This is a genomic window from Bacteroidota bacterium (assembly GCA_013360915.1).
Lineage (GTDB): Bacteria > Bacteroidota > JABWAT01 > JABWAT01 > JABWAT01 > JABWAT01.
Map to the genome: position 1 here is coordinate 173,014 of JABWAT010000001.1, position 57,671 is coordinate 230,684.

Genomic DNA, 57,671 nt, shown 5'->3' on the forward strand with positions numbered 1-57,671 from the left:
ACACGGTTGGATGAGTGGTTTTCAGCAATGCAAGAGCTTTGTACAACGGTTCCGGAGTGTTTCTTTCGTAAAAAATGCCTGTGTAAATCCAACGCATTTTATCATAATTACCTGGCCGGTAAGGAACGCCATACCGGTCGAAATCTTCCTGGTCGTAGCCCTGCGAAAGTATTTTCACCTGAGACAGATTCAGAATATCACGGTGCCTGGCCACAATTTTTTCTTTAATCACCCGGTTGATGGTCAGAATCAGGTTGGCACCTTTCACCACCCCCCTTTCCATGTGATAGTGCAGGGTCTTGTGAAATGGGGTCCAGTAAAAATGGTATGGATTATCCAGCCAGGAATCTCTGAAATCGACCACCAGCGGCAGCCCGGTTCGCTTTTTCAGCTCAAGTCCGACGAGATGATCGGTATAGGGAGGGGCCGTGGAAAACAAAAGGTCATACGGTTTGGAGGATAATTCCTCCATGCCTTTCCGGATGGCTTCCTTGATCCAGTAGCGTTTGTTATCGGGAATGAAAATGAGTTGGGACAGCCGGTTCAGGAGTTTTCTGATCCATTCACTTTTCAGTTTAATGGTTTTCCGCTTTTTAAATGCCTTGGCCGGATCGATCGGATGAGTCCGGATCACATCAATGTCCCGACCAGCGATTTCTTTCAGAAGCGAATCATCGAAGGCCATGTAAGTTTTGGCGGTAACGGTCAGCACCGTGGAAGGCCAACCGGAATCATGCAGGTATTTTACCAGCTTCAGGGTACGCTGAACCCCCGACAGACCCATCGGAGGAAAATAATAGGCGATGACGAACAGTCGTTTGGGTGAGGTATTCAAATCGGCTGTCAGATATGGTAGTTTGGTGCTTCTTTGGTGATGTAAATGCTGTGCGGGTGGCTTTCTCTTAATCCGGCACTGGTCATTTTCACAAACTGCGCTTTTTCCTTCATGTCAGGAATCGTTCCCACTCCACAATATCCCATGGCTGCTCTCAAACCGCCAACCATCTGGTAAATCGTTTCCGAAACGGACCCTTTGTAGGGAACCCGTCCTTCGATACCTTCTGGAACCAACTTCTTCACATCGTCTTCCACATCCTGAAAGTAACGGTCTTTCGATCCCTGATCCATGGCACCAAGGGATCCCATCCCCCGGTAAGTTTTGTATTTTCTTCCTTCAAATAAGATGGTCTCACCGGGAGACTCATCCATTCCTGCAAACAGACTTCCGATCATGACCGAATCAGCACCGGCCGCAATGGCCTTGGAAATATCGCCGGAATACTTGATTCCGCCATCTGCAATAACGGGAACCTGATGTTTGGAGGCTACTTCTGCCACCCACATGATGGCACTGACCTGAGGTACACCAATTCCGGTCACCACCCGAGTGGTGCAGATACTTCCGGGTCCCACACCTACCTTCACTGCATTGGCTCCGGCTTTAATCAATGCTTCAGCCGCAGCACCGGTGGCGATATTACCTGCAATCAGTTGAAGCGACGGATAGGTTTTTCTGATTTTTCTGACCATCCGCAACACACCTTCCGAGTGACCGTGGGCTGTATCCACAATAACCACATCCACTCCGGCATTTACCAGTTCGGCTACTCTGGAGTCGGTATCAGCACCAATTCCAACGGCTGCACCAACTCTGAGCCTCCCCCGTGAATCTTTGCAGGCATTCGGGAAAAATTTCTTTTTCTGAATATCCTTGAAGGTTATCAGCCCCTTCAGGTTGCCATTCTGATCAACCACGGGAAGTTTTTCAATCCGGTAATTCTGAAGAATGACCTCAGCTTCTTCCAGGGTGGTTCCCAACGGAGCTGTAATCAGGTTTTCACGGGTCATCACCTCACCGATCAGCACCTGCATCTTTTTTACAAACCGGAGATCACGATTGGTTACAATTCCGACCAGCTTTCCGTGATCGTCAACTACAGGGATTCCTGAAATGTGATACCGGCTCATCACTGCATGAGCATCGGCAACGGTCTGACCGGCCTTCATGGTGTACGGATTCACAATCATGCCGGACTCATACCGTTTGACCTTATCAACCTCTTCTGCCTGACGGGCAAATGGCATGTTTTTATGAATGATCCCGATTCCGCCTTCCCGGGCAAGTGCAATGGCCATGTCACTTTCGGTGACAGTATCCATGGCAGCCGAGAGTAGCGGAATGTTCAGACCAATATCGGTAGTGAGACGTGAACGAACATCCACCTCACGGGGAAGCACCTCACTGTGTGCCGGAACCAGCAGGATATCATCATATGTCAGGGCGTCCCCGATGACTTTGGGCAGGGTGGATTGTTTTTTTGGCATAATTTATTCGTAAGCTGGGATTCCGGTGATATCATGGCCCAGAATCAGGGTATGAATATCATGGGTTCCTTCGTAGGTTTTTACACTTTCAAGATTGTTCATGTGCCGCATCACCGGGTATTCGGCTGTGATTCCATTGGCACCCATCATATCACGTGCCAGCCGTGCACATTCAAGGGCCATGTCAACGTTGTTTCGCTTGGCCATGCTGATGTGCTGCGGACGAACTTCCCCTTTATCTTTCAACTGGCCCACACGATAGGCGAGCAATTGCGCCTTTGTGATTTCGTTCAGCATATAAACCAGTTTATTCTGCACAAGCTGAAAGCTTGCAATTGGTTTGTTAAACTGAATACGGGATTTGGTATAATCCAATGCAGACTGATAGCTGGCCATGGCCGATCCGATTGCACCCCAGGCAATACCGTAACGAGCCTGATTCAGACAACTGAGAGGGGCTTTCAGTCCCTTTGCTTTTGGTAATTCGTTTTCGAGTGGAATACGGCAATCTGCAAAGACCAGTTCAGAGGTAACTGATGCACGCAGAGAATGCTTTTTCTTAATTTCCGGGGCAGTGTAGCCTGGAGTTCCCTTTTCGACCAGATAACCTTTGATTTCGCCTGCCTCGTCCTTCGCCCAGACCACTGCAACATCAGCAATGGTCCCATTGGTAATCCACATTTTTGCACCATTAAGCACGATGGAATTTCCATCGCGGCGGGAACGGGTGATCAATCCACCCGGATTGGATCCGAAATCGGGTTCAGTTAATCCAAAACAGCCGATTTTTTCTCCTCTGGCTAATTTAGGAAGCCAGAACCGTTTTTGTTCTTCTGATCCATAGGTAAAAATCGGGTACATGACCAGTGATCCCTGGACCGACACAAAACTTCTCACTCCCGAATCGCCTCTTTCCAGTTCCTGGCAGATCAGACCATAAGCAATATTTGATAATCCGGCACACTCATAGGTTTCAGGAAGGTTCGCACCAAAAGCGCCGAGACTTCCCAGTTCGCTTACCAACTGATGGGGAAATTTTCCTTCCAGGTAGGCATCTTCGATAATAGGAAGCACCGATTGGTCAACAAATTGCCTGATGGTATCCCTGATCAGCTTCTCGTCTTCAGAAAACCAATCATCCAATTTCAGATAATCCAGGCCGGGGAATGTGCTCATACTGTCTCCAGGTTTAAAGGTAAAAAATCAGTGGAAGTATTTCCACCATGCAGCGGTCAACCACAGTCCGACAAGATACAAACAGGCTGGTAAAGGCGTAATTAAAGGTCCATTAAAAAAAAAGCCCCGGGCTGTAAACCCGGGGCTTTCAGAGGCCGGAGTTATCCGGTTATCAATACATGTCACCCATTCCGCCGGCAGGCATTTTAGGAGCCGGTTCATCCTTGGGTTCTTCCACAATGGTGGCTTCGGTGGTCAGAACCATCGATGCAACCGATGCAGCGTTCTCAAGCGCAATGCGGGTTACTTTGGTAGGGTCAATCACACCAGACTCAACCAGGTTTTCGTAGACTTCTGTTCTTGCGTTGAATCCATAATCACCGGAACCGGCTTTTACTTTTTCAACAACCACAGAGGCTTCGAGACCTGCATTGGTAACGATCTGGCGAAGTGGTTCTTCCAGAACACGCTTTACAATGGCAATACCAGTGTTTTCATCAGCATTGGAGCCTTTGAGCTTCTCGAGCGACTTGACAGTGCGGATCAGAGCCACTCCACCACCAGGAACGATACCTTCCTCGATAGCAGCACGGGTGGCATGCAGAGCATCTTCCACGCGGGCTTTCTTTTCCTTCATTTCAACCTCGGTGGAAGCACCGATGTGAAGAACAGCCACACCACCGCTCAGTTTTGCAAGGCGCTCCTGCAATTTTTCACGGTCATAATCAGAGGTGGTTTTCTCAACCTGAGCCTTAATCTCACCGATGCGGGCTTTAATCTTATCGTCTTTGCCGGCACCATCCACGATGGTGGTGTTATCCTTGTCAATGACCACACGTTTGGCACGGCCAAGATAAGAAATGTCGGCGTTTTCGAGCTTATAACCTTGCTCTTCGCTGATGGCGATACCACCAGTGAGGATGGCAATGTCTTCGAGCATGGCTTTGCGGCGATCACCAAAGCCAGGGGCTTTTACCGCAGCAACACGCAGGGTTCCGCGCAGTTTGTTCACAACCAGAGTAGCAAGAGCTTCGCCTTCAAGGTCTTCTGCAATAATCAGGATACCACGGCCGGTCTGAGCAACCTTCTCAAGAATGGGCAGAAGGTCTTTCATTGCTGAAATCTTCTTGTCATAGATCAGGATGTACGGATCGTCCAATACGGCTTCCATTGCATCAGCATTGGTGACGAAATAAGGAGAGAGATATCCACGATCGAACTGCATACCTTCAACCGTCTTCAATTCGGTCTCTGTGCCCTTGGCTTCTTCAACAGTGATCACACCATCTTTGCCAACTTTTTCGAAAGCTTCTGCAATCAGGTTTCCGATTTCATCATCATTGTTGGCAGAAATGGCAGCTACCTGAGCGTAACCCTTCTTCCCTTCAATTTTCTTGGAGATGGATTTCAGTTCACCTACAACAGCGGTAACTGCTTTGTCGATTCCGCGTTTCAGGTCCATCGGATTGGCACCTGCAGTCACATTCTTCAGACCTTCACGAACGATGGCCTGAGCAAGAACGGTGGCAGTGGTGGTACCATCACCAGCAACATCAGATGTCTTGGAAGCAACTTCCTTCACCATCTGGGCGCCCATGTTTTCAACCGGATCTTTCAATTCAACTTCTTTTGCAACGGTAACACCGTCTTTGGTCACCAGCGGTGAACCGAATTTCTTGTCAATGACCACATTCCGGCCCTTAGGACCGAGGGTCACTTTAACTGCATCGGCCAGCTGGTCAATACCAGACTTCAGCTTGGTCCGGGCTTCGATATTAAAGGTGATAATTTTTGCCATGGTTTTGTTACCTCAATCTTTTAAAAATTACAGTACTGCAAATACGTCCGATTCACGCATGATCAGGTAATCGGTGCCATCAATCTGAATTTCTGTACCGGAGTATTTTCCGTACAGGATACGATCACCGACTTTTACCTGAAGAGCGAGGGTTTGTCCGCTATCTGCGACTTTTCCCGGTCCGACAGCGACTACTTCACCTTGCTGGGGTTTTTCTTTCGCGGTATCGGGAATAAACAAGCCGCCCTTGGTTTTTTCTTCAGCAGCAGAGGGTTTTACAACAATCCGGTCTGCCAATGGTTTTATTTTCATAGTTACCTCTATTCGTTTGATGGTGACAGTTTTGTCAGTTATTCAGAACGTTCGCCCATTAAGCAAAGGCTGTGCCAATCTGGTTCAGAAGGTTTTACCGTTGGATAAGGCAGAAGGGGTTCCGGGATGTAGTCAAAATGACAGTCCGGAAGGAAGGTGTGTCAGGGTAACCGGTGAAGGAAGGAAAGATCGCCTTTTGAATTTTTCTGCAGCGAGAGGTGACTGGAAAACAGGTAATCGGCGGGGCCTTCCAGTATCGGGCGGTCCTGAAGGTATACCGTCAGCAAAGAACCACTTTTCACCGTAACCTGAACAATGGGTTGAGCAATCCATCCTTTTCTGAAGGCCGCAAATGCGGCTGCGACGGTGCCGGTTCCGCATGCAAGGGTCTCCCCTTCCACCCCTTTTTCGTAGGTTCTGATTCTGAGGGATCCCGGTCCCGTGATTTCTATGAAATTTACGTTGCTCCCGCCCTTTGAATGTGCGAACTCAGAATATCTCAGTTTCCTTCCGTCGGTTTCCACCGGAATTTCATCCAGTCCGGACACCTTCACAACCAGATGCTGGGTTCCGGTATTCACATAGCAGGTTTCAGAATCCTGACCCGGTACGTCTGCAAAATCAAAAGGTTTTATCAGAGAAAGGGCCACTTGTGCCGTTCCCTTGCGTTCTGCGAAGTATTCACCGCTTCTGGTTTCGAAACGTGCCCGATCAGTCCCGGTCAGCAGAAAGAAAAATTCACTCAGGCATCTGGCGCCATTGCCACACATTCCGGCAAGAGAACCATCCGAATTCAGGTAGTGCATCCTGAAATCAAACCGGTCAGACGACCGCAAAACCATCAGACCATCCCCGCCGATACCGTGAAACCGGTTGCACAGCAGGGGGGTAATGGTTGCGTACCAGTCATCACTGAACCGGTTCTCCCGGTCGTCAATCAGGACGAAATCATTGCCAGCACCTGTGAACTTATGTACAGAAAAATTAACAATTTCTTCAGGCATGGCAATCATCGCAGATGGTGAAAGTATCGGGTTCTATCTGAAAGGTGGCGTGATGAACGACCTGTAACTGTCTGACAGCCTGGTGTGCTCTTTCAAGAATGACGGCATGGCCGATCGTTCCATCCACCACCAGATGACAAGACAGGTTGGTATGGTCTGATCCCAGTGACCAGATGTGAAGATCATGCACCGAGCGCACACCCTCTATCTGCAAAAGTTCCTTTGTAACCTGCCCCGGCAAGCGTGAATCGGGCACGCCCTCAAGCAAAATGTTGACCGTCTCCCGTAAAAGCCGGTAGGCACTGCTGATAATAATCAATGAAATCAGGATTGAAATCACAGGGTCAGCCAACGTCCAGCCGGTAAGCAGGATGATCACCGCAGCCGTGATGGCTCCGACCGATCCCATCGCATCACCCAGGACATGGTAAAAGGCCGCTTTGGCATTCAGATTGTGATGGGACGATTTAAACAACAGTCCGGCGCTGATCAGATTAATCACCAGGCCGGCAATTGCAATGAAAAGCATTGGCAAACCGGAAACCGGCTCCGGATTGGTGATGCGCTGAATGGCTTCAACACAAATCAGGCCGGCAAGTCCCCATAAGATGATTCCGTTGGCAAAACCCACGACAATTTCAGCCCTGGCATAGCCAAAGGTTCTCTTATTATCCGGTTTTCTTTCTGCCCAGAGGAACCCGATCAGAGACAAAATCAGAGCGGCCAGATCGGTGGCCATATGACCGGCATCCGCAAGCAAAGCCAGACTGTTGGTGAGCAATCCGCCGGCCAGTTCTGCAATGAACATGATTCCCGTCAGCAGAATGGCCCACTTTACACGGGTCTTTGCCTCATGATGATGCGAATGCGGGTGATGATGCGAATGTCCGTGCATTAACGGGAGAATTTCTGTTTCAGTAATTCAAGTTTGTCAGACAAAGCCGGTTCTTTTGAACGCTCCGGAGTGACCTTTCTGCCCTTCTGTTCCGGCTTTGGTGATGGGCCTTCCAGCCGCATGGTCAGTGCGATACGTCCTCGGTCATGGTCAACCGATTTTATGGCCACTTCAATCACATCTCCGACCGACATTACGTCATGTGGATTTTTCACAAAAGAAGTGCCCATTTCGGAAATATGAACCAGTCCATCCTGCTTGACACCAATATCAACAAACGCTCCGAAATCGACGACATTCCGCACAGTTCCCTTTAACCGGAGACCCGGCTTCAGATCATTCATACTCAGAACATCTTTTCTGAGGATTGGTGCAGGAAGATCTGCACGGGGATCGCGGCCAGGCTTCAGCAGGTTTTCAATAATCAGATCCAGTGTGGGTTTTCCAATCCCCAGCTCAGAAGCCAGATGATGGCTGTTTACCTGTTTCAGCTGTTCCTGAAGCCGTTTATTCTCCTTTTGAATGGATTCTGCAGAAACCCGCAGTTTTTCAAGTAGTTTATAAGTAGCCGGATAGGATTCGGGATGAATGGACGTTCCATCTAATGGATTGTCACCATCGGTGATTCTTAAAAATCCGGCAGATTGCTCAAAACTGTGCGCACCCATCCCTTTGACATCCAGAATTGATTCCCTGGATCTGAAAGGTCCCTTTTCATCCCGGTGTCTTACAATGTTGGTGGCAGTCCGGCTGTTTAATCCGGATACATGAGATAATAAGGCCGGACTGGCCGTGTTTACGTTCACACCAACATGGTTCACACACGATTCAACCACTTGGCCGAGCTTATGTTCAAGGTTTTTTTGATTCACATCATGCTGATACAATCCGACACCTATCGATTTCGGATCAATTTTAACCAATTCGGCCAGCGGATCCAGCACCCGTCTAGCGATAGAAATATTGCCCCTCTGAGCCGCTTCAAGATCGGGGAACTCCTCAGCAGCCAGTTTTGAGGCTGAGTAAACCGAGGCTCCTGCCTCGCTGACAATCATGTAGCCGCAGGTCAGATTGTATTTGCTGATGGTTTCCGCTACAAATTGTTCAACCTCGCGTGACGCGGTACCATTTCCGATGGCAATCACATCCACATGATGGTTTTTTACCAGGGCGGACAACGTTTTTTCTGAAACATCGATCCACTTTTTCGGTTCCGTCGGATAAATGGTGGTTCCTTCAAGATATTTACCAGAGGAATCCACAACAGCCAGTTTGCATCCGCTTACGAAACCAGGATCGATACCCAGAATGGTTTTTCCGAATAGCGGTGGCTGAAGCAACAGATTATATACATTCCTTGCAAAAACGTCGATGGCATGAAGATCCGCATTCTCCGTCAGCTCCGAACGGATTTCCCGTTCGATACTCGGAGCAATCAACCTCCCGTAACCATCTTCAACGGCCTTCAGGATTTCTGATTCAAACAAACTTCCGGGAGCCGAAATCACTTTTTTTGCAATCAGATCGACAATGACAGATGAACTCACTTCAACGGAAACCTTGAGAACCAGTTCCTTTTCTCCACGATTAATAGCGAGAACCTGGTATGGTTTCAGTTTTGTCAGCGAATCCGAAAAGTCATAGTAGTTTTCATAGTCCGTTCGTTCTTTGCTCTCTTCGTCTTTTCGCTTCGCCGATAAAAGTCCATTAGAACGGGTGAATTCCCTGACAACTTTCCTGATGTCTGCCGATTCACTGATACGTTCGGCCATGATATCAATGGCTCCCTGAACGGCCTCTTCCGGGGTAAGAACACCATTTTCAGGGTTCACAAACGGTGCTATCAATGACTGTTTATCCCCCGATAGAGGCAGGGTCTGTCCGTACATCAGGTCAGCCAGCGGTTCAAGCCCCTTTTCCTTAGCAACACTCGCCCGTGTTTTCCGTTTAGGCCGGTATGGCAGGTAGATGTCTTCCAATTCTGCCATGATCATGCAGGTTTCCACCCGTTGACGCAACTCATCAGTCAGCTTGCCCTGTTCTTCAATGCTGGCCAGAATGGTGACTTTTCTTTCCGTTAAGGCTCTGATGTAGGCCAGTTTATCCTGAATATTCCTGATGTTCTCTTCATCCATCCCACCAGTCACTTCACGGCGATACCTCGAAATAAAGGGAACGGTCGCGCCTTCATCGAGTAGTTTTACTGTTGCCTGAACGGATGATACCGGCAGACCAAGTTCGCCGGCAATATAGGTCAATTCATTCATTTGGAAGTTCCGGTTCCTTTCGATCCGTATCGTGCCAGATATTCCTGTGTCAGCGAAAACGGTGGCCATTGTTCATCCGTATACACTGAAACGGCAAATGTGAGCTTTCCCGGACCTTTTTTCCAAAGCACCTGACTTCCGCCGCCATAGGTGTTTATTTCACCATTCGCATGATTAAGCTGTGAGTCAGGATCCACATCCACATAGATGTATTCTTCGTTTAAATAAATCCCTTCAATATCACTCACCTTTTTAACTGAAAATCCGATTTCGGCTGTCAGCAGTCCGTTTTCGACATACAACTTTCGTGAACGGACTTCACGGCCTTCCGATTTGCGGTCGTTGATAAACTCGGTGGATTTCAGACCATACTCAACCAGACCTTCCAGATCCAGTTTTCGCTGCTCGGGATCTGCCACATCCGACCCGATCCCCCTGAAGATGACCACTCCGGTCGCTGAAAGATCCTTATTGACCGTGATGGTATATTCAACGGTCTTAAAAGTCAGACACCCGGGTAATAGAAAAAGCAGTGACAATGCCGGAAGTAGTTTTTTCATCACAATCCCCTGTTGATCATTTCCTCTATGGTTTGTCGCTTCCTGATGCAAACCCACTTTCCATCTGACAACAGGTATTCCGCAGCAAGTGGTCTCAGGTTATAATTGGAAGCCATGCTCATGGTATAGGCGCCTGAATCGAATACACCGATAAAATCGCCCGGCGAAGCAGACCGGATGCTTACCTGTTCACCAAGAAAATCCCCGCTTTCACAGACAGGCCCCACAATATCGGCAACCAGGGATTCTCCTTCTGCTGATTCTGAAAAAACCATGATGGGGTGTTCTGCCTGATAAAGTGCCGGCCTGATGTTTTCGGTCATGGACGCATCGGTTACCACAAAGTGCTTGTCCCCATTGCGTTTGGTATACAGGACCGTACCCGTCAGAATACAGGAGTTGGCAACCAGCATTCTTCCGGGTTCAATACAAAGTTTATACTTCCCCTGGTTGAGTTCTACCAAATCAGCGAAAACCTTGTCCATTTCGTCTGCAACGGTTTCACCAGATGCATTATAGCGGATTCCAAACCCACCACCCAGATCCAACTCTGTAATCGGAAAGCCTTCCCGACGAAAATGATCGGCATAATGCGCCAGATTCTTATAGACATCAATATATAAACCAACATCAAATATCTGGGAACCAATGTGTGCCGACAGGCTGGTCAGTTTTAAACGGGGATGTGCCGATAGTACCTCTGTCACCGATGGCAGGTCCTGGTGATCGATGCCGAATTTTGATTCGCGGACTCCCGTCGAAATATATGGATGGGTCTTCGGGTCAATTTCCGGATTCAGGCGTAGACTCACGTTCACCGATTGTTTCAGCGCGTCCGTTATCTGGCCGATCAAAGCGGCTTCACCCACAGATTCAATCTTGATGGCATGAATTTTTAATTGGATAGCAGCAGTTATTTCATCCCTGGTCTTTCCAACCCCCGAAAAAAGAATATGATCAGGCTGAACCCCTGCTTTCAAGGCCATTGTTATTTCGCCCAGTGAATTGGCGTCAATAAAAATTCCAGAACGGTAAAAGAGGTTGATAATGGATGGGTTAGAGTTTGCCTTCATGGCATAATAAGCCTGGATGCCATGCTGGTCTCTGAACCGAATAAACGTGCCGGCATTCTGTTTCAACTGTGTTTCTGAATACAGATAGACGGGTGTTGGAAGGGGGTTTTTCAGAAATGAATGAACAAGCTCCTGATAGCAGGAGCTAATAGAGGAAAACAGTGTCATGTGTGGGGGGGATTAAATTGCCGATTCGCCGGATTCACCCGTACGGATCCGGATCACATCATCCAGCGGGTGAATGAAAATTTTTCCATCTCCAACCTGATTGGTGCGGGAGTGGGTAATAATCAGGTCGACCACCCGGTCAACCTGATCATCAGAAACAACAATCTCAAGTTTGATTTTGGGAAGGAAATCGATTTGGTATTCACTTCCCCTGTAGATTTCGGAGTGACCTTTTTGTCTTCCAAAACCTTTGATTTCTGAAACAGTCATTCCCACCACGCCACTTCCAACCAAAGCCTGACGTACTTCGTCAAGTTTGAATGGGCGGATGATGGCCTCGACTTTTTTCATCAGTTACCTTCACCACCCTGAGTATCGAGTGAGCGCAGAAGATCGCGCAACTGCTTCAGGTTGGCTTCAACATCTTTCCGTTTGGTGCGGAGTGTTTCAACCTTATCGCGGGTTACGGCCTCATTTTCCTCAATGATTCGAACGCGACGGCGGATTTCATCAGCCTCACGAGGGGTAATATCGTACCGGCGTGAAGGATCAATGGTATAGGAGGTTTTAAGAGGCAGAATGTTGATTTTCAGTCCAATATTGATACGCCATGGGGCATAGTTGGCATCACTGTTAATGAGAGAAGTGGTGCCACCACCAACTGTCCGGAAGCTTTTATCTTCCGACCCGGTAAAGAGAAAATCCCCGGAAACATTTAAGAGGAGGAGATCAACAGGCTTCAGACCAAGACCAGCAGTGATGTATCCGTAATTTTCATGGGCGTAATAAATAGGATCTGGTTCTGTAATGAAAGCATTTCCCCAGATTTCTGTATAAAAATCCAGAAAAGAAGTAGGAAGTTTTACACCGAACCCATACCGGATATCCAACGGATCGGTAGTACCCTTAATCGGTTTTTCCCCTTTTCCGAAAGCTTCATTAAAAAGTACTTCTTTGTTCTTATCCAGACTGTTCCCGAAACCCAGGTTCAGGTGGGCGCTGAAGGCATCTTCAGGAAACAGGTTATCGGAATAATAACTGAGCAAACCCTGAATCTGGTAGTTAAAACCAACCCCACGGAAAATCTGGAAAGGAACGTTCTGCTTGTAGGAATCTCCAACAGGCAGATTAAAGTTGATCAGACCGCCCATCATAAAAAAGTCGTTTCCAAAGGCGAGTGATCCTGCTTTGAACGTCAGACCAAAATCATTGATCGGAGTGTTGGAGCTACCCGATCCGTCATTCAAATCCTGATAAACGGTCAGGATTCCAGAAAGCATATAGTTTTCTGTAAACGAATAGTCGATGGTAAACGCATTCCGGATATCCCACAGAGCACCGGCCGAGCCAGAGGATTCTCCATAGGCTCCCATGCTGTTGTAGAAGGTGAGGGTTCCGCCCTGAGGAAGACGGGCTTCCTGAATGTGAATCAGCTTACTGCCAGATGTCAGTGATTGACCAATGACACTGCTGAAACCAAGAACCATGAATGTTGAGAGAGCAAAATTCCTCGCCAAACGCATTTGGGGTCTCCAATACTGTTAAACTTTGCAAAGTTAATACAAATTAAACATAAATATAGGTTTTTTATCCCGATCAACCAAAAATCGTTGTTTTTATCACAGATTACTCTTTACTGATACGATCAATAAGGTAGATGGTATTCAGGATAAGGGCCATATCACGCACAATCCCCAGAAAATCCTTGAAAACCATATAGATGCTTCCTGAGATCACGATAACATCACCGGGCTGAAGAATCGGGATGTCTTCGCGTCGACCGGTTTCGATGAAGGTTTCAAGGTCAACGATCAGGATTCTCTGTTCCCCTTCTGCCTCAGGTGTGTTTCTGACCACCCGAAGGATTCTGATTTCATTCAACCGTGCCGATTCCTGGGGACCGCCGGCAAGAGAGATCAGGGAAACCAGATCGGTTGTATGCGGCACTCTGTACAGGCCGGGTTTTCCGATGTGTCCCCAAAGTCCAACTTCAATGTTAATGCCCTCTCCGCTCGAGAAAACAAAGGCTGCAGCGTTGGAATAATTGGAATTGTCCGCCTGAGGAGGTGCTGGAGGATTGAAGGGGTCCGTTTGACCCAAAACAAGAAGTGGAACCGCCAGACTGACGATTGCCGTTATTGCGCGGAGGCGGATGTTCTGAAGGAAGCCCATGGAGTAATTGATCCTTTTGGAATAATCGAAAGGTTATTTGCCAGAGAGTAAAACTGATACTCAGTTCCGCTAAAATACGTTTGAGTAAGCATAACACTCCACTCATAAGCCTCATCTGGCTTAAGTGGTGTCGTTTGCCAGGTATAAATGGTCTTTTCATCCTCACGCCCAAATGGGATACTCTGTGTGGGAACACCATATCCGCTCGGAGGGGTGGTCAGCTGAGCCCAAACCAGCTCTTTGTTTGTTTGTCGTCTGACAAAGATCAGAAACTGCCCTTCATTACTATTCCAGGTCAGAAGAGGATGGAGGGTATCGGTGACAACCCCATTCACCGGAGATGATAAGATCGGTTTGGTAAGTATCTGATAGGCCACGGGTTTTGAAGGTGCCGATTCCTTGTCACCATTCAGGGCTGTCATCCGATAGTAATAGGTCACTCCGGTTTCCACATCGATGGTATCACGGTACTCATTTTTTTGGGTAGCCGTCAAACGGGGAAACGTAATCAGAGAACGGAAGGAAACGGGATCGCCTTCAAAAACAGTGTTGGTTCTGTAAACCCGTAATTGTGTGATTTCAGCATTATCAATGGGTTGCCAGCGGATCGTCACACCAATGCCAAACCGGTCCGGGCCAGTTCCTTTTTCGGCTGAAAAACCGGTCTGCGGATGGTAACGGATGAGTGAATCTGGCTGGATCATCACAGGTGCATCTGGTGGCAGTATTTCTACCGTTTCGGGTTCACAGCCCATCAGGACCAGGAAAGGCAGGAAGTATAATACTGATTTCATTTCAGCCACGGTTCAAGATTGAAGGACAGACCAACCTGGTGAGGATTTCCCAGATCATGTTTCTGAAAGGAGTATTGAACAGAAAGTGACTTAAACAGAAAAAGCCCAACACCCAAGGTTGGTTCTTCCCTTCTGTAACCTGCTCTCACCTGCAGGAGCTGATCATAGGTATACTCTACCCCAACCGAGGTAAAGGTCTCATAATCAGTCTCTTCCTGATAAGCAATCTGAACGGTCGATTTCATCCATTCTAAAGGTTGAAGGTAGGCGACAGACCATGCCCAGGATCTGGGAATCGATGTTTCTATCTGATCCTCCCAGGAAAGAATGGTGTTCGAAATATCTTTCGAGACTAAACCAAAACTGAAAGTACCGAAATAGTTTCGGGCCACATAGTCATTCAGGTTGGTAATGACCATGATCCCTGCATCAATTCCGATCCCGCTGGCTGACTGACCTATCTTTTTTTCAACATCCGAATCGGAGGATGAAAATGATTGTCTGATATATTTCAGGTTGATTCCAATGGGAATGCGGTATGGAACTTTGAAATAATTCCATCCGAAATCAATCACGGTCCCGATCTCTTTCGAAAAATTCACAATGAACGCATCCTGAGCATTTCCAAAAACCGGGGCATCCAGTGCATAACGGGCGGCATTCCCCTTCCGTTCACTTTTATTGTAACCCAATTCGGCAAGGAACTGAATATCATCGACTCCCAACCGGATCCAGTTAAAAGAAAAGGCTCCAAGCGCTCCAAGATGCTGATGGTAACCAAGGAATGTGTACACACTGGCCGGATCGGTTACGGTTCCAAACTGATTTCCGATCTGACTGGAGATGATATTCCCTGGTACCAGCGAGGAGCCAGCAGGATTATAGAAGAAACCAGAGGCATCGTTGGCAATGGCGGTAAATGCCGACCCCATGCCTGCTGCCCGTACACCAGGTGGGATCTTCAGAAAGTCTCCTCCATAACGGGATGCTGTTTTTTGAGCAAAACCTGTATCGAAGGAACATAAAATACCAAGTATTAGGGCCGGTAAGAGTACTTTTTTCATTTCACATTTGCCCTGACCGATTTAAAAATCTTTTCCACGGTTTTGTTGTTAAACTTAAAGCTGACTTTAACAAAATAGACTCCGTAGGCCACAGGATATCCATTCCGGTCGGTTCCATCCCAGTAGATTTCACCATAGTCCGTGTTGATCGATTCTCCTTGTTCCAGGCTGACTCCGAGTCCTTCACCGTCGATGAATGAATTATTTGTCTGATCACGCGAATCATAACTGTTAATCAGGCGACCGGAAACCGTGTAGACCTTTAACTGAATGTATTTCGCTTCCGCAAAAAGTTTAAAGGCGAAAATCTGGTGTCGTTTAAATGGATTCGGGAAACCACCGTAAAATTCCACCTCTTCCCTGGCGGTGACTACAAACTGTGTTTCTGCCGACTCAATGACGTTTCCTGACGCATCTTCAAAGCGATAAGATAAGGAATTGGGTCCCAGTGTAAGATTTTTCGACATGGAAATTAAAAACTGGTTTCCATTGGAAAGTGAATCCGGAATTTCAAGCTCAGATTCCGGAATGACCTCGCCATTCAATTTTACCTGAATACTCTCCTTTTTCCGGTTTACCCCGTTTTCATCCTGTATGACAAACGTAAAGGTGGATTGAGGTTGCACCAGCAGGTTTTCTTCGAAACCAGTACCATTGGCACTGATCTGTACATTGGGAGGAACCAGGTCCTCTGTCCGGAAAAGTTTATAGAGACCAAATTCCTGAATGGCAGCCGACAGCCTTTTGGTCTGAGGCTGGTAAGTTGAAGTAATTTTCAACCAGTTCCCCGATTTCACATCAAAGTGAAACCAGGAAAGTCCGTCCAATGAAATTCCATCTGGAAGAGGCAGCGACAATGTACCGGTTCCGGAAAATACGGGTTCATTCAGAGAATAGGGGGTGATCCGCAAGGCTTTTAAACCCCAGGTAACAGACTCCACCGGCTTTAACAGGGGCTGACTGGTAACCGGTAAGGACGTAACTGTTTCGAGGTAAAGGGACTGGTCCGCCTGAAATACATTGTTCAGATCTGCAGTCAGATCTTCAAAGGTCACCTGATTGGATTTTCCTGGTCCAAACTGATACAAGGAAAACAGAATCGGCACGGGTCGGGAGAGGTTATTTGTATAGGATTGTTCCCTTGCCCCATTAGAGGTATCGGCAAAAACCTGTACGGACAACTCATATGGTCTGCCAGGCTCCATCACAGAGTCTGCAGGCAATGGTATAAACACCATTTTGGATGAATTCCTTTCTAAAAATTCCCGGGTCTCACCCAGGAAAAGTGGGATTCCTGAAAATTCGGGAGGACGCTTATCAATTACCCCGCCGCCAAAAAACCGGACTCTTACATTCTGAAGATCCACACCAGAATTATTATATATTTCGGCTCCAAGAACCGGTCCGTTCCGGTAATACAATCCGATGGTGGGGTTCGTGTAGTTTTCCTCTTCACCACCCGGTGAAACAGGGGCAGCAGAGACATCAGGCAATGCCGAAAGAGACAAGACTCCCGAAAAAGTGTATGTCTGATCATTCTGGTCTGTAACCGTTACCGAATACTGGTAGTTGAAATTACTGTTCGAATATTTCCCTGGAATCAGGTCTCGGGTGATCCATTGGTCGTTTCGAACCGAATCCAGCATCACAGTGCCATAATAAAGCAACCCGCCTGATTGTCCGGTGGTACGGGACAATCCGCCTATCAAACCATTGTCGGATAGCTGATCATAAATCTGTAGCAAAACAGATCCGGATTTGATTTTTTCAGAGGCTTCAAAAGTAAACCGTATTTTAAAGGGCTCCCCGTTAACTATCTGTTCAGGATCGGTTTTAGATTCCGAAAAAATGACCTTTGTGTAAGAAAAACGAAGTGAACCAACGGCATCTGCGGCTGAACCTGAACCATAAAATTTGAGGAAACCCTGTTTCCCCTTCAGTCCATCCGGTACCTTCAGTTTGGTTTGGATCGATCCCTGCGGCAATGAAAAACTGGGTATGGATGAATAGGAAAGGTCCTGATTGTTTCCATCAGCAAATTTATAAAAAACGGTCCCGGTCTGATTTTCAGGAAAGGCAAGGTTTACACGGACCGAATCATTCGAAGAAACGAGCTGATTCTGATTGTCAACGACCAGTTGGTCATCAGGTCTTTGTAACCGGATGGAGGGATCACCAAAAAAGGAATACTGATAAATCTGTGAAGTTGGAATCCGGCGGGGAAAATTCAGGTAATCTGAGTAATGAATGCGATAGTAAAACCGGCCTAGATCAACAATTTCGGCAAGTGAAAGGTTTTTATACTGATCATCAAACAGAAACTGATAAATGGAGCGGCCGAGATACACATTGTTTTTCTTCCAGGCTACCCCGGAGGAAGCAAAAACACCAATGGCGCCTCTGTTCTCGGCAAGTATCAATTTTTCTGAGAGACTGTAATACTCAATTGGGCCGGCAAATTCACCGGTGTAACAGGTAAAACTCGTCACAAAGGGCAAGCGGGATGTCGGGGTTAATTTGTCAACATCGGGAATTTCAAACAGACCGGCATCAGCCCAGACACCGCCTCCGCCATGTCCCATAAAGTTCATGGCAACCATTCCGGCATTAAATTGATTAATCAGGTGGCTTTTTCCACCAACATAGGGGTCGCCGGGAAAGAAGGATTTGACATGAAAGTTGGTATTAAACCGGTTGTTTTCGGTTACCTTTTTAACCTCAAGATTGTCATCACCAAATGAATCCTCAAATCCGGAAATAAACAAAGACTGGTTCTTCCATCCGTTAAAGTCAGCATTGGATTGGTAAGCCTCTATCTTATCCAGATATCGGTTAATTTCCTCTGAGGTTCTGGCCGGATACCGGCCGATTGCCATGTCTGGAATGACATCGTTGCCTGAAACCATTGCATACCAGGTATCGGAAGAAGTACCACCAAAAACAGTAGTCTGAACCAACATGGATGGGATCTTATCATCCTCAGAATCATAGTACTGTGCGGCATCTCCAATTAGGAGAACATAAAGTGGTTTTCGTTTCCAGTTATGGTAGGCATAACGCAGAAATTCCCTGATGGCATGCGGGCTCTTATAACCATACCCGAATTCATCATACACATCCTGTACAGTGGTCACCATTACCTGTCTGGTTCTGCCTGCCAGTCTCGGATCATTAACCGCCCGTTGACTAAGATCGTTTTCCCTGTTTTTTGCATATCGATTAATCGAAGACAGCTGATTTCCTGCGCTGAGCGGTGTCCAGAAATCAGTCGAAGTAATGATTATCATCGACTCGTCCCTGTCAGCATCTTTCAGTGCAGGACGATCAGTATCAGCAAGGACAGAGGCCTCAACCGCCTGGATGGTTTTAGGGGTTATTTTATATTCTTCGGTCAGTGCTATATAATTCGTTGCATCCGGTGAAATGATAAAGTCCTGGAAAATGATCCGGTATAACCGGGTTCCGGTTTTATCACCAGGAGGAATGTAGGACTCGGTGACAAAATTCTGTAACTGGCCAACGCCTTTTTTATACAACTGAATTTTGGGAGTGGTGAAATTATCAACCATGAATTGAAACAGACCTGGTTGACGGCCAGATGGCAAATGAAAGGGTAAATAGTTCTTTGTGGCAACATAATTCCGGTCATATTCTATGCGGATCCAATTCACAGCATAGGTCCGGGCCACATTTCGTGTTGGGTTAAAGGGATCAAAATTCTGAATCTGAACAGAGGCACCCTGTCCATTCATGTATGTTGCAAATTCAATGGGAGAAACCTGGTAGGTCGCAATGTTCAGCGTCTGACCACTCCATCGTTCTTTACCTGCAATCCGTTCGGTCAGGGCCATTCCATCCTGTGAATCACCAATATCCACCTTCACAAAATGCTCCCGGTCCACGGGAAGTTCCTTGGTGAAAGTCAGGCCATGCATTGCAATGGAGATTTTTACCGGGGTCTGACTTAATCCGTCAATTCCATAAACCGGAGCCCTGAAGGATTTTTTCTGGTTCAGTCCGACCCGCTCCCAGAAAAAGTGATCTCTGATGAAGGATTCTTCACCAACATCAACTTCACCCAAACCGTGATATTGCTTGTTTTCTTCGAGATGAAGAGTGGTTCTGAAGGATTCCCCGATCAGGTTTCTTTCGTCACTCAGGCTCATTGTCTCTCTGATTTCGCCGGAAACGATTCCAAGCCGGTTCCCTGTTGCAGCCGGTTCGGTTGTCAGGAAGTAAACAGATCCCTGAAAGTAAGGATCGTAATACAGATCCTGATATTTGTTTTTCAGCTTGACAAGATTAGGTTCAATGAAAAATTCAATCCGGTCGCCCGGTGACCAGATACCATTGCCATCATCCTTCAGAAGAATCGGCACTTCATTGCCTTTTGAATACACACGCAGGGAGCCTACAGGTTTCCCCCTGAATTCAGATTGTTCCCCTCTGCTTTCCAGATCCTCATACGTAATCAGTCCGATCCCTTCTCCGTCGAAGGTCAGGCGCAGGGTTGGATTGGCATGTTTATCAAATCCGGTGGTCCTGTTCAGTCGTGCGGGGTTATTTTTCCTTCCCTTTTCTGATAGCTGACCCAACAGATCAACTGGTTTGGCAGGTGCAAGTGAATTGTCAGAGGTGGTTGCAGAGATCGATTGAAGGTAAATCCACCCGTCAGGCCCGGCAACCCAGGGAAAAATCCTGATCAGGTAACCGGTTCCCCCCACCAAATCGGTGAATGTTTCGGTCCGGATCACCGGTTGACCCGGGGTTTGAGGACGGTCTTCAGTAAACGAAACCGGTTCGGCCCCCATCAGCGCCATATCACCGGTTCCTGTTTTATAGGGACTGATGGTCAGAGAATCCGTTGTAAACTGATAAGTCCATTGACCCGGATCTGATTGAACCAAAAAGGAAATGGCCGGCAGGCCGGTCACCGCATCAATGGTTGTATAAACCGGAAATTCAGAATCGATGGATCCTGATTCAACATCGGCCTTTATAACCTTCCAGATCAGATTGAGCTTACCGGATGAGTAATCAAACCGGACTTCGGATCCACCGGAGGCAATGTGGGTCTGAAGTGAGAAAAGGGTCAGAAAAAAGAGAAAATTCATTCAGGTAAAACTACGGAAACCGTCACTAAGATTTTAGGCAAAAATATTGGAACCTGAGACGGTTTTTTGTGCGCGTCATCATCGGCCATGGCATACTTTGTACTTTTTACCGGATCCGCACGGGCACGGTTCATTTCTTCCCACTTCCCGTTCAACTTTTACAGGTGCCTGAACGGGTCTTGGCGGAGGACCCGAAGGACGCTGACCCATCTGACCGGCAGGACCCGGAACATCCTGAGGAACCGGCGCTGATGACCTCTGCGGAGTTATATCCTCATGTTTGGCCACCATCTGACGGCGCAACCGTTGCTGGTTTGCACGTTCCTGAGACATATCGAGCAATTGCTGAGTCGGGTAGGCCTTGAATATCAGCTGAACAGTCTGTTCAGATATCAGATCCATTAACTGGGTAAACAGGTTATATGCTTCTGCTTTGTATTCAACCAGGGGGTCACGCTGGCCATACGCTCTTAAGCCAATCCCTTCTTTCAGATCATCCATTTCGCGTAGGTGTTCTCTCCAGCGCTCATCAATAACCTGCAGGACCACTGCACGCTCGAGCATTTTCATCACTTCTGTGGTGAGAAGGGTTTCCTTTTCATCATAGAATGTATCGATGGCTTTCCATACCTTTTCGCGTATGGATTCCTCACCACCTGACACCAGTTCGTCCGGTGAAAACTGAATATTGATCAGCAGATTCCGCATCAGATCAACACTGAGTTCTTCCAGATCTCCTTCTGCACAATGAACGCTGACCATTTTGGCGGAATAGGTACGCGCCATTTCAAGAATGTCACCCTTTAACCGCTGGCCTTCCAGCGCTTCACGGCGGCGTGAATAAATAATTTCACGCTGCTGATTCATGACATCATCATATTCCAGCAACCGTTTCCGGATCGAAAAGTTGTTCTCTTCAACCCTTTTCTGTGCCCTTTCAATGGATTTTGATACCATTGAATGCTGAATGACTTCCCCTTCCTCAATCCCCATTCTGTCCATAATTGCGGCAATCCGGTCAGAACCGAATAGGCGCATCAGGTCATCTTCAAGTGAAATGTAGAACTGGGAAGCACCAGGATCTCCCTGACGACCCGAACGTCCCCGGAGCTGGCGGTCAATCCGCCTGGATTCATGGCGCTCTGTTCCGATGATCATCAGACCACCCAGATCGCGAACCCCGTCACCCAGCTTAATATCAGTACCACGTCCTGCCATGTTGGTGGCAATGGTGACCGCACCTTTCTGTCCGGCCAGGGATACAATTTCTGCCTCGCGGGCATGTTGTTTGGCGTTCAATACGTTATGGGGAATATTTCCACGCTTAAGCGCCCGGCTAAGCATTTCGGATGCTTCAACAGATGTGGTTCCCACCAGGACAGGTCTCCCCTGTTCACGACAGGCCTGAATGTCATTGAGAATGGCATTCAGTTTTTCGCGCCGGGTTTTATAAATCAAATCCTCACGGTCATCCCTGACGATATCACGGTTGGTTGGGATTACCACCACATCCAGTTTATAGATATCATAAAATTCACCGGCTTCAGTTTCGGCAGTCCCGGTCATCCCGGCCATCTTATTATACAGACGGAAATAGTTCTGAATGGTGATGGTCGCAAATGTCTGTGTGTCCCGTTCAACGGTCACACCTTCTTTTGCTTCGATGGCCTGATGCAATCCATCAGAATAACGGCGACCGGGAAGAATACGACCCGTAAACTCGTCTACGATCAGGATTTTCCCTTCCTGAATCACATATTCAACATCAGCCTCATAAAGTGTATAAGCTTTCAGCAGCTGGCTGACCGTATGGATACGATCGGACCGGTCTGCATACCGCCGCTTCATATCCTCTTTCATGTTCAGTTTATCTTCAGCGGTCAGGGCATGGTTGTTTTCGATGGCTGCCATCTCGGAACCGATATCCGGCAGCAGAAACAGATCGGCGTCTCCGGTCTGTTTGGCCAGAAATTCACGTCCTTTTTCCGTCAGATTAATCGCGTGGTTTTTTTCCTCGATGGAGAAATACAGCTCATCATCAACCACGTGCATGTGACGGGCATTTTCACGCAGGTATTCGTTTTCAGTGTCCTGAAGAAGCTTCTTATTCCCGGTTTCAGAAAGCATTTTCAGCAGGCGCGGATTTTTGGGCATGCCCCTGTGAACACGTAGCATGGCCAGTCCCGCCTCTGAGGTGTTTCCGGCTTCGAGCGCTTTTTCTGCATCTGACAGAAATCGTGCGGCCAATTGGGATTGAGCCTTGTAAAGCAGTTCGACCCGAGGTTTGTATTCATCATATTTCTGATCGGACTGGGCAACCGGACCAGAAATGATCAGCGGTGTCCGGGCTTCATCGATCAGCACCGAGTCAACCTCATCGATGATCACATAATTGAAACCGCGGTGAACAATATCAGAGGCATCAATGGCCATGTTATCGCGCAGATAGTCAAAACCAAACTCATTATTGGTTCCGTAGGTAATGTCTTTGGAATATTCCCGTTTGCGCTGCTCGGGATTCATGTTATTAAGAATACAACCTACCGTGAGACCATGGAATTCGAACACAGGACCCATCCACTGACTGTCCCGCTGGGCCAGGTAATCGTTCACGGTTACGAGGTGTACCCCTTTTCCCGGTAAGGCATTCAGGTAAACAGGCAAGGTGCTGACAAGGGTTTTTCCCTCACCAGTCGCCATCTCGGCAATTTTTCCCTCATGAATGACGACCCCACCAATGAGCTGAACATCATACGGAACCATATCCCAGCGCATTTTATTGCCGTTGACCGTGTACTCCAACCCAACCAGCCGTTTACAGGTTTCCTTCACAACGGCAAAAGCTTCGGGCAGCAACCGTTTCAATTCAACTTCAATGGTCTCATGAATGTCCTTTTTCAACTGATCCATTTCATCGAGCACATCGAGTCGCTGATCGTCGGCAAGGTCTTCTTTTAACTGTAACTGAAGGGAGGTCAGACGTGTTTCCATTTCCTGAACAGCATCCTGTATCTGCTGTCTGAACTGGCGTGTTTTATCCTTCAGTTCTTCATCGGTGAGAGAGCCGAGTTTTTCCCACTCAGCATTGATCGCAGCCACCATAGGCAACAGCCGCTGCAAATCCTTTTCTTTTTTACTTCCAAACAGACGGGTCAGAAATTTAAGCATGGGGGCACTTTTCCTGTAAATAGCTGATAAAGATAACTTTCGGGAGAAATTGATTCAATTTTACAGACGATTCAGCACTGGCCAGGGGGTGGTTTTTGACTTGTTTCACCACTTATTCAAGGGTAACTTTACTTTTATGAACCAGATAAAGACAACATTACTCCTGCTTCTGATTGTTCCCCTCTGCAGTTATGGGCAGACAACCTGGCGCTTTTTAAATCTCCCCGCAACTCCATTGCAGGCCGCAGCCAGCGGACATGCCTCGGTTTTGTCGGGTGAGGAAGATGCTTTTCTTTCGAATCCGGCCTTTGCCCCAACATTGCGATCCGGAACACTGACCACCAGTTACACCCGTTACGTTGCTGATATTGACATGGGTGCACTCACCTATTCGGCAGAGCTTCCCTTCGCCGGAATGGTCGGATTCTCTGTTCACTACATCAACTATGGCTCCATGCCTGAGACCGATGAATCGGGAAATAAAACCGGTACGTTTTCTGCTTCTGATCTGGTGGCAGGTGTAACAGGCGGGTATTCAATCGCAGACACATTATCCATCGGGGTATCGGTCAAATTCGTCAGCAGTTACATCGGAGTTTATAACAGTTCCGGTATGGTGACCGATGCGGGAATTTATCACCAATGGAACCAGTTGGGTTTATTTACCGGTTTGATCTTACGGAATGCAGGATACCAATTTGATGGCTACAGCAAGCGGGAAAAGCTTCCCACAACCCTGAACCTTCAGGTTGGCAAATCGCTGAAATACCTTCCGGTCACACTGGGTCTTGAACTGAATGACATTGGCCAGGTTGAAGAGGATGACTTTAAAATCATCAACCTGTTAATTGTATCTGGGAAAATTTCGTTGTCACCGACCCTGACTGTTTATGCTTCCTCGCATCTTGGACGGAGAGAGGAATTAAAAACCAGTGGCGGATTCGATTTATCCGGCATTAATTTCGGTGCCTCATTGGCCGCCAAGGCATTCAGTATGCAGTACAGTTATGCCAATCTGGGGCTCTTTGAGGGTGTTCACAGGTTCGGTGTTTCCTTCAATCTGGAATCCATTACCGGACAGGTCAGAGACTGAGTTTTTTCCGCCCGGTTTCCATCACCTTTTCATCGGTGATCAGAACATCGACAGGTACATCCCATGGGTCGGCAGGGACAGAACTGATGACCTGAAATTGAAAAGCCAGACCTGCTTTAAGTGACTGTTTCCCCGACTGACTCAGAAAACCGTCATAGTACCCTTTTCCATACCCGATCCGGTAGCCCGAATCATCCCAAACCACTCCCGGAACCAGAATTACAGAAAATGCCGGCAAATCCGATTGCACCAGTTCCTGTTTTGGCTGAATGAGACCCCATGGGTGGGAATCATCCAGGTCGGTCAGGTCGCCAACGGGAGCCATTGCCATTCTTCTGCTTCTGGTGACCACCGGACACCACACCGGCCTCTTCTTTCGGAGCAAAGCAATGAGAACAGGCAGTGTGTTTACTTCGTTTTTGGAGGGCATTCCAATAAACATACAAACCGGTCCCTGATCTTTTTCAAGAATGGGCATCAGCCGGTTAGTGATTTTCTCCGAGCGGGTCAGAACGTCGGCCGGAGACATGGCCTGCCGTCTTTCCAGAAACTGTTGTCTGAGAATGGATTTGGTTTGCATAAAAAAAAAAAACCGGACTCAGGTCCGGTTTGCTTGAAATTCCTGCAGTCCGTGGACCGGCCTGATCAGACTTCGAAAATTTCCTTTTCTTTATGAGCCACGTGTCCATCAATTTCCTTGATGAACCGATCGGTCACCTTCTGGACTTCTTCTTCAGCATCCCGCAGATCATCTTCAGAAATGGACTTGTCTTTCTCCAGTTTCTTCAACTTCTCATTCGAATCCCGTCGAATGTTGCGGACTGCAATTTTTGCTTCCTCGCCATACTTTTTAACCAGCTTTGCCAGTTCCTTCCGACGTTCTTCATTCAGGGGAGGAATCGGTAATCTGATCAGAATACCATCATTGGATGGATTCAAACCAAGATTGGCTTCCCGGATGGCCTTTTCGATGGTACCAAGCATGCCTTTATCCCAAGGCTGAAGGGTGATCATGCGGGCATCGGGCACATTCACCGTGGCAACCTGATTGATCGGCATGTGAGTGCCGTAATACTCAATTTTGACATTGTCCAGCAGAGAGGCATTTGCGCGTCCGGTCCGGACTGAATTAAACTCATGCAGAAGGGCTTCTATGCTTTTGTGCATCCGCTCTTCTGTTTCCTTTATCACCGCTTTGTACATACTGTTAACCTGTAATGTTAGTGAACCAAGGAGCCAATGGGATCGCCCTTCAGTACACGGGCCAGATTCCCGGGCTCATTCATGTTGAAAACCACAATGGGTAATTTATTATCCTGACAGAGCGTAATGGCAGTCAGGTCCATTACCCGCAGGTTTTTCTGAATAACATCAATGTACGAAATCGTCGGGAATTTTACTGCATTTGAATTTTTCTCGGGATCGGAATCATAAATTCCATCCACCCTTGTCCCCTTGAAGATGGCATCTGCTTCAATCTCGATTGCCCTGAGCACGGCAGCCGTATCGGTGGTGAAATAGGGATTGCCGGTTCCGGCACCAAAAATCACGATTCTTCCCTTTTCCAGGTGGCGTACTGCCCGGCGGCGGATAAACGGTTCAGCAATCTGTTCCATTTTAATAGCCGTCATCAGGCGGGTATAAGCCCCTTTCCTTTCCAGCGCATCCTGCAAGGCCATGGAATTAATCACGGTCGCCAGCATCCCCATGTAATCACCCTGGACACGATCCATACCGCCGGCAGCAGCAGAAACACCTCTGAAGATATTTCCGCCACCGATTACAACTGCAATCTCGATTCCCAGATCCCGTATTGATTTCACTTCACCGGCGAACTGATCGAGCATGGCAGGATCGATTCCATAAGATTGGGAACCCATGAGACTTTCGCCACTGAGTTTCAGAAGAATTCGTTTGTATTTCATAATCTGTAAAAGTAGAAGGTAAAAAAAAAGGCCTCCTGTACGGAGACCTTTTAATCAGAGTGATTCACCAATCAGGAATCTGACGAATCGTTTGATCGTCACCGGTGACCCGGTGGCTTTCGACGTTTCTTCAACGATGGTCTTGATGGTTTTGGACGGATCCTTTACGAATTTCTGTTCAACGAGAACATTGTCCTCATAGAATTTCTCAAGTTTACCAACAGCAATCCGTTCAATGACTGCTTCTGGTTTCTTTTCGTTCCGGGCCTGAGTTTTATAAATCTCGAGCTCTGAATTGATCTTATCCGTATTGACCAGATCGCGGGTGAGAACCATGGGATTGGCCGCTGCAACCTGCATGGCAATGTCTTTTCCAAGATCGGCAATGCGGGAATCGGAACCAGCTGTTTCAAGCACAACCAGAACCCCAAGCCGGGAACCCGGGTGAATATAATCGATAACCTGACCAGCAGGCGCCGCAGCAGCTGCCAGACGTCTGACTTCGATCTTCTCGCCGGTTTTTCCGGTCAGTTCGGTTACATAGTCACGGATGGACTGTCCGTTGGTAAAGGGTGCTTTTTTATCCAGCAGCTGATCCAGGGTTTGTGAACCCGATTCAAGAGCAAAGACAGCAACCTGTTCTGCAAATCCGGAAAACGTTTCATTACGAGCCACAAAATCGGTTTCGCAATTCACTTCAACCAGAATGGCCGACTTTTTATCAGCGGATACCTTCGCAAGGACCAACCCTTCTTTCGCTTCACGGTCGGCACGTTTGGCGGCCACAGCAGCACCCTTCTTACGAAGGATTTCAACTGCTTTCTCAAGATCACCATTGGCTTCGCCAAGGGCCTTTTTACAATCCATCATTCCGGCACCCGTTTTTTCGCGGAGTACCTGAACATCTTTGGCAGTGATTTCAGCCATACAAATTCCTCTATTAAGCTTCGGTGGAAGAACTTGCGGCAGCAGATTCTTCCTGTTCTTCTGTTTCGGATACAGCATTGGTGGTCATGCTGGAACCTTCAATAATTGCTTCGGCAATGGTTTTGGTGATAATCTCGATTGAACCGAGCGCATCATCATTGGCCGGAATACCGAAATCGACGGCATCAGGGTCGCAATTGGTATCAAGGAAGGCGAAAACCGGAATACCAAGTTTCTGAGCTTCTGATACAGCAATCGATTCACGATTAATATCTACCACAAAAATGGCACCTGGCAACCGGTTAATGGCAGCAACCCCGGCAAGAACCTTTACCAGCTTTTCTTTTTCGCGGGTAAGCATGAGGCGTTCTTTTTTAATGAACTTCTCAAAAGTTCCATCCGATTCCATTTTTTCAATTTGCTGCAGACGTTTAACCGATTTCCGGATGGTGACGAAATTGGTGAGCATTCCACCCAGCCACCGTTCGGTCACATACGGCTGACCAGCCCTTGTAGCTTCCCGGCCGAGGACTTCCCGTGCCTGGGGTTTGGTTCCGACAAACAAGATCTTCTTCCCTTCCGAGGCAATCTTTGCAATTTCCTGCGCAGATTCCATCAGGAGCGTTTGAGTCTTTTTCAGGTCAATCAGGTGGATACCGTTACGTTCCATCAGAATGTACGGCTTCATCTTTGGGTTCCACCGGCGGGTAAGATGTCCGAAATGGACACCAGCTTCAAGGAGGCTTTTTAATTCAGGTGCTTGCATGTTTATTTCCCTTTTTCCTCTACTGGCAGGTATTCCCGGACCGGCATCAGTTTAAACTGACAGGGTGATCCGGCCAACCAGTATGTGTCGTTGAAAATTGTTGTTAACGTTTCGAGAACTGGAACCGTTTTCTGGCTTTCGGACGTCCTGGTTTCTTCCGCTCAACCATACGGGAATCGCGGGTGAGAAGACCTTCACGTTTCAATGGTTCGCGCACACCTTCTTCTGCGAGAAGCAGGCAACGGGCGATTCCGAGGCTGACTGCACCGGCCTGACCGGTAAGTCCTCCACCGTGAACGTTCACCATGACATCATATTTTCCATCGAGTTGGGTGGTTGCCAGCGGTTTTACGGCTGCCATCCGCAGAATATCGGTGGGAAAGTAATCGTTAAACTCACGTTTGTTAACCATTACTTTACCGGATCCTGCTACAATTCTTACACGGGCGACTGCTGTTTTGCGACGGCCCACGGCATTAAATACTTGACTCATTTCCTCTCCTTAGTCCTTAAAGGTGTAAGGTTGGGGTTGCTGTGCTGCATGTTCATGTTCTGATCCGCGGAAAACCTTGACCTTCTTAAGCATCTGACGGCCAAGTGTGTTCTTCGGAAGCATGCCCTTTACAGCATTGGAAATGATAAATTCAGGTTTTGAAATCTTCAATTCCTTGAATTTGCGGTGTTTTCCACCACCCGGATAGCCAGAATAGGAAAAATATTCCTTTTGCTCGGCTTTGTTACCGGTTACCATGATTTTGTCGGCATTGATAATGACGACATAATCACCGGTATCGACGTGCGGTGTGTACTGAGGCTTATGTTTGCCTCTGACCAGGTGGGCGATTTCGGAAGCCAGTCGTCCGAGGACTTTGCCTTCTGCATCGATCAACCACCATTTTGCCTCTACTTCCCCGGGTTTTGCACTCCAGGTCTTGAAGCTGTTGTGATCCACTGATTGTGCTCCTATTTATCGTTTTTCTTGTTGTCGGAAAAGCCTGCAAATATAAGGGATGGGGTCCGGGTAGTCAAACAGGAATGTTTCAAAATCATGACCCACCACAGAACCCGTTTGTTTTCGGTTTCCTGCATGGAAAAACAGACCGGAAATGGATAAATTGTGCCACCGGATCGATCTGATCCGGATCCACTATTCTTTCATCTCCCGTTGGAGTGAATATGCCAGATCCCAATTTTGACCGGATTAAACGCCTTCCCCCTTACGTTTTTGCAGTCGTCAACGAAAAAAAGTACCAGTTGCGCCGCAATAATGTGGATATCATCGATCTGGGTATGGGAAACCCGGATCTACCCACTCCTGACTTTATTGTAAAAAAACTGGCAGAGGCAGCCACCAAACCAAAGAACCACCGGTATTCGGTCAGCCGAGGTATTTTTAAACTCCGGGAAGCATTGGCCAACTGGTACCTGAGACGATTCAACGTCAGCCTGGACCCTGACCGCGAGGTCGTAACCACCATCGGAAGCAAGGAGGGTCTTGCCCACCTGATGCTGGCCTGCCTGGACCGGGGTGATACCGTGCTGGTTCCCGATCCGACTTACCCGATTCATACCTATGCGGCCGTCATTTCCGGGGCCCAGGTCCACCATGTGGCCATGCCGGCCGATGAAAAGGAATTTTTCGAAAACATCAAACGGTCCTTTGAAACCACCTGGCCCAAACCCAAAATGATCCTCACCTGTTTTCCCAGCAATCCGACTGCCTATGTCGCCTCGGATGCCTTTTTCAGGGAACTGGTGGCCTTTGCCCGGTCAAAGGATGTCTGGCTGATCAATGACCAGGCCTATGCCGAGCTGACTTTTGAAGGCGAACCGGTCAGTATACTTCAGATACCGGGGGCCAAAGACGTGGCCGTTGAGTTTTACACCCTCAGCAAAACCTATAACATGGCTGGCTGGCGGGTCGGATTCTGTGCCGGTAATCCGCAATTGGTTTCTGCTCTCACCAAGATTAAAAGCTATCTGGATTATGGCATGTTTCAGCCGATTCAGATTGCTGCAACCGTTGCCCTGAACGAAGGCGACCGGTTTATCCCGGAATTGCGTGAAGTCTACAGGAAGCGCCGTGATTTGCTGGTTGATGGACTTGGAAAATTCGGCTGGACGGTGCCCAGACCCAGTGCAAGTATGTTTGTCTGGGCTCAGATCCCTGATTTCGCTGCCTCAAAGTTATCGGTGGAATTCTCGTCCCTGGCCCTGGAAAATGCCCGTGTGGCCTTCAGTCCCGGACTAGGATTTGGCAGCAATGGCGAGGGGTACGTCAGAATTGCCCTTGTCGAAAATGAACATCGGATCAGGCAGGCCATCCGCGGATTGAAAGCATGGATGACCCACTGAGTCAACGGCTGTTTGGCTATTACAATGGTCGTTACCTGCCGACAGAAGACATTCGTCTGCCTGTCTACGATTTGCTGATCCTCAGGGGATTGGGTGTTTTCGATTACCTGCGTACGTATCATCGGGTTCCCTTCCTGCTTGATGACCATCTGGAACGGTTTTTCCGATCTGCCGATGAAATGGAAATCGCCCATGGGATCAGTCCGGACCATCTCCGGGATGTGATTTACCATCTTGCAGCCATTTCCCCATTGCCTGAATCAGCCTTCAGACTGCTTCTGACTCCGGGAATGGGTGATCACTCGCTGATGCCTGGTCATCCATCACTGGTGGTGCTTACCGAGGCCATTCATCCGTTCCCTGCCCAATGGTATCAAACGGGGATCGCAGCAAAAACCATTTCCTTCGATCGTTACCGGCCACTTGCAAAATCGGTCATGTACTCACAGGCTGTTCTCGAGCTGGCCCTGGCCAGGCAGGAAGGATTTCAGGAGGTTATTTATAAAACCGGTGAGTATCTGACAGAGGGCACTACCTGCAATTTGTTTTTTATCCGGGAAAACGAACTGATCACACCTTCCAATCTGGTTCTGCACGGAACCCGCCGACGGTTTGTAATGAATCTTGCGGGGGACTGTGGGTTTTCGGTTCTTGAAAGACCGGTTTCTATTCATGAGCTCAGTTCTTTCCAGGAATGCTTCATCACCAGTACCACACGGGAAATTCTTCCGGTCTGCTCCATTGACCACCAAACCATTGGCAGTGGCAAACCAGGTCCGGTCACCCGGATGCTGCATCAGACCTATACTGCCCGGGTAATGAAAGAGTCCGGAACTCCATCCTGAAAATTTACTGTTCCATTTCTAAAACAATGGAGCAGTTATGAAAACACCTGTCGATATTCCAGTGGCTCCCTACCGGGTGCTTGAGGCCATTTGGTACGCAGACCAGATACCAACATTGAATGAATCGGCCTTCCATTATCCATACCTTCCGCAGATGGAAGTCCCGCTCGGCGAAAAAAGTGCAAAAAAAGCCCTGCGGAAAATGACTGGAACCCGCCTGGAATTCACCGTTGAAACACCGGATGGACACTCGGCCAGCATTGAAGTTCAGGCCATCCCCATCCGGAAGAATGTGTCACGGTTAACGTGGTCGATGCCCTCTGGTAACCTGAATGGTTCAACCGACCATGTCAGACATTGGATGGATTCACGGCTTACCCAGATCAGTTCGCACTTCGGTTCCTGAGTCAGTCGGGACGATCATCCCAATGACGGGCTGATCGTTTCTGATCAATGGGCAGAAACCAGGCCGGTCCATTGTCGGACGGACTCTCCCTCAAACCCGGAAACTCCGGATGGTAATTGGTGACCGGTTGTTGCAGAATGGTCAGACCTGCCGCTTTTCCATCTGCAAGCAACAAATCAGAGACCGATCCGATGATGAAAGGAATGGTCTCACCAGACCATCCGGTTTTTTCGCCGGCTATCACCAATCTGGCCTGAATCACCTTCCCCTCCTGGCGGTAGCCCACGTAGAAATGTCCGGCCGGTTCGTCATTAAGCAGAATGATAAAGTGCCACCGGATATCAAAACCGGGCAGATGTGGTTTTCCCGGATTTTGTGCCGGTTTCCACCTGTCCGTCAGGCGAAGCCGGGTTTCCCCGGTGATAGTATGAGAGATGACCATGAATACCCCGTCAGGACGTTGGTTTACGACCGGTTCACTATTAATTTTAAGATTTTAACCATAAACCGAATTTAAACAGGAAACATCATGGTATTCAATCTGGATATGATCGAAAAGGCATATAAAACCATGGGTGAACGGGTTCCTGCAGCCCGGAAACTACTTGGAAGACCACTGACACTGACCGAGAAGATTCTCTACTCCCACCTGGCAGACCTTCCTGCCACTCCCCTGAAGCGCGGATCAGATTATGCCGATTTTTATCCGGATCGTGTTGCCATGCAGGATGCAACGGCCCAGATGGCACTGCTGCAATTCATGTCGGCGGGTATTCCTCAGGTTGCTGTTCCATCAACGGTTCATTGCGATCACCTGATCCAGGCTGAATTCGGATCTGAAAAAGACCTCAATAAAGCAAATACCGAGAACAAAGAAGTCTATGACTTTCTGGCATCCGTATCTGAAAAGTATGGAATCGGGTTCTGGAAACCCGGTGCCGGTATCATTCATCAGGTGGTACTTGAAAATTACGCATTCCCGGGCGGGATGATGATCGGAACCGACAGTCATACTCCCAATGCCGGCGGACTTGGCATGGTCGCAGTCGGGGTGGGCGGTGCTGATGCGGTTGATGTCATGGCAGGAATGACCTGGGAACTCAAGTTTCCAAAACTCATCGGTGTGAAACTCACCGGAAAAATGAACAACTGGACTTCTGCAAAAGACGTGATTCTGAAACTGGCAGGTATTCTGACCGTTAAGGGCGGAACCGGGGCCATTGTGGAGTATTTCGGACCAGGAACTGAATCCATTTCTGCCACGGGCAAAGGAACCATTTGTAACATGGGAGCAGAAATTGGTGCCACCACCAGTGTGTTCCCGTATGATTCAAGAGTGGCAGACTATCTGAAGGTGACCGGACGCAAGGAGGTGGCCGCGCTTGCAGATGCCCATGCGTCTCACCTGAAGGCCGACCCTGAAGTGGCAGCCAACCCTCAGGCTTATTACGATCAGATCATTGAAATTGACCTGAATGAACTGGAACCCCACATCAACGGGCCCTTCACTCCTGATCTGGCATGGCCGCTTTCACGATTTGCAGAAGCAGTCAGGGAACATGGATATCCTGAGGAATTAAAAGTTGGTCTCATTGGCTCCTGCACCAATTCGTCCTATGAGGACATGGAAAGGTCTGCTTCGATCGTTCGGGATGCAGTTGCAAAAAAACTGAAGGCCCGGTCCGAGTTTATCATCACTCCCGGATCGGAGCAAATCCGGGCGACCATTGAACGTGACGGTCAGATGGAGGCTTTTTCCAAAGTGGGTGGAGTGGTTTTGGCCAACGCCTGCGGACCCTGCATCGGGCAATGGAAGCGTCATGATGTGAAGAAGGATGAGAAGAATTCCATTATTACCAGTTACAACCGGAATTTCACTGGCCGGAATGATGGGAACAATGCCACACACGCCTTCGTGGCCTCACCTGAAATCGTAACAGCCCTTTCCATCGCAGGTAAACTCACCTTCAATCCGCTCAGAGATACGCTGGTAAATGAGGAAGGACAGGCGGTAAGGCTCGAAGCACCTGCAGGAAAAGAACTTCCCTCCAAAGGATTTGATCAGGGAGAATCTGGCTACGTGGCTCCTGCAAAGGATGGTTCTTCTGTCAAGGTATCCATCAGTCCAACTTCAGACCGTCTTCAGGCTTTAACACCATTCGAACCGTGGAATGGGAAAGACCTTCTGAACCTGCATTTACTGCTGAAGGTGAAGGGAAAATGCACCACAGACCACATTTCACCGGCCGGTCCATGGCTCAAATACCGCGGACATCTCGATAACATTTCGAACAACATGTTTATCGGAGCCATTAATGCCTTTGGGTATGAGCCTGGCAAGGGAAAAAATCAGGTAACCGGCGAAGTAAAAAGCTTTTCCGATAATGCCAGGGCTTATAAAGCTGCAGGAACCGGCTGGATCACCATCGGAGATGAAAATTATGGTGAAGGATCGAGTCGTGAACATGCGGCCATGGAACCCCGGTGGCTGGGCGGACGGGTTATTCTTGTGAAATCATTTGCCCGTATCCATGAAACCAATCTTAAAAAACAGGGGATGCTTGCCCTGACTTTTAAATCGGCTGCGGATTATGACAGAATCCGTGAAGACGACCGGATTTCGATTCTTGGTCTGACCACCTTCACTCCGGGAAAATCACTGACCTGTCAGTTAACTCACTCAGACGGATCGTCGGAATCATTCGACGTATTGCATTCCTATAACGATCAGCAGATTGAGTGGTTTAAAGCTGGCGGAGCACTGAACCTGATTGCCGCAAAGTCTGGCAAATAATTCAAAGCGTTTCTGATCCCGGGGACTCTTCCGGGATCAGAAATTCCATCTGATCTGGATTGTTGCATCCTGACTCAACCCTGGTTTAACGGAGGAACCGGCATTCAGCACATCCGTCACCCGGGTCAATCCCCACTTGACAGAAACCGAAGGCCAGGGGTCCTCACTGATCGTAAACAACGCCGAATAACGGACTCCTTTCTGATACAATGCCCTGAAAACCATCAGACCCGGAACTTCAGGATCTGAAATAAATGGCCTGACCGTTGCATCATTCACAACAAACCAGCTCATCTGACTGACTGCACTCCACCATGAATCAGGGGTCGTCGTCAGCCGGATGGTGATGGCAGTACCCTCTTTTGATTGAGTGACATTTTTAAGAAAGTCCCATCTGAATAGTACCACATTGGTTTCCCCGAAGGATTGTTTCCAGGAAACCTTCCACTTTCTCCTTTCTGCTGGTTCCGGTCCTTTGTCTGCAGATAAAGCCATTCCCAACCGGCAATCGCTGTTTTTTCCGGTCCGGAATGTGCCTGAGATGATCCAGTCCGAGCCGGAAGCCCGGCTGTTCTGACCGGGATCCGGGTAAATCTGTTCCCATCGGTCCAGTATCACAGCTGCTTTCCAGCCGACCGTCCGGTAGTCAAGACCGGTATATAAGCCAGCCTCATTCCCAGTCAAAGGGTTTCCCTCCGAAAGCATGCCAGAATAAAGCGACGGTTCGGTCACTCCCAGGTATCGGGTCATAACCATCGACCGGAATCCAGCGGGCAACTGCACCAACCAGGCAGCAGTCCCCGACCATTGTCGTTCAGAAAACAACCACTCGCCCGCCAGATGATTTCCGGGAGCCCTGTGCTGAAAGGCACCACCCCATCCCGTCTGGTTTCCGGGTTTCAGACTTCCCTTCTTCCTGACCGGACTGATATCCTGCAGTTTCTCCGTAGCCACTCCGGATTGATACTCCTTTCTGAAAGCATGAATCTGAATTTCCCCGGATGAAAACTGGTAGCCAATCCAACCGAACTGAATGGATTCGATAAGTTTTGCCCTTCTTTCAATTTCTGTTTCGGTGACATGCAGACCATCGGTATCGGGATGAAGGAAAACGTTCTGCGGCTGATCCTGCAGCCTGTATCCGTATCCATCCACCCGACGGTGGGACAAACCCATTGCCAGATGCCATTGTTTCCATCCGGTTTCAGATGCAAAACCAAAGGCTCCGGCTCCTTCAAAGGAACCGCTCCAGGGTTGAATGGTCGTTTTCCAGCTTTGCGGAACCGTCAGCAATTGGTCGCTTTTCATGGGCGGATAGGCCGACCCCCAGGCAAGACCTGCACCAAATCGCGGGCGGAAATGTCCAAGGGTCACAGACCGGATCCAACCCTTTTCAGACTGATAATGAACATAACCCACCAGATGATCGGCGAAACGGGATTCACCCGGATCTCTTTCGGCCGTCATTCCGGCCGACCAGTTTTGAAAGAAACGGGAACGAATGGTGGTTACCTGCCGGTAATCGGTCCATTGATCAGAAAGTCCGGAGGAGGTTGTCCGGTGTGACAGGAGTGTCTGACCGGGAGTTTTCAGCTGACACAGACCATCCTGGTTCCATAGCAGGTGACTGGCCCAAACCGGATCCACGCCAGGAATGGAGGCCAGATCTGCTTCCGATCTGATGGGAGAAAGAAACCGGTAGCGATAGATGCTATCCACCGAAGCTCTTCCGTCTGGGGTTGCCCACCTGATCAGTTCTGAGTAAGAAGCTGTGTTCAGATTAAACCAGTTTTCATCACCGGATTCTTCTTCATAAAGGGCGGATTGGCCTGACCGATCAAACAAGGCATCCTCATCCACCTGAATGGTTTGGGGAAAACCTTCTGAGCAGAAAAGCACCGCCATCAGGAAAAACCCGAATCGGATGCAAGACATAAAAGTGGTAAAGTTTACTTACGGGATCGTTTGCTGGAAAAGGGCTGAACAGGCGACCAGAACGGCCGTTTCGGTTCTCAGGCGGGTCGGGCCCAGGTAAAGTGCCCTCCAGCCATTCGAAGTTCCGAAGGCCAGATCTGCCTCGGACCATCCCCCTTCCGGACCGAAAAATACAAAAATATCTTCAGGTTCTGAAACAGGAACTTTCCGGATGTTTTCTGAGGATTCCAGGCGCTTCTCATGCGCGATCCAGGCTGAAGGATTGGATCCGGTTAAAGACGGAAGTTCTTCAAAATGGGAAAAGCCGATGATTGGCAACCAGGACCCGAGTGACTGGTTCATGGCGGAAACAGCCAGTTTCTCCCAGCGGTCCGCCCTGAAATTTCCTTTTACGGTTCTGGAGGATTCAATTGCAACAATCCGGTGAACCTGCATTTCAGTCAGTTTTTCAATCACCCAATCCAGACGTGCAGGCTGTTTGAGTAATCCGATTCCCACAGTCAGCCGGCATGGCCAGACCGGTTCTACCTTCGCTGCAGAGACCACCTGTGCGACCGCTTCTTTTTTTGAAGCATGGGTAAGCACACATTCTGATCGGGTTCCCCTGCCGTCTGCCAGCCAGAACCGGTCCCCCACAACCATTCTCGACACACGGATGGCGTGATGATGCTGCTCATCCGATAGGCGGAAACCGGATTGAACGGGATAAATTACCGGGTCGTAAAACTGATCCGCCATCAGAATGCAGTTCCTGAGCTGATCCAAAACGTCAGATCACCCTGCTGATTAAAGGCCATCTCGGCCTTATAATTGAGCGAGTAAGGTAAAATCAGGTTAAAGGAAATTCCTGCACCCATCAGCGGCCGTTCATAATAACGGATCAGATCCTCTCGCTTCAGATAGTCCATCAGAGCCGGATATACCTCTCCGGGTTCTTTGACCCAGCCGGCATCGACGAACGCAGATGCATACAATCCCCACCGGAATTCTCTGAACTGATCGATAGGCATCCATTGAATAGTAAATGTGTAAGGAGTCACCAATGGTGTCCTGAGTTCTGCCTTCGCCACGATCCGGTTCACATTCTGAAGTATCATGGACTGATATCCCCTGATCTGGGTATCCTTACCGACATAGGAATGATGATAGAATGGAATTTCCCTGCCGATTCCGGTTTCATAATTCACCATTGCCGCCAGAGTCAGCCAATCCTCCAGCGGGTGGTAAATCCTTGCATCGGCAATAAATAAACCGAATGTGGCCCCGGTATTGGTTTCCAGGTAGTGACTCAGATAGGCAGACTGAAGGTAACCGTTCATGGCCACTTCAGATGAATTACGCGTATTTCGTTGCCAGGAAACATTAATTCCAACGTTCTGGTCAATGGCCGGACCTGCATTCAGGAGGTTCACCCTCCCATCCGGATCATTTCCGTTGGTAACCACCTGTTTGTATTCACCAGCCATCCCATAAACGGTGTAAGGGCTATATCTGTGAAAAATTCCCGATGAAACCGTTATGGAATTATTATTCGATCTGGAGTTATCAACCTTGCCGCCCAATTTTTTATTCACATCACCTGTCTGCAGGATCAGGTTAAATGTCCAATGCAATGATGTTGAATAAAACGGATTGGGATTCACCATGTTCACCGAAAAAAACCGGTCCGATCCCAGCTGAAGTTTCGTTTTCAGGAAGATGTTTCTGCCGGCAATGTTGGTATGATAAAACCCGATACCATAACTGAAATTGGTGTAACTATCAGTATCGAGAACGCTTTTACCCTCTTCGGTTTTGATGGTTAACAAAGGGTATACCAGCCAGAACCAACGTTCCGTCACAGTAAAAATGAGGTGATAGCCATCCTGTGAGGTTTCAGGAACAGTTCGCCAGGTAACAGAAGTAAACAGGTTTAACGAATAGATCCGGTCTGCGAAATAGGCGATCTGCCGCTCATTCACAGTTTCGCCTGGCTTAAGAGCCACTTCGCGCAGGATGATATAATCCCGGGTCTGGGTATTTCCCTCCACCGTTACTGACAAAATGCGGCGACTGAGACCGGGTGATGGACTGCCTGAAACGGATCCGGAACTATCTGAAAAAACCGGGAACAATCCGGTCCAGAGTAAAAGTAAAATCATGGGAAGCAAAGATACTTGGGAATCAGGTGCCGAGTGAAATCAGCGGGACAGAATACGTAAAACCGATCGGAGACCTTCGGAATCAAGGTTTCCGTAAGTCAGGATCAGATCCTGCCGTCTTTGATCAAACAAGTGGTATGCGACCGTTCTTCGGGAATGATACGGAACTGCTATGGCTGATTCCAGCACGGGAGAGGCGGTAATCAGTGAAGAAGAGCTTCCCCCGAAGGCGATCATCGATTTTTCTGACCTTTTAATCAGAATCTCCGGGAGACCATCACCATCAAAATCGGCCGCAGCAGAGAGAAAAACGGGTTTAAAATAGTTCTTATTCAGGTCAATCTGCTGATTCACATCCTTTTCGAGGGAGGGTGTGCTGCTGAACTTGCCATTTTTCTGAATATGGAATTTGTAAACTGCTTTTGCATCACTGTTGACCAGGTTACTAAGGAAATTCCCCATGGAAACGGACATTTCCATTACCACCACGTCGGTTCGGTTATCATTATTCAGATCGGCCAGTTCAAAATCCACCACCAAGGCCTCTGATACAATCCGCTGATCGGGTGTGGCTGGCAAACTGAACTGGTTTTTGTCGGCCCGTCCATAGTAAAAATCAATGGAAAGCCGGTTGGTAATGATATCGCGCGGCTGACGCCTTTCCACAACCACATCCGGCACGTCATCATTGTTCAGGTCCGAGACCGATCCGATGTTGACCGTTTCATTTTCACCACGGTTAAACCGGACCGAAACACCGGGTCCCTTATCGGGAGTTTTAGCAAAATCATTGAGCCGGACCCAATGAATCTGATCTCTGAATACCAGAAATACTGATTGGGGAAGGCTGGATCCGCCGGAAACCAGCCCCGGATAGCTCAACGACACATCGGTTCCCACGGTGGATGAATTGTGCGTGACCGACACCGGGGGATCAAAGCTCAGATACGATTTGTCGGCTGTCAGGTTTTTTTTCATGACCGGTGTCATCAGAACCAGACCCGAGGTTTCCAGAATGAGGAGCTGATCAACGCCATTCTGTTTCACCGGATTTTTCAAAGTCAGTTTTGGGAGGTGATGGATGTCGGGATTCTGCAGGAAGAAAGAGATGGCTGACAGAATTTTGATGGATTCTTTCAGAACCAATCCGTCTTTCAGGACGCCCACCTCGACTGTGGATGCAGAAACCAGCACAATTTCAGGTTTTTCGTCCCCGGTCAGATTGGCAAGATCATAGCCGATAATTTCAGGATCGATGATCAGTATCTGGTTTGGTTCTGCCAGATAGCCACCCTGCGTCTGAAGAAACAGTGCCAGATACCGGTTTACCTGTCCGTTTTTCTGGGTGATGTAATAGGAAACCAGAATATCGGGTTTTGAATCGCCGTTGAGATCATCGACATGATAATCGGTGATGGTCCCTCTGACCTTCAGATCGGTCACCGACAGTTTGTTCTGAGACAAACCCGTGAACGGAACCAGAAGTAAAAACAAGACCCAAAGTTGGTTCATCAGAGTGGTGAAACCTTTCGCCCGGTAAAGGTCCTTTTACGGGAGGACCTTACCAGGGTTTCAAAAAAATACCAGTGACGGTTCAGGAGTGACTGGTCATGTACTCGCTTACCGGCGGACAGGAGCAAATCAGGGTCCGGTCGCCATGGGCATTGTTCACACGCGCAACCGATGGCCAGAATTTCTTTTCTTTCAGATAAGGCAATGGCCAGGCTGCCTTGCTTCTTGAGTAAGCGTGCGTCCAGGAATCGGCTGTTACTCTTCCGACAGTATGTGGCGCATTCTTTAGAACGTTATCCACCCGATCGGCCACACCCTGCTCTATTTCCCTGATTTCTTCACGGATGGAGAGCAATGCATCGCAGAAACGATCCAATTCCTGTCTGGATTCACTTTCAGTCGGTTCAATCATTATGGTACCAGCAACAGGGAAACTGACGGTAGGCGCATGAAAGCCATAATCCATCAGTCGTTTGGCTACATCTTCTGCCTCGATTCCAGCCGGTTTAAACGGACGGAGATCAAAAATGGCCTCATGTGCCACACAACCCTTTTCTCCCTGGTAAAGAACAGGAATTTCCTTTTCCAATCGGGATTTGATGTAATTGGCGTTCAGGATCGCCACTTCAGTAGCCGCCCGGAGACTGTCACCACCCATCATTTTTATATAGGCATAAGAGATCAGCAGAATCAATGCACTGCCATAAGGCGCGCTCGACACTGCATGAATGGCTTTATTTCCACCGGTTTCCACCACAGGATGGCCCGGAAGGAAAGGCACCAGATGTTCAGCAACGGCAATGGGACCGACACCGGGTCCGCCGCCGCCGTGAGGTATGCAGAAGGTCTTATGGAGATTCAGATGGCACACATCGGCTCCGATCATGGCGGGCGAGGTCAGGCCAACCTGAGCGTTCATATTTGCTCCATCCATATAAACCAGTCCGCCAGCATCATGTACCTGCTGGCAAATTGAGCGGATAGCCGACTCGAAGACCCCGTGAGTGGAAGGATAGGTCACCATCAGACTGGACAAACGGTCACGATATTGTTCGATTTTTGCCTGAAGATCAGCCAGATCGATATTCCCCAGTGCATCGCATCCGACCACGACCACCTGATAGCCGGCCATAACCGCACTGGCCGGATTGGTGCCATGCGCAGATGAAGGAATCAGAACCACATCCCGGTGATCCTGATTTTTACTCTTATGCCAGGCCCGGATGGTCAGTAACCCGGCGTATTCACCCTGTGCTCCCGAATTGGGTTGGAAAGAAATTCCGCTGAATCCGGTAATCTCGCAGAGGTACATTCCGAGACTGCAGATCATTTCAAGGTATCCACGTGCCTGGGAAGCCGGAACAAATGGATGAATTGATGAATACTCTGACCAGGTCAAGGGAATCATTTCGGTTGCTGCATTCAATTTCATGGTGCAGGAACCCAGTGGTATCATTGAAAAGTTAAGGGATAAATCCTTGTTTTCGAGCTGTTTGATGTACCGCATCATATCTGTTTCTGAATGATAGCGGTTAAAAACCGGATGGGTGAGAAAAGCAGATTGTCTTCTGAGAGGACCCGGTATTACCGAGGATTGACCATTCACATGTGACCAGCTTTTTCCGGTCAGTCCGGCAAACACTCCCAGCAGATCATCAATGTCGGATTGTGTTTTCGTTTCATCCACGCTGATAGAAGCCAGGCCGGATGGTTCAATCCAGATGTTGATCCCTTTCGCATCGAGAGCGGCCGCCAGGGCATCCTTCCCCCCGGGCAACCCGGAAAGATCCAGACGGATGGTATCGAACCAGGATGAATTCAATGGAGTTAATCCCAATTGTCTGAGACCGGAACCAAGTCGGACCGCCAGAGAATGAATATGAGTGGCGATGGCCTTTAAACCATCTGATCCATGATAAACCGCATACATTGAGGCCATAACAGCCAGAAGGACCTGTGCGGTACAAATGTTGCTGGTGGCTTTATCGCGACGAATGTGCTGTTCGCGGGTCTGAAGTGCCATCCGAAGGGCCGGATTTCCATCCGCATCAATGGAAACACCAATAATCCGGCCGGGAAGGTTTCGCTTAAATGCCTCTCTGGTTGCAAAATAACCGGCATGCGGACCTCCGAAGCCCATTGGCACGCCAAATCGCTGAGTGGTTCCCACAACCACCGAAGCTCCTGATTCGCCAGGCGCCTTCAGTAATACCAGACTGAGCAGATCAGCTGCAACCACCGTCAGTATACCGGCTGCTTCACTTTTTCTGATCAGCGGCTCAATATCTGAAACCTCCCCGTTCGCATCGGGGTATTGCATAAAAATTCCGAAAACATCATCGGACAAGGTAACGTCGTTCATGGCAACCTGCCGGATGTTAATTCCCACCGGTTCTGCCCGGGTGGTCAGCACATCAAGCGTCTGGCTGAAAACCGGTCCTGCTACCAGAAAGGTATGAGCATCCGGCCGTGTCTGACGTGTCAGACCATAAAGCATGGTCATGGCCTCAGCAGCGGCGGTGCCTTCATCGAGCAGAGAGGCATTGGCAATCTCCATACCGGTAAGGTCGATCACCATGGTCTGAAAATTCAGCAATGCTTCCAGCCGTCCCTGGGCAATTTCGGCCTGGTAGGGGGTGTATTGTGTGTACCATCCCGGATTTTCCAGAATGTTCCTTCTGATAACGGAAGGAACATGGGTATCATAATACCCACGGCCAATAAAGGTCCGGTACACTTTATTCATTGCAGCAAGATCCCAGATATGTGCCAGCATCTCGGGTTCTGAAAGAGGCGCTGGCAATTGCAACGGTTTCCTGAGCCGGATATCGGCAGGAATGGTGTCGCTGATAAGTGAGTCAAGGCTCTCTGCCCCGATGGCCTTTAACATGTCAGCCTGTTCTTTAGCAGAGGGTCCGATATGACGGGAGGAAAATGTGTCGGTATTGGAGTGAATAGTCATGGTTTTTTTGTGTTTTTCAGTCAGAAACGGGAATCTGAGCAGTTCCGGTTCCGGGAGGTCTGTTAAAAAGTGTGCGTGTGTTTACAGGTGACAAAAGTATTGGATCAGTCCGAAGATTCCGAAGCGGAATCCATCATTTTAAGGGTTTCTAATGCAGCCAGTTGTTCTGCTTCTTTTTTGTTTCTACCCTGTCCGGATCCGAATAATTTTTCCCCGATTCTGACCTGCATGGTGTATTCACGCCGGTGGGGCGGACCATCTTCCCGGATGCACAGGTACCTGAGGTCTCCGTAGCCGCAGGACTGAACCCGTTCCAGAAGCCGGCTTTTAAAATTGTCATCGTGAGTGCTCAAGTGAGAAAAGTCAATACGTGAGATGATCACCCGTTGAACGAAGCGCCGGGCCATGGTGTATGAATGATCAATGTAAATGGCACCAATAAGAGCTTCGAGTGTATCAGCCAGCATTTTCTGGTTCTCATAGACCACTCCCCTTTTTAATCCGCGGGTTGCAGAAATGTAGTTAAAAAGCCCCAATTCTTCACCGATACGGGAAAGAAGCCGGCCATTTACAATCTGATCCCGTTTTTTGGAAAGAAAGCCTTCGTTTCGGTCGGGAAACTCGTGAAAAAGAGTTTCGGCCACCACCAGATCCAGAATGGCATCACCGAGGAATTCGAGACGTTCGTAGCTGCTCGAGGCAAACTCAGAGGTGTTTTCAAGGTAGCTTTTATGAGTCAGGGCAACCCGGAACAGATCGGGATTTCTGACAAGGTAGCCGGTAAGATGGCGGTAACGAAGCGCACGTTTCCACCAGGAGGGAGAGAAAAGGTCCGGCAACCGCCGGACCTGGTTTCCCCATTCAATCATAGGTCAGGATTGATATTTTTTGATCAGCAGGGTTGCGTTATGGCCGCCAAAACCAAAGGTATTGCTCATGGCGTATTCAAGCGCAAAATCAACCGGTTTGTTAGGAACATAATCCAGATCGCATTCCGGATCCTGATTCTCAAGGTTAATGGTCGGAGGTATCCGGCCGTTCTTTATAGCCAGGATGGTGGCAATGGCTTCAATACCACCGGCCGCACCCAATAAGTGACCGGTCATGGATTTGGTGGAACTGACCTTCATTTTGTAGGCGTGATCACCAAAAACAGTCTTGATGGCTTCCGATTCCTGCTTATCACCCAACGGGGTGGATGTGCCGTGTGCATTCACATAACCGATCTGAGAAGGATTGATACCGGCCATGGCAATTGCACCTTTCATGGCGCGGACGGCGCCTTCCCCACCCGGGGCGGGAGCCGTGATGTGGTAAGCGTCGGCAGTAATACCAAAACCAACCATTTCTGCATAAATTTTGGCACCACGGGCAATGGCATGTTCATAGGATTCCAATACCAGCACACCGGCCCCTTCACCGATCACAAATCCATCCCGATCCTTATCGAAGGGCCGGGAGGCTTTTTCGGGGGCATCATTCCGGGTGGACATGGCTTTCATTGAGTTAAACCCGGAAACACCGAGGTTACAAACCGGGGCTTCGGCCCCACCCGCCACCATGACATCAGCCAATCCCATGGTGATGAGCATGAACGCATCAGCAATTGAGTGGCTTCCGGTGGCACAGGCACTGACTGTACAGTAATTGGGCCCTTTGAATCCATGTTTGATCGAAACATGCCCGGCAATGATGTCGGGAATCAGCATCGGAATGAAGAAGGGGCTGACCCGTCCGGGACCGCCTTCAATGAAATTCCGGCATTGATTTTCATACACCTGCATTCCACCGATTCCGGAACCAATGGTCACACCGACCCGGTTTTTATCCAGATTGGCAGAACTGTTTATTCCAGAATCGAGAATGGCTTCATCGGCGGCAACCACGCCATACTGGCAAAAGGCATCCATCCGCTGAGCGGCTTTCCGATCCATATAATCGGCCGGATTAAACCCTTTGAGTTCACAGGCAAATTTGGTATCAAACTGGGTTGGATCGAACCGGGTTACCGGACCTGCTCCTGACTTTGCAGCCATGAGACCATCCCAAAAAGCTGGTGCCGTTAACCCGATAGGGGTAAGCGCACCCATTCCTGTAATGACAACACGTTGTTGTTTTTGCATGATGGGAACCCTTTAATTAAGGAATTCCCGGTCCGGGCTGCTGCCCGCCGGGAATGAATCAAGGAAAAGACGACGGGATTTACTTGGAGTGCGATTCGATGTATTTAACCGCATCGCCAACGGTACCGATTTTTTCGGCATCTTCATCCGGAATGGTAATTCCGAAGGCCTTTTCGAATTCCATGATCAGTTCAACGGTGTCGAGAGAGTCGGCACCCAGGTCATTGGTGAAACTGGCTTCGTTGGTGATCTGGGTAGCATCAACTCCCAGTTTTTCGATAATGATTTCTTTTACTTTTTCCGAAACGTTGGCCACGATGGTGCTCCTTTGTTAGATGTTTTTCAGAAGATTTGCAAAAATAATAGTCAGGCAGCCTTGCTGCAAAGTCAGGCCATCACCATTCCGCCATCCACATGCAGAACCTGACCGGTAATATAATTACTCAGGTCGGAGGATAGGAATAAGCAGGCGTTGGCAATATCATTTGGTGTGGCAGACCGTTTCAGGGGTATATTCTGAAGAAAAGCATTCCGTGCATCTTCAGAAAGAACAGAAGTCATGTCGGTTTCGACCCAACCCGGAGCAACCACATTACAGGTGATGTTCCGGCTGGCAAGTTCCTTGGCCACCGATTTACTGAAACCGGCAATACCAGCCTTGGAAGCGGCATAATTGGCCTGTCCGGCATTCCCCATGGATCCAACTACCGAGGAAATATTGATAATTTTTCCCGATCGCTGGCTCATCATGGTTTTCATCACAGCTTTGGTATAATTGAAAACCGATTTCAGATTGGTATTGATCACCAGATCCCAATCAGCTTCGGTCATCCGCATGAGGAGTCCGTCCTTGGTCACTCCGGCATTATTAACCAGAACATCCAGGCGGCCCCACGCAGCAACCAGTTCAGAAACGGTTTTGACAGCCTGTTCAGCATTGGCTGCATCCGATTGGAATGCAAGAGCCCTCACACCCAGTTTTTCCACTTCGGCTTTTAATTCATCTGCCTGAGCAGACGAACTGCGGTAGGTAAAGGCGACATCGGCACCGGCTTCAGCCAGTTTCAACACAATGGACCTGCCGATACCTCGGGTTCCGCCGGTAACCAGAGCTGTTTTACCTTTCAGGTTGATCATGCGGTGGCTCCTTCCAGTTCAGAAAATTTATCAACACCCAGACAAACCGCATCGGTGACGGTCCTCTTAATCAGTCCCTGCAGAACTTTTCCGGGTCCGACTTCTACAAACCGTCCGATTCCATCGCGTGACATATTCACTACTGAATTCTCCCATAAGACCGGACTGGTCAGCTGTTTAAGGGAGAGGGATTTCAAGGTGGCAGGGTCCGTAACCGGTTCTGCTGTCACATTGGTATAGACGGCGACTGAAGGTGTTTTGAATTCGGTTGTTTGAAGCGCGTGACCCAGTTTTTCAGAGGCCGAGGCCATCAGCGGGGAGTGGAAGGCACCTGAAACGACCAGTTCCTTCACAATTTTCGCGCCCTTGGTTTTGGCAATTTCCATTGCACGCCGAACGCCATCAACCGATCCGGAAATCACAATCTGACCAGGAGAGTTGAAGTTAGCTGGCTGAACGATTCCGGCAGAGGAGGCTTCCCGGCAGGCTTCGGCCACCGCATCGGGAGTGGCTCCGACCACAGCAGCCATGGTTCCCGGATTGTCTGTGCCTGCTTTCTGCATCAGTTCTCCACGCAGACGAACGAGTTTCAGGCCGGTTTCAAAATCGAATACGCCGGCTGCGCACAGGGCCGAATACTCACCCAGTGAATGTCCGGCCACCGCATGAAACTCCCCTTTCAGGAATCTGGCCACCAGCAGACTATGAATAAAAATGGCTGGCTGAGTGATCTCGGTCTGTTTTAATTGGTCCTCAGGGCCCGCAATCATGATATCGGAAATGGGAAATCCAAGCACCCGGTCTGCCTGACGGATAAAGTCGGCGGCTTCTGCAGATGACTGCCTGAAATCGGAGGTCATTCCGACATATTGGGACGCCTGTCCCGGAAAAACCCAAGCTGTTTTCATGAAAATAATTCCTTACTGATCAGGTATTGTAAGCCCATTTCAGCCAGATCGCACCCCAGGTGTATCCTGCACCAAAGGCAGCAAGGATAATATTATCACCACGGCGGATTTTCGATTGTTCGATTGCGTCACAAAGGGCCAGTGGGATGGTGGCGGCAGTGGTATTGCCATACTTTCCGATATTGATAATCACTTTTGAATTATCAATTCCCATCCGGTTAGCGGTGGCATCAATAATTCTCAGATTGGCCTGATGGGGGATCAGGTAGGCCACATCCGAGCCTTTCAGACCATTTTTTTCCAGAATTTCAGCAGAAACATCGGCCATACCGGTTACCGCTGATTTAAAAACGGTTTTACCATCCTGGAAGAGGTAATGCATTTTTGAATCGACCGTTTTGTGGGTGGGAGGATGAAGGCTTCCGCCCCCCTTCATATATAAATAATCTTTTCCGGAACCATCAGAATACAGAATGGAATCCAGAATACCGGTACCATCTGTGGTAGGTTCGAGCAGGACAGCACCGGCCCCGTCTCCAAACAGAATGGCTGTGGTCCGGTCTGTGTAGTCCACGATTGAACTCATCTTATCGCCGCCGACCACCAAAACCTTTTTGCACTTTCCGCTTTCAATGAATTGAGCACCGGTCGTCAAACCATATAAAAACCCTGAACAAGCTGCACTGAGATCGAAGGCAAACGCCTTTTTAGCTCCGATTTCATTCTGCACGAGGCAGGCAGTGGATGGGAAAAACATGTCGGGGGTTACGGTGCAGGCAACGATCAGATCAATTTCTTCGGCTTTGATTTTGCGTTGTTCCAGGACCCGCCGGCAGGCTTCAGCCATCATGTAGCTGGTGGCTTTATTGGGGTCTTTCAGAATCCGCCGTTCAGAAATTCCGGTCCGGGTAGTGATCCACTCATCGGTGGTATCGAACATTTTCTCGAAATCTTTATTGGAAAGGACATCCTCAGGAAGATATTTTCCTACGGCCGTAATTGTTGCGGTGATTTTCATCGGAAGAATCCTGTATTACTGATTTTGCGAAATCGCTTCCTGAATTTTCCGGTTAACACCGAGGTTAACCATCTTTTCAGCTTCATAAATCATGTTTTTAACGGCCTTGGGTGTAGAGCCACCGTGGCCAATGATGGAAACCCCGTTTACGCCGAGGAGCGGAACGCCGCCAAATTCCTCGTAATCAAAGGATTTCATGGTTTGTTTAAGCACGCCGCCGATCTGCATCATTTTCTCTTCGGGCAGCTGCATGGAAACCATTTGTTTTTTTAACTGGTGGGAGATCAGGTGGCCGATTGATTCGGCAAATTTGAGAATGATGTTCCCGGTGAACCCGTCACAGACATAGACATCGGCTTCATCGGTAAAAAGGTCGCGGCCTTCCACATTGCCAACAAAGTTGAGATGACTGGCCTTTAGTTTTGGCCAGGCTTCCTTGGCAAGCTCGTTCCCTTTTCCTTCCTCTTCGCCGATGTTCAGCAATCCGACTTTCGGATTGGGTACACCCAGCATTTCGCGGCAGAAGATGGAACCCATGACGGCAAACTGAACCAGATGTTCAGCCTTGCAGTCCACATTGGCGCCAACATCGAGGATCAGATTATGACCGGAAGGACGGCGGGGGAAAAACGCGGAAATGGTCGGACGGGACACACCCGGAATCCGACCGAGAATGTAAGTGGAGGCTGCCATCACAGCACCTGTATTGCCGGCACTGAGAAAGGCGTCGGCCTTGCCTTCGCGGCAGAGACCCAATCCGACCACAATCGAACTGTCAGGTTTACCTTTAACGGCCGTTGCGGCCGAATCTTCAAAGGTGATCACCTGGGAGCAGTGATGGATATGGCAGGTGGCCGGCAGAGATGCTCCGGCATCGGCGAGTTCCTTTCGGATCGCTGTCTCGTCACCGGTCAGAATCACTTCAAACCGGTTTCCGGATTCCTGAATGGCTTCAAGAGTGCCGGCAACGATGTTTTTTGGTGCAAAATCGCCTCCCATCGCATCAACGACGATCCGCATAACTCACCTCCAGACTTGATTTCTTACTGAAAGATATCAGACTTTTTCAGTTTTCTCAACCACGTACTTTCCGGCATAGAATCCGCAGTTGGCGCATGCGCGATGCTGCAGTTTCGGATGCTGACATTTCGGGCAGACGCTCAGTGCAGGAGTGGCGGATTTGAAATGAGCACGACGGTTACGTGCGTGCATTTTGGACGATTTCCGTTTTGGATTTGGCATGATAGACTCCGTTAATTATTCTTCAATTTCAGTAAGTTTTCCCAGCGGGGGTCGATGGTGTCATTCGAGCATCCGCAGGCAGTCTGATTCAGATTTACCCCGCAGGAGGGACACAGCCCTTTGCAGGTTTCGCTACACACAACTTTCATCGGAATGGCCAGGCGAATGGTATCCACAACATCCGGGGTCAGGTCGATGATGTTCTGATCACGGCTCAGCGGTTTTACATCCGGATCCAGAGTTTCATCCCCATCGGGCCGGTACACCACGCTGGTGGTTTCATTCACCGCCAGGTTCACCTGCTCCAGACAACGGTCGCAACTCAATTCCACACTTCCGTTCACCTGAAGAGTAAACAGGAAGGTATCATGAGCTTTATCAAGGATGACCCCGGCCTGAAAGCCTGTTAATCCGGTTTCTTCCCGGAATGCATCCGGCCTGTCATCAAACCGGTAATGATGCCGCCCATCCGGCAATTTCGAAATGTTAACCAGCATGACCGTTCACGCCCGGGGAACGTGGTTCCCCAACCGTTTATAAATATCTTCAATTTCACCAACCGCATCCAGATCGGTCAGTTTACCGGTGAGGGTATAATAGCTGATGAGCGGGGCTGTTTTTTCTTCATACACCTTCAGCCGTTTCCGGATGGTTTCCTCGCGGTCATCATCACGGAGGGTCACAAGGGTACCGCATGCGTCACAATTCAAGCCATTCTTTGGCGGATTGGCTTCCAGGTTGTATGAAGCGCCACAGGACGGACACACCCGTCTCTGCGTAATGCGGTGGACAATCAGATTTTCGGGTACAATCAGGTTGATAACCGAACTGATGGACTTACCATGAGCAGCCAGCATGTCATCCAGAGCCTTAGCCTGAGCCTGAGTTCTGGGAAATCCATCCAGAATAAATCCTTCCGGCGCAGACTGATCGGCGATTTTTTCTTCAACCAACCCAATGACCACATCATCGGGCACTAATTCGCCCTTATCCATGTAGAATTTGGCTGATTTCCCCAACGGGGTCTGATCGCGGATAGCAGCCCGGAGCAGATCACCGGTGGACAGGTGGAACCAGTTCCGACGCTCCTGAAGCAGTTTTGCCTGGGTTCCTTTTCCAACACCGGGTGCACCGAAGAGAATGATGATCATGTCTGATTGGTCGTCAAAGTCTTAAAAAAAATAGATCGGCAATTTATTGACTTTTCTGGTAAATATCAAATTCTGCTTAACGATTCAGCCTGAAAGGAGCGGAAGTGATCGCAGAATCCTTCTACGCCCAGGATTCCGGAAGGCATATCGGGTTGCCAGGAAAACAAGGCAGGTCCACGAAAATCGGGCGGAACCGACCGGTTCACGGGAATGAGTTGTGCATTCCAATGGCCGCCTGCCGACGGGAACATGACCCAATCTACCGCATCGGCGCGGGTCAGTTGGGTCAGGGTCTGTGTAAGAGATTCCAATAACCGGAAAAGACCAGAACGGGACGTTTCGCTTAACTGACCAAAAACCGGAGTATGGTGCCGGCTGACCACATGAATCCATCCCGGAATGGGACAAGGAATCTTCTGATGGTGAATTACCACCCAATCGGATGTTTCGAGCAAAATGCCCCCCACCGGCCGATCAAGACCAGCAACCCAGCGGCAGTAATCACAGGAATGGTTCGTCTCAGTGGCTAACAAGCTGACCTTCTTTCTGATTCCGGACCGCAAGCTGACCACAGGCCGCATCAATATCCTGTCCTCTGCTCTGCCTGACCACCACCGTCACATGACGGTCTACCAGAATACGGATAAATGCGTTCAGCCGGTCCTGACTGACTCTGGCGAACGGTGCTCCTTCAATCGGATTGTACAAAATGATATTAACCTTGCTTGGTGCAAGCCGGCAAATGTCGGCAAGACGCTTGGCATCTTCAGGACCATCATTGAAATCCTGAAACATCACATATTCATAGGTCACACGCTGGCCGGTTTTACGGCAGTAGTAAACAACCGATTCCAGCAATTCTTCCAAACCGGTCCCCTTGTTAATCGGCATAATAGAATTCCGCTTATCAGGAAAGACGGCATGAAGTGAAACAGCCAGAAGCGTTTTCGTTTCCAGATCGGCCAGTTCTCTGATTTTATGGGCCACACCTGCAGTTGAAATGGTTATCCGCCTTCGGGAAATGGCCACACCGGCAGGATCGGCAATCAGATCGATTCCCTTCATTACAGACTGAAGATTCATCATGGGCTCACCCATTCCCATGAATACGATATTGGTGATCTGTTGTCCACGTGTGGCCATGGCCCACCGGTTCATCATGAAAACCTGATCGTAAATTTCGCCCGGTGTCAGATTCCGGGTCAGGCCCATGGTTCCGGTTGCACAGAACCGGCAAGCCAGGGCACAACCTACCTGACTGGACACACAGGCGGTTAACCGCCGGTCATCCGGAATCAGCACCGATTCAATGTCCTTTCCATCGGCCAGTTTCCATAAGAATTTGGCGGTTCCATCCAGACTCACAGCCTCCCGTACAGACTTCAGGGTGGAGACATGAAACAACGACTCAAATTTTTGCCGGGATCCAACCGGCAGGTTGGTCATGAGATTAAAATCACTCACGCCGAATTTATACATCCACTGATAGAGCTGACCTGCACGAAATGGCTTCTCGTCAACAGAACTCATCAACGCTTTTAATTCGGCAAGGTCTTTGCCCTTCAAATCGGTTTTTTCTTGCATCGTGCAAAAATACACCAGCCCGGGTGGGGTTCATAACCGGACTCTTTTACCGGATAATATTCTCCGATTATCTGATTCAGAAATATTTTCTTTCGCGAAACGAGCGTTGTACTTTAATTGTTTAGTCCAGAAAGATAACCAATTCAGAATCGCATGAAACCAACTTTTTTAGTCGTTTTACTCAGCCTCATCGTTTTTCAGGATGGTCTGCTGGCCCAACCTGCCGTTAACCGCAATACCACCCTGCTCGGTACCCTGAATCCACGCCCGGGCGCTTATTCCAACATCTGGGGATATGCCAGAGACGGTCACGAATATGCCCTGATCGGAGCCTATGAGGGGCTCTCTATTATTGAGGTAACCAACCCTGCCAGTCCTAAAGAAGTGGCTTTTATTCCCGGGCCACCTTCCATCTGGCGCGAGCTCAGAGTCCGCGGAGATTATGCCTATGTGGTCACTGAAGGGTCGGCTCCTGCCAACCTGCAGGGCATGCATATTATCGATCTGTCTGAGTTACCCGATACCGCCATTCTGGTGAAACGATTTACCACCGGACTGAAAAACGGCACTGTTCATACCATATCCATGGAAAACCAGTTTTTATATCTGAACGGAGCCAGACATCCTTCCCTTCCCAATTATGTCAACATGATTCTGGATGTTACCGACCCGGTGAATCCTGTGGAAGCTGGCCGCTTCGAAAACAATTACTGGCACGATTCACAGGCCCTTCGTGACACGATTTATGCAGCTGCCATCTATGGAGAAGGCATCCAGATTTTCGATGCCACCGATAAGGCCAATCTGAAACTGATCTCCCAAACAAATTATCCTGAAAACTTTACTCATAACATCTGGCCCACACAGGATGGCAAATTCATTGCACAGACCGATGAAGAACCCAACATGCCCCTGAATTTCTGGGATGTCAGCGATCACTCCAACCCCAGATTGGTTGCCGAGTATTTTGCTGGTCTGAACTCCATGGCTCATAACGCCCATATCAACGGAAGCCTGAATCATGTTGCGTATTATGAAGATGGATACCGGCTTTTTGACCTGCGGAACCGGAAAGCACCCGTCGAAGTGGCCAACTATGATACGGATGGACAGTCAGGACGAAATGGTTCATTCACCAATGTATGGGGAGTGTATCCCTATCTTCCTTCAGGGAATATCCTTTTGGCGGATATTGAAGACGGACTGATCATTATTTCTGCAACTCCCCCCGAGCCAGGATATGTCACCGGTACCCTTACCGATCAGTTTGGAGCACCGGCCGTCGGGGTGAAGGTTCATGCCACCTGGACGGACCCCTCTCAAAGCCGCATGATTTTGTACTCCGATGATGAAGGGCAGTTTTCCTATGGCTCCCTGCCGGGAACCCTGGATCTGGTTTTTTCAGCTGAAGGTTATGAGACTGCCACCGTTACCAATATTGAAGTGGTTCCCGGAGCCACCAAGCCCCTGGATGTTCAGCTAAGAAAATTGTTTCAGGCCACCACAACCCTTTCAGTGGTTGACTCAGATGAAAATCCGGCCGAGAACGCATTGACAACCGTTTCCAACACCGATAAAAAGTTTGAACTTTTCACCAGTGATCAGGGAAAGGCCGGACTTGAACTACCCGAGGGAACATGGACGGTTCTGGTGTTCTACCCCGGTCATCTGACCTACTCTGATCAGCTTGAGGTGAAATCTTTCAGCCCGATCAACAAAGATTATGTTCTGATCCCGGGGCTCAGCTGGACTTTCTCGGAACCAAGTGGTTTTTCAAATGGTGAATGGTCGGTCAAAGACCTGTCGGATAAATCTGCTTTCTCCTGGAAATTGGATAATACCCGTCTGTTTTCATCGGCCGGTAACCTGCCCACTCACGATCACACAGGCGACTATGACAGCAAAGCCCTCATTTCAAAGGCAAGAAGGCCTTCCAGTCCGGCCGGAGCCAGAGGTGTTTCCACCCTGACTTCCCCCACATTGAATGCTTCTTTTCTGACGAATCCGGCCATCCGCTATTCCAGAATATACCGGCCTCCCGTCAACCTGGGTGCTATAAATGATACCTTTCATGTTGAGATCAGTGGTGACAACGGTTCCAGCTGGATCCGTGTAAAAACCCTCACGACTCCGGATGAGGACTGGGTTTCCGATGTAATTGATCTGACCACTCATTTCACCACATTTTCCCAGGTTAAAATCAGGTTCCAGAATATTGAAGGGGTTGACCAGATCACCTCACCTTCTGTCAGACCCATCACTTATGCGGCTGTGGATGACATTCAGGTGGCAGAAGGTTCTATCTGGCTGAGCGACAATGAGCCTCAGACCCATTCCATGAAGGAGTTCCGGGTTCTCTCTGCCTGGCCGAACCCATTTAACCCAGCTACCACTGTTTCCTGGTACCAGCCCGTTTCTTCCGAAGTCACAGTTGAAATTTTCAATCTGGCCGGCCAAAAGGTCCGGGTTGATCAGCCTGGTTCCTTCGGTCCCGGTTCTCACTCTTGGTCTGTACGGATGAATGAAATGGCATCGGGCATTTATATGATCCGGTTACTGGCAGCGGGTTATTCAGATACCAGGAAAGTCATTTTAATCAGGTAAGTGGATTTCTTTCGGGAAACCCATCATCTTTTAAGCATGAATCGTTTTCTGTTTAACCTGATTTCTTCGGGGGCCCTGCTGTTGGCAGGCTGCTCTGAGACCGATCACTCCTCTGCTGACGGAGTGGATTACCGGACGGAGATTCAGCCAGTTTTTAACCGGTCCTGTGCCCTTAGCGGCTGCCATGCTGATGACGCAACTTCACTCGGGAAAGTTTTTCATGGGGATTCCACTTTGCGTCTGACCTCCTGGGAGGAAGTGGGCCATGGAACGGGATCACGTGGGAGTGTGGTCGTCCCGTTCCAGCCGGTTTTCAGTTCACTCTTTCAGCACATCAATGGATCGGTCTCAGCCGGTCCGGTTGCGACCCCGCGGATGCCATTGAATATGGCCCCCCTTCCTGACCGTGAAATTGCGTTGATTTCACAATGGATCCTGGAAGGAGCCAGAGAAAAACCGGATGCACAACCGATGTACTCGGCTTCCGGATCGGGGTTTTTTCTGATTACCAACCAGGGTGAGGATTTACTGACCCGGCTGACAGGTAATTCAGCTTATCTGTCAAGGATCATCCCGCTTTATTCACCAGTCTGGCCTGTGCCTGCGGGTGCACCTCAGGCACCGCATTACCTGGCCCTCGATCAGGAAAGACAATTGGCTTACCTTTCGCTTTATTCGGCCGGAAAAGTGATTCGTGTGGATCTGGCTTCCAGACAAATAACCGGATCCATTCACGTTGGCGGAAACCCAGCCCATGTGGAGTTGCTATCCGGTGGCAATGAATTGCTTGTGACAAACTTCAGTTCACAGAACCGGATTCACCGGATTGATACACGAACCATGACGCTCATCAGGGATTATACCGGATTGGCATCGAATCCGCATGCACTGGTGGTTCTTCCCGGCGATTCGGTTGTGTTTACCGGTGGTCAGACCACTGATCTGCTTTACCGGATTTCGCTCAGGACAGGAAACATCACCTCCTTCCCTGTCTCCCGCAACGTTCCTCCCACAGGGTCGGTCAGTCAGCAGTATGGTATTTACCAGATCCGTTTTCAGAAATCGGATGGCCGCTTGTATATCACCTGTAAAACATCGGGAGAAGTCAGGGTAGCCGATCCGACCACAGGTGACATCACCGATTCTGTCCAGGTGGGTAAGAATCCGTTACTGGCCGAATTCCGGCCTGGAACCAATGAACTTTGGGTAGCCAATCAGGGCAACCGGTCGGTATCCATCATCAACACTGTCACCAGACAGGTAACCACCCTGGGCGATCTTCCTGCTCAACCACATGGCATTGCCTTTTCCTCAGATGGCCGGCGTGCCGGACTGACCTGCGAAAATCAGACAGGCGATCTGAGCGAACACCATCCGACCACCCGAGGTGGGCCACCGGGTTATTTTGTTCTCTTTGATGCGGCTACACGGACCCAACTGGCAAGCCGCCCCGTAGGAAGCTTTGCGGCCGGAATCGCATGGATGCCCTGAAAACCAGCCTTTTGCTGGTTTTTCTGTTTGTTCACGGCATCGCTATTTCACAAACGATGCGACCAGTCTTGTCTCCATGGATCTTCATCAACGGAAAGGACACCCTTTCCTTTCCGGAAACTGGTGGATTAAACAGCCCCAGATTTCAGTTTGCCGACCTGAATTCCGACGGAACCGATGATCTGTTTATCCTGGATAATCAATCCGAACAACTCCTTTTTCTGTCTGATTCATCGGGTCAGCTGACCTTTAAACCCGGACACCCTTCATTCCCGATCATCAACTGGTTTTTATTCGCCGATCTTGATGGAGATACCCAACCGGACCTGATCACTCAAAATAACGCTGGTGATTGTGTGTGGTTCCCGTTCTTCACCTCCGGAAATCCGGATGAAGTCAGATTGCTGCCTGGTGAAAATGGCACCACCATCCGCACCGATCCGCTGAGTCAGCCTCATCTGGCCGATGTTGATCTGGATGGTGACCTGGATTTTTTTGGTGGATTGCCTGAAGGATCCATTCTGCATTGGGAAAACACCGGATCCAAAACCGAGCCCATATTTACCTTCCGCACGTTGCAGTTTGGCGGAATTCTCGTTTTGCAGGATACTGTGATTGTCCGTCCGGACCGGATGGGAAAACCAGCCAATCCGCAACACGGTGCCAGTGCGGTTTACCTGTTTGACTATGAAAACGACGGTTTGACCGATGTATTTTTTGGTGATTTTCTGTCATCGGGCATTTACCGGTTCAAGAACACAGGTTCCCTTACGCAACCGGTCTTCTCCTACCAGTCCGATGCCTTTCCTGTCTGGGATCCCATCGAAACTCCCGGTTACAATCAGGTACAGTTTGCCGGTCC

Annotated in this window: 50 protein-coding genes (2 of these 50 only partly in view); 8 read left to right on the top strand and 42 right to left on the bottom strand. The window is 49.0% G+C overall.

Going from position 1 to position 57,671, the window contains the following annotated elements; translation table 11 throughout:
- The 17 genes from HUU10_00780 to secA form a co-directional block, all read right to left on the bottom strand.
- On the bottom strand, positions 1-835 hold the 5' portion of the coding sequence (locus HUU10_00780; protein NUQ80118.1) for a hypothetical protein. Its footprint begins 467 nt before the window's first position; 835 of the gene's 1,302 nt are visible here — the first part of the coding sequence; it begins with the start codon at positions 833-835; the stop codon falls past the left edge of the window.
- Positions 836-843: 8 nt separating this feature from the next.
- Complete coding sequence (gene guaB / locus HUU10_00785) at positions 844-2,304, bottom strand: IMP dehydrogenase (protein ID NUQ80119.1); 1,461 nt, start codon at positions 2,302-2,304, stop codon at positions 844-846.
- A gap of 24 nt (positions 2,305-2,328) precedes the next feature.
- Positions 2,329-3,501, bottom strand: coding sequence for an acyl-CoA dehydrogenase family protein (locus tag HUU10_00790; GenBank protein NUQ80120.1), 1,173 nt, complete (start codon positions 3,499-3,501; stop codon positions 2,329-2,331).
- Positions 3,502-3,673: 172 nt separating this feature from the next.
- Positions 3,674-5,299 (bottom strand): chaperonin GroEL, encoded by a 1,626-nt coding sequence (gene groL, locus HUU10_00795; GenBank protein NUQ80121.1) that lies wholly within the window; start codon positions 5,297-5,299, stop codon positions 3,674-3,676.
- Positions 5,300-5,326: 27 nt separating this feature from the next.
- Positions 5,327-5,611 carry a co-chaperone GroES gene (gene groES, locus HUU10_00800; protein NUQ80122.1) on the bottom strand — a complete coding sequence of 95 codons (285 nt, stop codon included), beginning with the start codon at positions 5,609-5,611 and terminating at the stop codon, positions 5,327-5,329.
- A 161-nt stretch (positions 5,612-5,772) separates the two neighbouring features.
- Entirely contained in the window at positions 5,773-6,615 is an 843-nt protein-coding gene (locus tag HUU10_00805) for a diaminopimelate epimerase (GenBank protein NUQ80123.1), read from the bottom strand.
- Entirely contained in the window at positions 6,608-7,510 is a 903-nt protein-coding gene (locus HUU10_00810; GenBank protein NUQ80124.1) for a cation transporter, read from the bottom strand. The genes HUU10_00805 and HUU10_00810 overlap by 8 nt, the downstream gene beginning before the upstream one ends.
- Positions 7,510-9,777: an RNA-binding transcriptional accessory protein gene (locus HUU10_00815; protein ID NUQ80125.1), complete on the bottom strand. Its 2,268-nt coding sequence runs from the start codon at positions 9,775-9,777 to the stop codon at positions 7,510-7,512. Before HUU10_00815 ends, HUU10_00810 begins: the two co-directional genes overlap by 1 nt.
- A complete protein-coding gene (locus tag HUU10_00820) occupies positions 9,774-10,337 on the bottom strand; it encodes a hypothetical protein (GenBank protein ID NUQ80126.1) in 564 nt (187 codons plus the stop codon). Before HUU10_00820 ends, HUU10_00815 begins: the two co-directional genes overlap by 4 nt.
- Positions 10,337-11,578, bottom strand: a complete 1,242-nt coding sequence (gene lysA / locus HUU10_00825; protein NUQ80127.1) for a diaminopimelate decarboxylase — start codon at positions 11,576-11,578, stop codon at positions 10,337-10,339. The genes HUU10_00820 and lysA overlap by 1 nt, the downstream gene beginning before the upstream one ends.
- A 12-nt stretch (positions 11,579-11,590) precedes the next feature.
- On the bottom strand, positions 11,591-11,929 hold the full coding sequence (locus HUU10_00830) for a P-II family nitrogen regulator (protein NUQ80128.1): 339 nt from the start codon (positions 11,927-11,929) through the stop codon (positions 11,591-11,593).
- Positions 11,929-13,101 (bottom strand): hypothetical protein, encoded by a 1,173-nt coding sequence (locus HUU10_00835; GenBank protein NUQ80129.1) that lies wholly within the window; start codon positions 13,099-13,101, stop codon positions 11,929-11,931. Before HUU10_00835 ends, HUU10_00830 begins: the two co-directional genes overlap by 1 nt.
- Positions 13,102-13,204: 103 nt before the next feature.
- Positions 13,205-13,750 (bottom strand): SLBB domain-containing protein, encoded by a 546-nt coding sequence (locus HUU10_00840; GenBank protein ID NUQ80130.1) that lies wholly within the window; start codon positions 13,748-13,750, stop codon positions 13,205-13,207.
- Positions 13,714-14,544: a hypothetical protein gene (locus HUU10_00845; protein NUQ80131.1), complete on the bottom strand. Its 831-nt coding sequence runs from the start codon at positions 14,542-14,544 to the stop codon at positions 13,714-13,716. Before HUU10_00845 ends, HUU10_00840 begins: the two co-directional genes overlap by 37 nt.
- Entirely contained in the window at positions 14,541-15,608 is a 1,068-nt protein-coding gene (locus HUU10_00850; GenBank protein ID NUQ80132.1) for a UPF0164 family protein, read from the bottom strand. Before HUU10_00850 ends, HUU10_00845 begins: the two co-directional genes overlap by 4 nt.
- On the bottom strand, positions 15,605-20,722 hold the full coding sequence (locus HUU10_00855; GenBank protein NUQ80133.1) for a hypothetical protein: 5,118 nt from the start codon (positions 20,720-20,722) through the stop codon (positions 15,605-15,607). The genes HUU10_00850 and HUU10_00855 overlap by 4 nt, the downstream gene beginning before the upstream one ends.
- 78 nt (positions 20,723-20,800) lie before the next feature.
- On the bottom strand, positions 20,801-23,890 hold the full coding sequence (secA, locus tag HUU10_00860) for a preprotein translocase subunit SecA (GenBank protein NUQ80134.1): 3,090 nt from the start codon (positions 23,888-23,890) through the stop codon (positions 20,801-20,803).
- Positions 23,891-24,026: 136 nt separating this feature from the next.
- Between secA and HUU10_00865 the strand changes: the two genes are divergently transcribed.
- A complete protein-coding gene (locus tag HUU10_00865; GenBank protein ID NUQ80135.1) occupies positions 24,027-24,983 on the top strand; it encodes a PorV/PorQ family protein in 957 nt (318 codons plus the stop codon).
- Here HUU10_00865 and HUU10_00870 read toward each other — a convergent pair.
- The 7 genes from HUU10_00870 to rplM form a co-directional block, all read right to left on the bottom strand.
- Positions 24,973-25,563 (bottom strand): 5-formyltetrahydrofolate cyclo-ligase, encoded by a 591-nt coding sequence (locus HUU10_00870; protein NUQ80136.1) that lies wholly within the window; start codon positions 25,561-25,563, stop codon positions 24,973-24,975. The two genes, HUU10_00865 and HUU10_00870, sit on opposite strands and share 11 nt — an antisense overlap.
- A gap of 65 nt (positions 25,564-25,628) precedes the next feature.
- On the bottom strand, positions 25,629-26,186 hold the full coding sequence (gene frr, locus HUU10_00875; protein NUQ80137.1) for a ribosome recycling factor: 558 nt from the start codon (positions 26,184-26,186) through the stop codon (positions 25,629-25,631).
- Between the two features lie 17 nt (positions 26,187-26,203).
- Complete coding sequence (locus HUU10_00880; GenBank protein ID NUQ80138.1) at positions 26,204-26,908, bottom strand: UMP kinase; 705 nt, start codon at positions 26,906-26,908, stop codon at positions 26,204-26,206.
- 54 nt (positions 26,909-26,962) lie between these two features.
- Positions 26,963-27,835, bottom strand: a complete 873-nt coding sequence (locus tag HUU10_00885) for an elongation factor Ts (protein NUQ80139.1) — start codon at positions 27,833-27,835, stop codon at positions 26,963-26,965.
- A 13-nt stretch (positions 27,836-27,848) separates the two neighbouring features.
- A complete protein-coding gene (gene rpsB / locus HUU10_00890) occupies positions 27,849-28,601 on the bottom strand; it encodes a 30S ribosomal protein S2 (GenBank protein NUQ80140.1) in 753 nt (250 codons plus the stop codon).
- Between the two features lie 103 nt (positions 28,602-28,704).
- Positions 28,705-29,094 (bottom strand): 30S ribosomal protein S9, encoded by a 390-nt coding sequence (gene rpsI, locus HUU10_00895; protein ID NUQ80141.1) that lies wholly within the window; start codon positions 29,092-29,094, stop codon positions 28,705-28,707.
- Between the two features lie 9 nt (positions 29,095-29,103).
- Complete coding sequence (gene rplM, locus HUU10_00900; protein NUQ80142.1) at positions 29,104-29,553, bottom strand: 50S ribosomal protein L13; 450 nt, start codon at positions 29,551-29,553, stop codon at positions 29,104-29,106.
- A 224-nt stretch (positions 29,554-29,777) separates the two neighbouring features.
- Between rplM and HUU10_00905 the strand changes: the two genes are divergently transcribed.
- From HUU10_00905 to HUU10_00915, 3 genes are read left to right on the top strand one after another with little or no spacing between them, the layout of a single operon-like run.
- A complete protein-coding gene (locus HUU10_00905) occupies positions 29,778-30,956 on the top strand; it encodes an aminotransferase class I/II-fold pyridoxal phosphate-dependent enzyme (GenBank protein NUQ80143.1) in 1,179 nt (392 codons plus the stop codon).
- Complete coding sequence (locus HUU10_00910) at positions 30,941-31,801, top strand: aminotransferase class IV (GenBank protein ID NUQ80144.1); 861 nt, start codon at positions 30,941-30,943, stop codon at positions 31,799-31,801. Before HUU10_00905 ends, HUU10_00910 begins: the two co-directional genes overlap by 16 nt.
- Positions 31,802-31,838: 37 nt before the next feature.
- Entirely contained in the window at positions 31,839-32,207 is a 369-nt protein-coding gene (locus HUU10_00915) for a hypothetical protein (protein ID NUQ80145.1), read from the top strand.
- Between the two features lies 1 nt (position 32,208).
- Here HUU10_00915 and HUU10_00920 read toward each other — a convergent pair whose 3' ends face one another.
- Positions 32,209-32,649 (bottom strand): hypothetical protein, encoded by a 441-nt coding sequence (locus tag HUU10_00920; GenBank protein ID NUQ80146.1) that lies wholly within the window; start codon positions 32,647-32,649, stop codon positions 32,209-32,211.
- Positions 32,650-32,736: 87 nt separating this feature from the next.
- Between HUU10_00920 and HUU10_00925 the strand changes: the two genes are divergently transcribed.
- The gene (locus tag HUU10_00925) at positions 32,737-35,001 is read left to right on the top strand and encodes an aconitate hydratase (GenBank protein ID NUQ80147.1); all 2,265 of its coding nucleotides are present in this window, start codon (positions 32,737-32,739) and stop codon (positions 34,999-35,001) included.
- Positions 35,002-35,037: 36 nt separating this feature from the next.
- On the opposite strand, the gene HUU10_00930 is transcribed toward HUU10_00925, so the two are convergent.
- The 17 genes from HUU10_00930 to rlmN all read right to left on the bottom strand — a co-directional run bounded on the left by HUU10_00930 (position 35,038) and on the right by rlmN (position 52,714).
- On the bottom strand, positions 35,038-36,906 hold the full coding sequence (locus tag HUU10_00930) for a hypothetical protein (protein ID NUQ80148.1): 1,869 nt from the start codon (positions 36,904-36,906) through the stop codon (positions 35,038-35,040).
- A gap of 48 nt (positions 36,907-36,954) precedes the next feature.
- Positions 36,955-37,674, bottom strand: coding sequence for a 16S rRNA (uracil(1498)-N(3))-methyltransferase (locus tag HUU10_00935; protein ID NUQ80149.1), 720 nt, complete (start codon positions 37,672-37,674; stop codon positions 36,955-36,957).
- The gene (locus HUU10_00940) at positions 37,674-39,077 is read right to left on the bottom strand and encodes a hypothetical protein (GenBank protein ID NUQ80150.1); all 1,404 of its coding nucleotides are present in this window, start codon (positions 39,075-39,077) and stop codon (positions 37,674-37,676) included. Before HUU10_00940 ends, HUU10_00935 begins: the two co-directional genes overlap by 1 nt.
- A 39-nt stretch (positions 39,078-39,116) precedes the next feature.
- On the bottom strand, positions 39,117-40,589 hold the full coding sequence (locus tag HUU10_00945; GenBank protein ID NUQ80151.1) for a VCBS repeat-containing protein: 1,473 nt from the start codon (positions 40,587-40,589) through the stop codon (positions 39,117-39,119).
- A gap of 82 nt (positions 40,590-40,671) precedes the next feature.
- Complete coding sequence (gene gcvP / locus HUU10_00950; GenBank protein ID NUQ80152.1) at positions 40,672-43,551, bottom strand: aminomethyl-transferring glycine dehydrogenase; 2,880 nt, start codon at positions 43,549-43,551, stop codon at positions 40,672-40,674.
- 104 nt (positions 43,552-43,655) lie between these two features.
- Positions 43,656-44,420, bottom strand: coding sequence for a ribonuclease III (rnc, locus tag HUU10_00955; GenBank protein ID NUQ80153.1), 765 nt, complete (start codon positions 44,418-44,420; stop codon positions 43,656-43,658).
- A gap of 3 nt (positions 44,421-44,423) precedes the next feature.
- A complete protein-coding gene (gene fabF / locus HUU10_00960) occupies positions 44,424-45,677 on the bottom strand; it encodes a beta-ketoacyl-ACP synthase II (protein ID NUQ80154.1) in 1,254 nt (417 codons plus the stop codon).
- A gap of 76 nt (positions 45,678-45,753) precedes the next feature.
- Positions 45,754-45,990: an acyl carrier protein gene (locus HUU10_00965; GenBank protein NUQ80155.1), complete on the bottom strand. Its 237-nt coding sequence runs from the start codon at positions 45,988-45,990 to the stop codon at positions 45,754-45,756.
- 71 nt (positions 45,991-46,061) lie between these two features.
- On the bottom strand, positions 46,062-46,811 hold the full coding sequence (gene fabG / locus HUU10_00970) for a 3-oxoacyl-[acyl-carrier-protein] reductase (GenBank protein NUQ80156.1): 750 nt from the start codon (positions 46,809-46,811) through the stop codon (positions 46,062-46,064).
- Entirely contained in the window at positions 46,808-47,719 is a 912-nt protein-coding gene (fabD, locus tag HUU10_00975) for an ACP S-malonyltransferase (GenBank protein NUQ80157.1), read from the bottom strand. The genes fabG and fabD overlap by 4 nt, the downstream gene beginning before the upstream one ends.
- 19 nt (positions 47,720-47,738) lie before the next feature.
- Positions 47,739-48,737 (bottom strand): ketoacyl-ACP synthase III, encoded by a 999-nt coding sequence (locus HUU10_00980; GenBank protein NUQ80158.1) that lies wholly within the window; start codon positions 48,735-48,737, stop codon positions 47,739-47,741.
- Positions 48,738-48,752: 15 nt separating this feature from the next.
- A complete protein-coding gene (gene plsX, locus HUU10_00985) occupies positions 48,753-49,757 on the bottom strand; it encodes a phosphate acyltransferase PlsX (GenBank protein ID NUQ80159.1) in 1,005 nt (334 codons plus the stop codon).
- A gap of 36 nt (positions 49,758-49,793) precedes the next feature.
- On the bottom strand, positions 49,794-49,979 hold the full coding sequence (gene rpmF / locus HUU10_00990; protein ID NUQ80160.1) for a 50S ribosomal protein L32: 186 nt from the start codon (positions 49,977-49,979) through the stop codon (positions 49,794-49,796).
- Between the two features lie 11 nt (positions 49,980-49,990).
- Positions 49,991-50,476: a DUF177 domain-containing protein gene (locus tag HUU10_00995; protein ID NUQ80161.1), complete on the bottom strand. Its 486-nt coding sequence runs from the start codon at positions 50,474-50,476 to the stop codon at positions 49,991-49,993.
- A 6-nt stretch (positions 50,477-50,482) separates the two neighbouring features.
- On the bottom strand, positions 50,483-51,130 hold the full coding sequence (locus HUU10_01000) for an adenylate kinase (GenBank protein NUQ80162.1): 648 nt from the start codon (positions 51,128-51,130) through the stop codon (positions 50,483-50,485).
- Positions 51,131-51,195: 65 nt separating this feature from the next.
- Complete coding sequence (locus tag HUU10_01005; GenBank protein ID NUQ80163.1) at positions 51,196-51,663, bottom strand: hypothetical protein; 468 nt, start codon at positions 51,661-51,663, stop codon at positions 51,196-51,198.
- Positions 51,650-52,714 (bottom strand): 23S rRNA (adenine(2503)-C(2))-methyltransferase RlmN, encoded by a 1,065-nt coding sequence (gene rlmN / locus HUU10_01010; GenBank protein NUQ80164.1) that lies wholly within the window; start codon positions 52,712-52,714, stop codon positions 51,650-51,652. Before rlmN ends, HUU10_01005 begins: the two co-directional genes overlap by 14 nt.
- 153 nt (positions 52,715-52,867) lie before the next feature.
- On the opposite strand from rlmN, the gene HUU10_01015 reads away from it, so the two are divergent.
- The 3 genes in view from HUU10_01015 to HUU10_01025 are tightly spaced (at most 36 nt apart) and all read left to right on the top strand, a layout consistent with a single transcriptional unit that may run on beyond the window.
- Complete coding sequence (locus HUU10_01015) at positions 52,868-55,318, top strand: choice-of-anchor B family protein (GenBank protein NUQ80165.1); 2,451 nt, start codon at positions 52,868-52,870, stop codon at positions 55,316-55,318.
- 36 nt (positions 55,319-55,354) lie between these two features.
- Complete coding sequence (locus HUU10_01020) at positions 55,355-56,809, top strand: hypothetical protein (protein ID NUQ80166.1); 1,455 nt, start codon at positions 55,355-55,357, stop codon at positions 56,807-56,809.
- Positions 56,797-57,671, top strand: the 5' end (the start) of a protein-coding gene (locus HUU10_01025; GenBank protein ID NUQ80167.1) for a T9SS type A sorting domain-containing protein. Its footprint extends 1,126 nt past the window's final position; only the first 875 of its 2,001 coding nucleotides appear in the window; it begins with the start codon at positions 56,797-56,799; its stop codon lies off the right edge, out of view. Before HUU10_01020 ends, HUU10_01025 begins: the two co-directional genes overlap by 13 nt.

What these genes read in the sequence shown, in the direction of transcription:
- HUU10_00845 (NUQ80131.1), bottom strand. Translation starts at nt 14,544, where the DNA reads ATGAAATCAGTATTATACTTCCTGCCTTTCCTGGTCCTGATGGGCTGT.
- plsX (NUQ80159.1), bottom strand. Translation starts at nt 49,757, where the DNA reads ATGCGGATCGTCGTTGATGCGATGGGAGGCGATTTTGCACCAAAAAAC.
- secA (NUQ80134.1), bottom strand. Translation starts at nt 23,890, where the DNA reads ATGCTTAAATTTCTGACCCGTCTGTTTGGAAGTAAAAAAGAAAAGGAT.
- rpmF (NUQ80160.1), bottom strand. Translation starts at nt 49,979, where the DNA reads ATGCCAAATCCAAAACGGAAATCGTCCAAAATGCACGCACGTAACCGT.
- rpsI (NUQ80141.1), bottom strand. Translation starts at nt 29,094, where the DNA reads ATGAGTCAAGTATTTAATGCCGTGGGCCGTCGCAAAACAGCAGTCGCC.
- HUU10_00865 (NUQ80135.1), top strand. Translation starts at nt 24,027, where the DNA reads ATGAACCAGATAAAGACAACATTACTCCTGCTTCTGATTGTTCCCCTC.
- frr (NUQ80137.1), bottom strand. Translation starts at nt 26,186, where the DNA reads ATGTACAAAGCGGTGATAAAGGAAACAGAAGAGCGGATGCACAAAAGC.
- HUU10_01000 (NUQ80162.1), bottom strand. Translation starts at nt 51,130, where the DNA reads ATGATCATCATTCTCTTCGGTGCACCCGGTGTTGGAAAAGGAACCCAG.
- HUU10_00920 (NUQ80146.1), bottom strand. Translation starts at nt 32,649, where the DNA reads ATGGTCATCTCTCATACTATCACCGGGGAAACCCGGCTTCGCCTGACG.
- HUU10_00835 (NUQ80129.1), bottom strand. Translation starts at nt 13,101, where the DNA reads ATGCGTTTGGCGAGGAATTTTGCTCTCTCAACATTCATGGTTCTTGGT.
- HUU10_00910 (NUQ80144.1), top strand. Translation starts at nt 30,941, where the DNA reads ATGGATGACCCACTGAGTCAACGGCTGTTTGGCTATTACAATGGTCGT.
- HUU10_00855 (NUQ80133.1), bottom strand. Translation starts at nt 20,722, where the DNA reads ATGAATTTTCTCTTTTTTCTGACCCTTTTCTCACTTCAGACCCACATT.
- HUU10_00850 (NUQ80132.1), bottom strand. Translation starts at nt 15,608, where the DNA reads ATGAAAAAAGTACTCTTACCGGCCCTAATACTTGGTATTTTATGTTCC.
- HUU10_00995 (NUQ80161.1), bottom strand. Translation starts at nt 50,476, where the DNA reads ATGCTGGTTAACATTTCGAAATTGCCGGATGGGCGGCATCATTACCGG.
- HUU10_00980 (NUQ80158.1), bottom strand. Translation starts at nt 48,737, where the DNA reads ATGAAAATCACCGCAACAATTACGGCCGTAGGAAAATATCTTCCTGAG.
- HUU10_00830 (NUQ80128.1), bottom strand. Translation starts at nt 11,929, where the DNA reads ATGAAAAAAGTCGAGGCCATCATCCGCCCATTCAAACTTGACGAAGTA.
- gcvP (NUQ80152.1), bottom strand. Translation starts at nt 43,551, where the DNA reads ATGACTATTCACTCCAATACCGACACATTTTCCTCCCGTCATATCGGA.
- HUU10_00905 (NUQ80143.1), top strand. Translation starts at nt 29,778, where the DNA reads ATGCCAGATCCCAATTTTGACCGGATTAAACGCCTTCCCCCTTACGTT.
- HUU10_00915 (NUQ80145.1), top strand. Translation starts at nt 31,839, where the DNA reads ATGAAAACACCTGTCGATATTCCAGTGGCTCCCTACCGGGTGCTTGAG.
- groL (NUQ80121.1), bottom strand. Translation starts at nt 5,299, where the DNA reads ATGGCAAAAATTATCACCTTTAATATCGAAGCCCGGACCAAGCTGAAG.
- HUU10_00810 (NUQ80124.1), bottom strand. Translation starts at nt 7,510, where the DNA reads ATGCACGGACATTCGCATCATCACCCGCATTCGCATCATCATGAGGCA.
- HUU10_00880 (NUQ80138.1), bottom strand. Translation starts at nt 26,908, where the DNA reads ATGAAATACAAACGAATTCTTCTGAAACTCAGTGGCGAAAGTCTCATG.
- HUU10_00940 (NUQ80150.1), bottom strand. Translation starts at nt 39,077, where the DNA reads ATGATTTTACTTTTACTCTGGACCGGATTGTTCCCGGTTTTTTCAGAT.
- HUU10_00820 (NUQ80126.1), bottom strand. Translation starts at nt 10,337, where the DNA reads ATGAAAAAACTACTTCCGGCATTGTCACTGCTTTTTCTATTACCCGGG.
- lysA (NUQ80127.1), bottom strand. Translation starts at nt 11,578, where the DNA reads ATGACACTGTTTTCCTCTATTAGCTCCTGCTATCAGGAGCTTGTTCAT.
- HUU10_00805 (NUQ80123.1), bottom strand. Translation starts at nt 6,615, where the DNA reads ATGCCTGAAGAAATTGTTAATTTTTCTGTACATAAGTTCACAGGTGCT.
- HUU10_01015 (NUQ80165.1), top strand. Translation starts at nt 52,868, where the DNA reads ATGAAACCAACTTTTTTAGTCGTTTTACTCAGCCTCATCGTTTTTCAG.
- HUU10_00935 (NUQ80149.1), bottom strand. Translation starts at nt 37,674, where the DNA reads ATGGCGGATCAGTTTTACGACCCGGTAATTTATCCCGTTCAATCCGGT.
- fabD (NUQ80157.1), bottom strand. Translation starts at nt 47,719, where the DNA reads ATGAAAACAGCTTGGGTTTTTCCGGGACAGGCGTCCCAATATGTCGGA.
- HUU10_00870 (NUQ80136.1), bottom strand. Translation starts at nt 25,563, where the DNA reads ATGCAAACCAAATCCATTCTCAGACAACAGTTTCTGGAAAGACGGCAG.
- groES (NUQ80122.1), bottom strand. Translation starts at nt 5,611, where the DNA reads ATGAAAATAAAACCATTGGCAGACCGGATTGTTGTAAAACCCTCTGCT.
- HUU10_00790 (NUQ80120.1), bottom strand. Translation starts at nt 3,501, where the DNA reads ATGAGCACATTCCCCGGCCTGGATTATCTGAAATTGGATGATTGGTTT.
- rpsB (NUQ80140.1), bottom strand. Translation starts at nt 28,601, where the DNA reads ATGCAAGCACCTGAATTAAAAAGCCTCCTTGAAGCTGGTGTCCATTTC.
- rnc (NUQ80153.1), bottom strand. Translation starts at nt 44,420, where the DNA reads ATGATTGAATGGGGAAACCAGGTCCGGCGGTTGCCGGACCTTTTCTCT.
- HUU10_00840 (NUQ80130.1), bottom strand. Translation starts at nt 13,750, where the DNA reads ATGGGCTTCCTTCAGAACATCCGCCTCCGCGCAATAACGGCAATCGTC.
- HUU10_00945 (NUQ80151.1), bottom strand. Translation starts at nt 40,589, where the DNA reads ATGAACCAACTTTGGGTCTTGTTTTTACTTCTGGTTCCGTTCACGGGT.
- HUU10_00815 (NUQ80125.1), bottom strand. Translation starts at nt 9,777, where the DNA reads ATGAATGAATTGACCTATATTGCCGGCGAACTTGGTCTGCCGGTATCA.
- HUU10_00925 (NUQ80147.1), top strand. Translation starts at nt 32,737, where the DNA reads ATGGTATTCAATCTGGATATGATCGAAAAGGCATATAAAACCATGGGT.
- HUU10_00930 (NUQ80148.1), bottom strand. Translation starts at nt 36,906, where the DNA reads ATGGCGGTGCTTTTCTGCTCAGAAGGTTTTCCCCAAACCATTCAGGTG.
- rlmN (NUQ80164.1), bottom strand. Translation starts at nt 52,714, where the DNA reads ATGCAAGAAAAAACCGATTTGAAGGGCAAAGACCTTGCCGAATTAAAA.
- HUU10_01020 (NUQ80166.1), top strand. Translation starts at nt 55,355, where the DNA reads ATGAATCGTTTTCTGTTTAACCTGATTTCTTCGGGGGCCCTGCTGTTG.
- fabG (NUQ80156.1), bottom strand. Translation starts at nt 46,811, where the DNA reads ATGATCAACCTGAAAGGTAAAACAGCTCTGGTTACCGGCGGAACCCGA.
- HUU10_00885 (NUQ80139.1), bottom strand. Translation starts at nt 27,835, where the DNA reads ATGGCTGAAATCACTGCCAAAGATGTTCAGGTACTCCGCGAAAAAACG.